The organism is Kitasatospora sp. NPDC056138, assembly GCF_042264695.1.
Taxonomy (GTDB): Bacteria; Actinomycetota; Actinomycetes; order Streptomycetales; family Streptomycetaceae; genus Kitasatospora.
This window is the reverse complement of sequence record NZ_JBHJVK010000066.1, coordinates 1-46694: the sequence shown is the minus strand read 5'-3', so window position 1 is coordinate 46694 and position 46694 is coordinate 1. Positions and strand designations below refer to the sequence as shown.

The following is a 46694-nucleotide window of genomic DNA, read 5'->3' as shown; positions in this document are numbered from 1 at the left end:
GGGCGATTCCCCCGGGCGACCCGACCGACACCTCGAGGACGGCCCGCTGCCGGGACGCCTAAAGAACGGCACCCGCGCGATCACCGTCAGTCTGCCTGCCGACCAGCGTGTGCACTTCCGCTACCGGTTCGATGACGTGAGCGCCGTCGGCCACGACGGCTGCAACAGCTACCTGCATACCTGAGCGCTCATCGAGCGGGGTCAGCTGCTCTGGGGCGGGTAGACGGTCGGGTGAGGGCGGGGCTGTTGACGCCGAGGCATTTGGCAGTTGCGTCTACGCGTGGTCCCGCAGGTCGTCGATGGCGATCCAACGGTTCACTGTCGCCGTGTCCAGGCCGCTGTCGGCGGCGATCACCTCGGGGGGCGACACCGGCGCGCCACGCGGTCACGACGGCTTGGCGGAGGTCTTCGGAGCGTGCGCCAGACCGGCCAGGCTGCGGGTGGCGAACCTGCCCCGCCAGGTGCGCACCGTGTCTACATGCAGCCGCGTCTGCGCGGATACCCCGGGAACTGGAGCGCCCATCGACAGCCAGTAGCACGATGGTTGCGCGCCACCGGTCTTGATGCGGGAGCTTGTGACCGTGGGCCATCTTCTTGAGCTGGTGGCGCCCGGAGGTGGTCAGGATGAGCGACACGAAAGGAAACCGCCAGTCTCGGGGAGAATGGTTGGGGATGGTCAACCGCCCTGCACCGAGGCGCCGTTCGCTTCGCGCTCAAGGGTTGCCTGTACTGCGAACCAGGCTCGGTGCCGGCTACCGTATCGCTGAATCTCCGAATCAGTGACGATGGCACCGGTCTCCGACAGCCGCTCCAGCATACGAGCCACGTGCGGGCGCACCCGCTGCACACGTTGATGCCGGGCGGCGCGTTCGATCCCGCCAACCGGAACAGGTGGTTGCGCTCGGCCGGCGTGAGCCGCAGGGCGCGGGCCAGCGCGTCCCGGATTCAAGCCGACGGCTGCGGCCCCCGGGCCTGCTCCGGCCGCGTGTAGTAGTCGTCCGACATGTGGGCGAGCTCCGCCGCCTCTTCGCGGCGCAGGCCCGGTGTGCGGCGGGCGGTGCCCGTCGCCGCCGAGCCGATCTCGTGCGGACGCAGGGCCGCCCGGCGGTCCCGCAGGTAGTGGGCCACCTCCTGCCGTGCCACGTCGCCTCCTCCCACTGCCTGGTACAGGCTGTCCCTGGCGCGGCACCCACGATCAGGGAAGCGCGGTTGCCATGAACGAGCGCACAGCTCTGGTCACCGGTGCCGACAAGGGCATTGGCAGGGATATCGCCCGGCTGCTCGCCGACGAGGGCCTCACCGTGTACGTCCGCGCCCGCGGCCCTGGGCGCGGACAGCGGGCCGTCGAAGAGATCGGCGCCGGTGCCCGCCTGCTGATCCTCGACGTGAGAGATCCTGACGGCATCGCGCAGGCCGAGGCCGCCCAGGGTGCACTCCGCCTGGCCCTGTTGCTGGACGACGGCCCCACTGGCGGCTTCTTCTCCTGGGACGGAACGCCGGTGCCCTGGTGTGATGTCGGCGTCCGGATCCGCGTGACCGCCCGCCACGGTTGCCGCCCGAGCACCGGCGAAATGCGGCCGCCCGTTCTTCCGCCGACGTGCGCGTGCGGCTTCACGTGTGTCCGGGTGCCGCGCTTCTACCAGTAGTGCCGACGGCCGCCGACCTCATGGCCCACAGCCCCCAGGATCCACAGGATCAGCCCGACGACGACAAGGATGATCCCGATGATCCATAGGAAGGAGATCTTCACAAGGAATGCGACGATAAGCAGGATTACCCCGAGGACGATCATGATGTCCTCCGATCTCACGCGAAATGCTCTTCTTCCATCTTTGTCCTCAGCCGCCTCCGCGGCAACGCGCAGCAATCTCATCTGCCTCCTCACACAGGGGGGTGAGGAGGCAGAGGCGCGAACGTTCGCTCCGATTCGATGGTCGGGACCAGCCTGCGTGCACCTTCTGACAGAGCGCGGTCGGCAGGCGCTTCATCCCCACCCCTGTACCGTGCTGCGCCGACCGCGCCCGCGGGAGGGTCGCCCGGACCCGGCACGGGGCGGATCAGCGGGAGCGCTGACCTGCCGGCCGAGGCGGCCAACACCTGCCCCGAACCTCAACACCGACCTGGCCGAAACTCTTTCACCACAGCCCGCTCCACCGACCGGCCGCTACCTGATCGTCATCAGCGGCAAGGTGGTACAAGCGTTTCGACGCCCGCGAGGACAGCTGGACCGAGGTTGTCCTGAATCCCTGACTTACACGGTTCCGGACAGGGAGTCAGCGTCCTGCCGCCCCCTCCTGGCCTCCGCGAGTGGCGGAGCGGGCGAGCATGTGCCGGTTGCGCAGGTGCAGGAGCAGGTAGCGGGACCCTCAGGACGGGCGATGGGCCCGCGGAGCGAGTGCTCGTCGGAGGTGGCCAGGGTGTGCTCGGCCCAGGGGACGAGCACGATGGCGATCCGTGCTGTCCCGAGCGGGCCCGCCTCCGCCTCTAGCTCCAGTCGGCTGCCCGTTCCGTCCGCCGGTGAGCGGCAAGGCGCCCATAGGCCGTACGGGCTCCCAACCGATATGGAGTGGTCATCATGGTCTCCCCGCAGGGACAGGTCATCGCCCTCCTGGTCGCCCCCGAAGGGGTGGAACAGGCCGAACTCAGCGACCCGTGGCAGGCGGTGGAGGAAGCCGGAGGGACCGCCCGGTTGGTGTCCACCGAGGGCGGCCGGATCCAGGCGTTCAATCGCCTCGATCGCGCGGACACCTTCCCGGCCGACGCCGTCCTGGACGACGAGCCAGCGGGCGGCGTCGCTGCGGCCGACGGCTACGACGCCCTGGTACTGCCCGGGGGGCGCCAATCCCGACCAGTTGTGCACGCAGCCGACGGCTGTCGCCTTCGTCCGGTCGTTCTTCGCGGGCGGCAAGCCGGTCGCGGCGATCTGTCACGCGCCGTGGACCCTGATCGAGGCGGATGTGGTGCGCGGACGGACCCTCACGTCCTGGCCGATCCTCCGTACCGATCTGGAGAACGCCGGAGCTCACTGGGCCGACCGGGAGGTCCAGGTCTGCGCGGACGGGCCGAACGTGCTGGTCACCAGCCGCAAACCGGACGACCTGCCGGCTTTCGGCGAAGCCCTGGTCACCGAGTTCGCCAAGGGCGGCGTGCTCGGCACAGGCGGGAGCTGAGCCGAGTACGCCGGGGGCCACCCCGTGCTCGAAGTCCCCGGCCTCTGCCCGGCCGCCGCACGGCTCGACAGCTCACGTACCGAGTGACGGCTCACCTACCGACTCGACGAGAACGTGCGCCGCTCAGGCTACGACCCTGGCCCCGCGGTGCAGGCGGCGAGGGCCTCTCGGCCCGGGGCGGGAACAGCCGCAGCTCGTTGTCGCCGACCTGGACCAGTCACCTCGGGAATTTGGCATCGGTGTGGGATCGGATCGCCCGGCCAACGCCGCTACGCCGTCCACGCAGGAAAGGCGGTCCTGCACACTAAACTTGACTGATCATCAGATCCTGATGCATTCGGCTCGCTGAACCTGCTTCGGGCTCCCCGTCGCGCGAGTGATGGGCACCGGCACGGCCAGGGGTAGCCCAGCTGCCGCTCCGCTCGGGTCACCGCAAGCGGTACCCGAGCGGGGGCCTGGACTGAGAAGGCCCGCCGGGCCTCCGTATGTGTGATCAGTGGCGATCTGGACAGACGGCTCAGTGAGATAACGAGGAGCCGCATGGTGACAGCATGCTGCCGCAACGGCGCGTGATGGAGGGATCCGCACGCGCTGTTGCGGTCCGGCGCCGATCGGTCACAGGCCGGCATCGGCGGTGAGCAGGGCTGGCGCGGCGGCTGTGCGAGGCGTACGAGGCGCACCGGAGGAGAGGAGCCAGCACCGTGGTTGCACAGCCGTCACCGGAGAGCGGAGAGCGGGAGAGCTCGCAGGCCGTGCTCGACGCGACCAAACAGCTCGCGAGTGTACTGAAGGGCGACCAGCGGCGCTTCGCCCTGGCGGGGGGCGTGGCCGCGTACGCGCAGGGCGTGCCGAGGCGTTCGCTGCACGACGCGGACTTCTGCATCCTGAAAGAGGACGCCGAGAGCATCGCAGAGCTGCTGGGACGGGCCGGGATCCGCGTCTGGGAGCCCCCGGAGGACTGGTTGGTCAAGGCCGAGTGCCAGGGGCAGTTGGTCGACCTCATCTTCGAGCTCGCCGACCAACCGGTGACGCCCGAGCTTCTGGAGCGCGCGGACGAGTTGTCCGTCGACTCGGTTCGCATGCCGGTGCTCGCGCCCACCGACCTTCTCACCAGCCTGATCGGCGCGTTCTCCGAGCACCACTGCGACTTCGGTGCGGTCCTGCCGATCGCCAGGACGCTGCGGGAACGCATCGACTGGGACGTCGTCCGCGCGAAGGCACAGGGCGGCCCGATGCCCGAGGCCTTCCTCTTCCTGCTCGAACGGCTCGACGTCGTCGCCCCTGCGGGTGCCACCGGGGAGGTGTCGGGCGATGAGCGCACCTGAACAGCTCACCGAGTACCGGATCGGCCGGCTCCAACGGCGTCTCGCCGAAGGAGGTACGGCCGAGTTGGGCGTGCGATTGGAGGCGCACGGCGACACGATCGTCGTGACCGCCGTGGTCTCGACGTCGGCGTGCCGGGATGAGTTGCTGGCCGTGATCGCCGACGAGCTCCCCGACTCGCCGGTGCACACTGATGTGACGGTGGTGGCCTCCACCGCCCCCGGGTGTTCGGAGGCCATCTCATGACCGGTGTCGTGCGGGTCGCAGCCGTCGGGGACATCCACCTGGGCCCGGACAGCCGGGGCCTGCTCCGGCCCGCGTACGAAGCCCTGGCCGACGAGGCCGATGTCCTGCTGCTGGCTGGTGACCTGACCCGCCACGGGACTGCCGAGGAGGCTCGGGTGGTCGCCGGGGAGGTGCGGGACCTCGGGCTGCCGGTGCTGGCAGTTCTCGGCAACCACGACCACCATGCGGACCAGGCGGCCTCGGTGGCCCAGGTGCTGGCCGCAGAAGGCAGCGTGACGGTACTCGAGGGCAGCGGCGCGACCGTGTCTGCCGGGTCGCTGACACTCGGGGTCGCGGGGACGAAGGGCTTCGGTGGCGGGTTCGCGGGCCGCTGCGGCAGTGAGTTCGGCGAGACGGAGATGAAGGCCTTCATCGGGTGCTCACGCCGTCTGGCGGATGGTCTCGGCGCCGCGCTGGCGGGACTGGACGGTTGCGACGTCAAGGTGGCGCTCACCCACTACTCGCCGGTTGCGGACACGCTGCTCGGCGAACCGCCGGAGATCTATCCGTTCCTCGGCAGCTATCTGCTGGCCGAGGCGATCGACGGGGGCGGCGCCGACCTGGCCGTGCACGGCCACGCCCACGCTGGCACCGAACGAGGGCTGACCAGCGGCGGAGTCCATGTCCGCAATGTCGCCCAGCCCGTCATCCGTCACGCGTTCGCTCTCTACGAACTCCACCCGTCGCGGGTCGCCCGCTGAACAGCCGGCCACCGCGCGGTCACCGATGAGTCCCGGGCAGGCCCCAAGACGATTGGGAGGTGCGGCCCGGGCATCACCGTGGCTCCACGTCGGGAGTGTGCGGCGGATTCTGTTCAAGGCGTCCGCCTGGCCGGCCGCAGAGCTGGACGGGTGAACCCTGCTCAACGCGGCCTGGTCGGTGTTCGTGGCGGTGCCCGGCGTGGCACGCTCGATCAACCCGACTCGCTCTCGCCTGCCGACGGTCATATCGGCTACCGGTCGGAGGGGTTGCCGTAGCCGGAGGTTTGCGGATCGCAGGAGAGGTTAGGCGCGCTCGGCAGGCCAGAAGCGAACTTGAGCCCGCATTCCTGATCGTGTATGCAGCCTGGAGGTGGATCCGTGTCGATGAAGGTGTCCGACTACGTCCTCGCGCGTCTTCGGGACTGGGGTGTGGACCATGTGTTCGCCTATGCCGGTGACGGCATCAACGGACTGCTGGCCGCGTGGGGGAGGGCCGACAACCGGCCGAAGTTCGTCCAGGCGCGCCACGAGGAGATGGCGGCCTTCGAGGCTGTCGGCTACGCGAAGTTCTCCGGACGTGTGGGTGTGTGCGCCGCCACCTCAGGCCCCGGGGCGATCCACCTGCTCAACGGGCTCTACGACGCGAAGCTGGACCACGTTCCTGTGGTGGCGATCGTCGGGCAGACCAACCGCTCCGCGATGGGGGGCTCCTACCAGCAGGAGGTCGACCTGCTGTCGCTGTACAAGGACGTCGCGTCCGAGTACTGCGAGATGGTGACCGTGCCCGAGCAGCTGCCCAACGTGATCGACCGGGCGATGCGGATCGCCTACGCCAAGCGCACTGTCACCGCGATCGTCATCCCCGCCGATGTGCAGGAGCTCGACTACTCCCCGCCGTCCCACGCCTTCAAAATGGTGCCCTCCAGCCTGGGCATGGCCCCGTACGCGCCGATCCCCGCGCAGGAGGACATCCAGCGGGCCGCAGAGCTCCTCAACGCGGGGCAGAAGGTCGCCGTGCTGGTGGGCCAGGGCGCGCGCGGCGCCCGGGCCGAGGTCGAGCAGGTCGCCGAACTGCTCGGCGCCGGAGTGGCCAAGGCGCTGCTCGGCAAGGACGCCCTGTCCGACGAACTGCCCTATGTCACCGGATCGATCGGCCTGCTGGGTACCCGCCCGTCCTACGAACTGATGCGGGACTGCGACACCCTGCTGGTGATCGGGTCCAGCTTTCCGTATACGCAGTTCCTGCCGGAGTTCGACCAGGCACGGGCGGTGCAGATCGACATCGATCCCGGTATGGTCGGACTGCGCTACCCCTTCGAGATCAACCTGGTCGGCGACTCCCACGAGACGCTGACGCGGCTGCTGCCGCTGCTGGAGCGCAAGACCGACCGCTCCTGGCGCGAAACCGTGGAGAGCAACACCGCCCGCTGGTGGGAGGTGATGCAGCGGCGCGCCGCTGTCGACGCGGACCCGGTCAACCCGGAGTACGTCGTCCACACCCTGGACGGCCTGCTACCCGACAACGCGATGCTGGCCGCCGACTCCGGCTCCGCCGCCAACTGGTACGCCCGACACCTGCGGATGCGGGGCACCATGCGCGGCTCACTGTCGGGCACGCTGGCCACCATGGGCCCGGGCGTCCCCTATGTGATCGGCGCCAAGTTCGCCCACCCTGGCCGGCCCGCCATCGCCATCGTCGGCGACGGGGCGATGCAGATGAACGGACTCGCCGAACTGATCACGGCCGCCAAGTACTGGCAGGAGTGGGACGACCCGCGGCTGGTCGTCGCCGTCCTCAACAACCACGACCTCAACCAGGTCACCTGGGAGATGCGGGCCATGGAGGGCGCACCGCAGTTCGAGCCTTCCCAGGCCCTGCCGGACGTGCGCTACGCCGACTTCGCGGTCTCCGTCGGCCTGCACGGGGTGCGGGTCGAGAAGCCCGACCAGGTCGAGCCGGCCTGGCGGCAGGCGCTCGCCGCCGACCGGCCGTTTGTCATCGACTTCCGCACCGACCCGGCCGTGCCGCCGATCCCGCCCCACGCCACCCTGGACCAGATCCAGGCCGCCGCCTCCGCGATCCTGCACGGCGACAGCGATCGCGCGGGCATGATCCGCCAGGGCGTGAAAGCCAAGATCCAGGAGTTCCTCCCCGGCCGCCGCAACCGCCCCGGTACCCAGGAGGAGCAGTGAGGAAGTCCCTGGCCCGCCGCTTCGCCGAACTCCCGCACGGCGCCCGCCCCGAGCCGCAGCTGTCCGGTGGCCTCACCAGCCGGCCCCGGGAGCTCCTCGAATGGTTCACGCCCGGGCACACGGCCTCCCGGCAGAGCGCCCCCTATGTGCTGGACCGCCTGGTGCGCAACGTACGCCACGGCAGGTTCGAGCGATCACTCTCGCTGCTCACCGCCGCTGGTTCCGCCATCACCTGCGCGGAGATCTACCTCGAACACGACCGGGCCGGATTCGGCAACCGCATGATGTGGCTCCCGGTCCTGCTCGGACCGCTGGGGACAGCCGCCGGGGTGGCCGGCTACCGCAGTGCACGGATGGCCAGGACCGCCCTGCCGATCGCCTCGGCGGCGATCCTCGCCAACGGCCTGCAGGGAACGTACCTGCACGTCAGGGGAATCGCCCAGAAGCCCGGCGGTTGGTCGATGGCCCGCTACAACATCGAGATGGGCCCGCCGCTCTTCGCCCCGCTCCTGATGAGCATGGTCGGCGGCATGGGCCTGCTGGCCGCCGTCCTGCGTCGGGAGAAGTGACCGTGGCCGGGCCCACCCGCCCCCGCGGCACCACAGCCGGCGGCAGCAACCCCCGTTTCCCGGGCTTCGACGTGCTCTCCCAAGCCGACACCTGGGACCAGACCACGGCCGGCGTGGTGCTCGCCCGAACCAGCCTCCAGCCGGCCCTGCGGTTCTTCACCCCGGCCGAGGAGGCGATCGCGGGATCCCTCTTCGACCAGCTGCTGGCCCAGTGGGACGAGCCGAAGGTTGCCGTCCTGCAGATGGTCGACGCCCGCCTGGCGGAGCTGCAGAGCGACGGCTGGCGCTATGAGGAAATGCCCGAGGACGCCGAGGCATGGCGCAGATCGCTGCACGCGCTCGACCAGGACGCAGGAGAGCGCTTCGGAGGCGCCGGTTTCGCCGAACTGACCCGCAGCCGACAGTCCGACCTGATCCAGGCGGTCCAGGACCTCGGCGGCGAGAGCTGGCACGACATACCGGCCGGCCACGTATGGAGCTTGTGGACCCGCTACGCCTGCACCGCCTTCTACTCGCACCCTTGGGCCTGGAACGAGATCGGCTTCGGCGGCCCTGCCTACCCGCGCGGCTACGCCCGCCTCGGGATCGGTCTGCGGGAGCGCTGGGAGGCTCCCGACCAGGCGCCCACCGACCCGGTCGAAGCCACCGGCCGGAAGGACAGGGACTCATGACACGACGTCGCCAGACAGGTCCTGACACCGGACGCCACTCGCGGGCCAAGGCCGGATACGAGACGCTGCGCGAGAGCACCGGTTCCTTCCGTACGGTGCGCGAACGCAACGCCTCGGCCTGGCTGCTGCCGAACGACGGCTCGCGCTTCGACCACACGCTGATCGACGAAATGCGCCGTTACCCGGACGGCGACGAGGTCGACCTGGTGATCGTCGGCTGCGGAGCCGGCGGCGCGACGCTGGCTCAGCGGATGGCTCACGCCGGATGGTCGGTGGTGTGCCTGGAAGCGGGCCCGTTCTGGGACCCCGACACGGACTGGGTGAGCGACGAAGCCGGCTCCCACCACCTGTACTGGACCGAGCCCCGGGTGATCTCAGGCCGTGACCCGGTTCCGCTGGGGTCCAACAACTCCGGCCGGGGCGTGGGCGGTTCGATGGTCCACTTCGCCGGCTACACCCCCCGCCTGCATCCCAGCGACTTCCGTACCCTCAGCAGCGAGGGAATCGGCGCCGACTGGCCGCTGACGTACGCCGACCTGCGCGCCTCGTACGAGCGCATCGAGCACGAGCTGCCGGTGGCGGGTCAGTACTGGCCCTGGGGCGACCCACATCCCTACCCGCAGGCGCCGCACCCCGTCGGCGGCAACGGCGAGATCTTCCTGCGCGGGGCGGCCGCTCTCGGCATCGAGGCCAGGGTCGGCCCGGTGGCGATCTCCAACGGCCGGTTCGGCAACCGCCCGCACTGCATCTACCGGGGCTTCTGCCTGCAGGGCTGCAAGGTCAACGCCAAGGCCTCGCCGCTGATCACGCACGTGCCCGACGCGCTGGCCCACGGCGCCGAGATCCGCGCCGACTGCATGGTGAGCCGGATCGAAACCGATCCGCGAGGAGACCTCGCCACCGGCGTGCGCTACTTCCACCGGGGGCGTGAACACCTCCAGCGGGCCCGGTCGGTCGCGGTGGCCGGGTACTCGATCGAAACCCCGCGGCTCCTGCTGAATTCCGCCAACCGCCGTTTCCCCCAGGGCCTGTGCAACGACCACGACCTGGTCGGCCGTTACCTGATGGTGCAGGGCGCGCCGCAGACCGCCGGACGCTTCGTGGAGGAGATCCGGATGCACAAGGCCCCGCCTCCGGAAGTCTCCAGCGAGGCGTACTACGAGAGCGACCCGACCAAGCCCTACCGGCGGGGCTTCTCCATCCAGACCGTCTCGCCCCTGCCGATCACCTGGGCCGAGCATGTCACCGCGCAGGGCCACTGGGGCGAGGACCTGCGCGCCTACATGCGCGACTATGTGCACTGGGCGACGCTCGGGGCCCTGTGCGAGTTCCTGCCCGCAGCCGACAACCGAATCACGCTCGCCTCCGAACAGGACCGGTACGGCCTGCCGGTGGCCGACATGTCCTACAGCATGGTGGACAACGACCGGCAGCTGATGAAGGCCGCCCGCAGCGTCATGGAGGACATCCTGCACGCGGCGGGCGCGACCGAGGTGATCACCATCGAACGGTTCGCGCACCTGGTTGGGGGCTGCCGGATGGGCCGCGACGCCGAGCACGGCGTGGTCGACGCCGACCTGCGCAGCTTCGCCATTCCGAACCTGCTCGTCACCGACGGCAGTGTGTTCCCCACCCAGGGCAGTGCCAACCCCGCGCTGACCATCATGGCCCTGGTGGACCGAGCCGCCCGACGACTCATCGGCGGCGCCCGCTCCGGTCTGCGAGCCCCGGTCCGTGCGGAGGCCACGCGATGACATTGGGCCAGGACGCCGCGATCGAACGCATCGAGGTCTCGGTGTACACCGTCCCTACCGACGCCCCCGAAGCCGACGGCACCCTTGCCTGGAACTCCACCACCATGGTGCTGGCCCAGGTCTTCGCAGGCGGCGTGAACGGACTCGGCTGGACCTATGGGGCCGCCGCCACCGCACAGGTGATCACCGACCAGCTCGCCGAGGCCGTTGTCGGTCGACGCGCCCTGGACGTACCGGGCGCCAACGAGGCGATGAGCCGCGCCGTGCGCAACGCCGGCCGTCCAGGGCTGGTCGCCGGAGCGATCTCCGCCGTCGACATCGCCCTGTGGGACCTCAAGGGCCACCTCCTCGGCCTTCCCCTGGTGAGTCTGCTCGGCGCGGCCCGCCAGGAGGTGCCGGTGTACGGCAGCGGCGGATTCACCACCTACTCCGACGAGCAGCTGGAGCGTCAACTACGCCACTGGAACCGGGAACAGGGCATCCCCCGCGTCAAGATCAAGATCGGCGAGTCCTGGGGACACAACACCTCGCGCGACCTCGCCAGGACCAGTGCCGCCCGTGCATCGATCGCAGACGACGCCGAACTCTACGTCGATGCCAACGGCGGCTACACCCGCAAACAGGCAATCAGGATCGGCGCGGCCCTGGCCAATCTGGGCGTGAGCTGGTTCGAGGAACCGGTCTCCTCCGACGACCTGCCGGGACTGCGCCAGGTCCGCGACACCGTCCAGCCGGACGTCGCCGCCGGCGAGTACGGCTACGACCTCCCGTACTTCGCCAGGATGGCCACCGCCGGCGCCGTCGACTGCCTGCAGGCTGACATCACCCGCTGCGGCGGCGTCACCGTCTGGCTGCGCGCCGCCGCCACCGCCCAGGCCCTGGGCCTGGACATCTCCGGGCACTGCGCCCCGCACGCCCATGCCCATGCGGCCGCTGCCGTGCCGAACCTGCGCCACCTGGAGTGGTTCCACGACCACGTCCGGATCGAGCAGCTGTTCTTCGACGGCGCCCTCGACCCTGCGGGCGGATCCCTCACCGTTGGCGCCGACGGCAGACCCGGCCTCGGCCTCGAACTGCGCCACGACCGCGCCGAGCGCTACCGCGTCCCCCTGCGGAACGGGGGGACGGCGTGATCGCCGACACCCCGTCAGGCAACGCCTTCCCCCTCTACGCCCTGCGTGACTACGCCCTGCTCGCCGACGGCGAGCGCGGTGCACTCATCGGCCCCCGGGGCGACATCGCCTGGATGTGCGCGCCGAGCTGGGACTCCGACGCTGTGTTCTCCAACCTCGTCGGAGGCGCAGGTGCATACGCCGTCACCCCGGTCGGACGCTTCGTCTGGGGCGGCTACTACGAAGACGGCACCATGATCTGGCGCAGCCGGTGGACCACGGAAGCGGGCATCCTGGAGTGCCGCGAAGCCCTGGCCTTCCCCGGCGACGAGCACCGCGCGGTCATACTGCGGCGCATCACCGCAGTGGACGGCCCCGCCCGCCTGCACGTGGTCCTGGAGCTGGCACCCGGATTCGGCAAGGCCCCCGTGGGCGAGCCGGCGCGTGACGGGAAGGGGGTGTGGACCGCTCGCTCCGACGGTCTCCACTTCCGCTTCTCGGGTGCAAGCCGGGCCAGTCTCACCGAGGCGGACGGGTACCGATCGCCCCGGTGGGCCATGGACCTCCTCGTGGACGCCGGAAACCACTACGACCTCGTCCTGGAGATCTCCGACCAGCCGCTCGGCGAACCGGTGGACCCCGACCGGGCGTGGCGGGCCACGCAGGCGGCCTGGGCCGATGCCGTACCCGTGCTGGAGAACACCCTCGCCCCTCGCGATGCCCGGCAGGCCTATACCGTGTTGCGCAGCCTGACCGCCAGCGGCGGCGGCATGGTCGCGGCCGCCACCACGAGCCTGCCCGAGCGCGCGGAGGAAGGACGCAACTACGACTACCGCTACGTCTGGATCCGCGACCAGTGCTACGCCGGGCAGGCGATCGCGGCCGACGGTCCACACCCCTTGTTGGACGACGCAGTACGCTTCGTGACGGCACGTCTCCACCAAGACGGACCGAATCTCGCTCCCGCCTACACCACCACCGGCCGTCCGATCCCGGACCAGCGCAAGCTCGACCTGCCCGGCTACCCCGGCGGCTACGACATCGTCGGCAACCACGTCAACAAACAGTTCCAGCTGGACACTTTCGGTGAAGCGCTGCTGCTGCTCAGCTCCGCAGCCCGCCTCGACCGCCTCGCCTCGGACGACCGGCAGGCGGCCGAAATCGCCGTCGAGGCAATCCGTCGGCACTGGCAGCGGCCGGACGCCGGGATATGGGAACTGGACAACCGCGCCTGGACCCACAGCCGTCTCATCTGCGCCGCAGGACTGCGCGCGATCGCCGAAGCAGGTGCACCAGCCCGCCAGGCCACGCAGTGGATCAGCCTCGCCGACACGATCACCGCCGACACGGCAGCGCACAGTCTGCACCCCTCCGGCCACTGGCAGCGCTCACCGCAGGACCCGGAACTCGACGCCGCGCTGCTGCTCCCACCGATCCGGGGCGCGCTTGCAGCCGATGACCCGAGAACGGTGCAGACCCTCCGCATGTACACCGCGCAGCTGACGCAGGACCACTACGCCTACCGGTTCCGGCAGGACGAGCGGCCGCTGGAAGAAGCCGAGGGCGCGTTCGTGCTCTGCGGCTTCGTGATGGCGCTGGCCGAACTCCAGCAGGGCTGTGAGCTGGAAGCCGTCCGCTGGTTCGAACGCAACCGGGCGGCCTGCGGGCCGACGGGCCTCTACTCAGAGGAGTACGACATCGCGCAGCGGCAGCTGCGTGGCAACCTTCCCCAGGCGTTCGTCCACGCGCTGATGCTGGAATGTGCCGTCCGTCTGGCATCGGGAGGTGGTTCGCCCTGAGCCGTCTCATCTCCACCACAAGTAAACGCGCGGGCCGGGACGATCCGCGCCACCCCCAACGAGGGAAGGGAAGATCCGTGATTCAGACCGTTGTGATCACCGGCGCCAGTGCGGGAATCGGACGTGCCACCGCCCGGCTCTTCGGACGGCGGGGCGCGGACGTGGGCCTGCTGGCCCGGGGCGAGGCAGGTCTGGACGCTGCGGCGCGAGAGGTCGAGGAGGCAGGCGGAAGGGCACTGGCCCTCCCCACCGATGTTGCCGACTACGATCAGGTCGAGGCCGCCGCGGCCGCGGTCGAGGAGGCCTTCGGGCCGATCGACGTGTGGATCAACGTCGCTTTCACCTCGGTCTTCGCGCCGTTCGACGAGATCGGGCCCGACGAGTTCCGGCGCGTCACCGAGGTCTCCTACCTGGGATTCGTCCACGGCACCCAGGTGGCGTTGGCCCGCATGCTGCCCCGGGACGCGGGCACTATCGTGCAGGTCGGCTCGGCCCTGGGGTACCGCGCTATTCCGCTCCAGTCCGCGTACTGCGGAGCCAAGCACGCCGTCAACGGATTCACCTCCTCCATCCGCACGGAGCTGCTGCACGCCAGAAGCAACGTGCACATCACCGTGGTCCAGATGCCCGCCGTGAACACACCGCAGTTCTCCTGGGTTCTGTCCCGGCTTCCCAACCGCCCGCAGCCGGTGCCGCCGATCTATCAACCGGAGGTCGCCGCCCGGGGCGTCGCGTACGCCGTGGATCACCCCCGCCGCAAGGAGTATCTCGTCGGAAGCTCCACCGTCGCCACCATCGTCGGCAACAAGATCGCGCCCGCGCTCCTGGACCGCTACCTCGCCCGGACCGGCTTCGCCGCCCAGCAGACGGACCGCAAGGCCGCTCCTGGCCGGCCCGACAACCTCTGGCAGCCCCTCGACGGACCAGGTGGCCATGACCACGGAGCCCACGGAATCTTCGACGACCGGGCCCACGGACACGCTCCCCAGCTGTGGCTCTCCCACCATCGGGCCCTCGCTACCGCGCTCCTCGCCGGAGCCCTCGCAGCGGTCATGGCGCGGCGCAGGCGACCGCAGGGGCACTGCGGCGGCTCCAGGCTGCGGTACGCCCCCGCCCGCAAGCGCGCTCGCCGGTGATGCCGCCAAGACCAGGGGCCGGCCGCCCGCGCCGGTTTCCAGCCGTACCGCGTAACCGCCGAAGCCGCCGCAACCGTTGGGCTGCCGGGCTGCTGGTGCTCGCGGCAGCGCTCTACAACGACTGGCTCCTGGAGTTCACCCTGCCCACGGGCCTGGACCCGCGGCACTCCTATGTCAGTGAGCTCTACGCGGCCGATCAGCCGTTCCGGGTGCTGTTCAGCACGATCGAGCTCACCTGTGCCGCTCTGGTGACAACCGCCGGGCTCCTCGCACACGACCGGACGGGCAGCCACTGGGCCCGGACCGGCTGGGGGTTCCTGGCCGCCTTCGGCATCTTCTCTGCAGCCGACGTCGCTCTCCCGATGAGCTGCGCCCCTTCGGTGTCGCACGGCTGCCAGGCCGTGCACCGCTGGCACACCGTGACCAGCGGGCTGGTCCACTTCGCTCTCTTCGCCTCGATGACGCTGCTCAGCCTGGCGGCCCGCACCGAGCGGCCGGTCCTCCCCCTGGTCGGCCGCTGGGGGCCGAGGCTGCTGCCGTGTGCCCTGGTGAGCGCGGTGGCCACAGTCGGCCCACTGCTCGGCCATCCCGGCTGGCAGGGGGTGCCCCAACGGCTGCATCTCGTCCTGGTGGGCCTGTGGTTCGCTCTCCTGGCCACTGCACTTCACAAGTCCCGACCGTCGGCCGACCTGTCGGATCTGCCCGCCACGGCATCGGACACCACCCTCGGGGCGGCAGGAGCAGGACTGCGCCGCAGCTGCGTCGACCGGTCCATGCCGTACTTTTCCTGGTAGGGCCGCGGATTCCCCGGTCCGGCGCGGCCCTTGGCCGGCGTCGTCCATCGCCGGTGCACGGCGGTCAGGACTGGGCTGTGATGGCGAGGCACAGTGCGGCGATACCGACGGCGAGCCAGGTGAGGTAGTCGCCCAGCAGGCCGGAGTGCAATCGGCGCAGCGGAGCGATGATGCGTGCGGTCAGATGTCGGAGGCTCGGAGCCGCCCGGAGCCGTACGGCGGCGGTGGCGGCCAGGACTGCCAGGACGGCGGAGAGCAGTCCGAGCGCGATGCCGGTCCCGGTCCAGGCTCCGCCGCCGGTCGGTGCGGCCCCGGCCATGGCCCTGGCCCCGGCCGCGGCCGAGGCGTAGGCCGAGCGGTCGGTGAACAGGGCTGATCCGTGCGCCATGGCGGCTGCAACCGATGGCACACTGCCAGCAAGCGCGCACAGTAGGAGCAGCGCCGCCGGGACGGCGAGCATCGGCCGTGGCACCGGGCGCTGGGGGGAGCGGACCTCCGGTTCCTCACCCTCGCCGGTCGTCTCCGCCTCACCCGGCCGTTCTCTCGGCACCGGGCCCGCGCCCCAGAAGACCCGTAGACCGGCGCGCAGCACGGCGCCCCCGGTGACCGCCGACGTGGCGACGAACACGGCGGGCAGCCAGCCCTGCCAGTGGCCGGCCGCCTCGTCGGCGACCGCCTTGCCGAGGCCGGTGCCGAACGGCGGCAGGCCCGCCAACGCAAGGCCACCCACGAGGAACATCACGCCGACCAGCCGCAGGGGGCGGGCTCTGCTGTGCAGACCGTGCTCGTCGACGGAGCCGTAGAGGTCGAGCAGGATCCCGGTCAACGCGAACAGGGCGGCCTTGGCACAGCCGTGCCCGGCGACGTAGAGGGCGGTCCCTGCCACGCCGTCGCGGCTGAGCAGGGCGACACCGATCATGAACAGGCCCACGTGGCTGATGGTGGAGAAGGCGAGCATCCGCTTGAGATGCCGTTGCTGCCAGCACATCAGGGCGCCGAGCAGTGCGGTGATGACGCCCAGTGCTGCGAAGGTGGTCCGGAAGGCCGAGTGGGGAATGCCGCCCGGCCCGGAGAAGACCGTCCAGTACACCCGGGCGGTGCCGTAGACGCCGAGCTCGACCATGGCCCCCGACATCAGCATGCACACAGGCGTCGGAGCGACGGCGTGTGCGTCGGGAAGCCAGAAGTGGAACGGGGCGATCGCAGCCTTCACCAGGAGAGCGGTGACCACCAGGACAAAGGCGATGCTGACGAGCACGTCCGGCCTGCGCGTTGCGAGTTGTTCGCCGAGGTGGGCGAAGTTGAGCTCTCCGGTGCGGGCATAGAGCAGGGCGATGCCGAGCAGGGAGCAGTACGCGGCGAAGGAGTTGACGATACCGAACGTGAGGGCGCCCTGGAGGGGACGCGGATCCTCGATCCGGTAGCCGGTCAGGGCGTAGGCGGAGGCACCCATGAGCTCGAAGAAGACGAAGGCGTTGAAGAGGTCGCCGGTCAGGGCGAAGCCGACCATGCCCGCCTCGAACAGCAGCAGAAGCGCGGGGAAGACGCCGGTGTGTTCGCCGGTGGGCTCCTCGAAGTAGCACCAGGAGTACACAACTGCGGCCAGCACCAGCACGGCCACCAGAAGCGCCAGTCCCGCACCGATCGGGTCGGCGGCGAGCACGATGCCCACCCGGCCGGACCAGCCGCCGAGCTGCGCCGTGGCGTAGTGGCCGGTCAGCGGCCACAGCAGGGCCAGGCACACCAGGTCGGCAACGGCCACTGCGGTGGCCAGGAGGTCGGCGCCGGCCCTTGGCAGCCAGCGTCCCGCCACTGCCAGGAGAGCCGCCCCGAGCAGCGGGATTGCCACAGCCAGTGGCAGGAGTTCCGCGGCTGTCACGGCGTCAGCCCCTCAGGCCGGTGAGCTGTTGGGGATCAACCGTGCCGTGGCGTTTGCGCAGTTGGATGGTCAGGGCGAGGAGCAGAGCGGTGACGGTCGCCCCCACCACGACATCGGTCAGCGCCAGGGCCTGGACCACCGGATCGACCACCGGGCGGCTGCCCGGGGCGATATCGCTGAACACCGGGGCGGTACCGCCGCGTCGGTAGCCGACACCGAGCAGCATCAGGTAGGTGGACGACTGGGCGACGGCCAGGCAGCCGACCGCGTGGATGATGTTACGGCTGGTCACAAGCCCGTAGAGGGCCACCAGGAGCACCCACCCCGCGGCGAGGAACGGCAGAACACGCATCAACCCGGCTGCTCCTTGTGCTGGGCTTCGGTGATCTCCACGGCCTGGTCGAGGAAATGGGCGAGGAGCACGATCAGGCCCGAGCCCACCTCGATCCCCACGGCCGCGTTCAACAGTGGGACCAGACCGCCGGAGGTGATCTGGTTGAACGTGCCGAGCGGAAGCCCGTTCTCCAGGAACGCGCCCCCGGCGGCCAGTCCGGCCAGACCCAGGATGGTGAACGACGCGGCGGCCAGGGAGTCCGCGACATCGAGTACGGTCAGTGGCCGCACCCGCTCCAGCGCCCGGTAGTCGGCGGCGACGTAGGCGAGGTGCAGTGCGGTGGCCAGTACGACGCCGCCCTGGAAGCCGCCGCCCGGGCTGAGCTGCCCGTGCGCGACGATGTACACCCCGACGACGAGCGTGACCGGCAGCAGGGTTGCACCGAACAGGCGGGTGGTGGGCAGGACCCGCTCGGGCCGGGGCCGGCCCCGGTGCTCGTCACGGGCCGTCCGCAGCAGCAGCGTCGCGCCGAGGACCGTGCCGAAGAGGATCGACTCCTCACCGAGCGTGTCGAACGCCCGGATGTCGAAGTTGACCGACGAGACCACGTTGGCCGTCCGGTGGGCCAGTGCCGCCGCCACCGCACGGTCGCCGTACGGGTGGACGTCCGTCCCGAAGGGCGGCAGTTCGGTACAGGCGGCGATGAGGAACCCCGCGATCACGGCCGCAGCGAGCGCGAACAGTGCAAGGCGGACGCGGGCCGTCACTCGCGGTCCCCGTGATCGCGGGCGTCAGCGGGTCTGCGCCTGACCTTGCGGACCGTCAGCAGGATCAGCAGCGGGGTCAGCGCGGTGCCCACTGCGAGCTGGGACAGGGCCACGTCGGGCGCCTGGAGGACGGTGAACAGCAGGGCGAGGCCGAGTCCCAGTGCTGCCAGCGCCACCGCCTGCCGCACCGGCTCCCGGCACAGCACAGCCAACGTCGCTGCCGCCACCACGAAGAGCAGGCAGACTCCGATCAGCGCGCCCGTCACCGCTCTGCCCACCCGTCCGCCCGTCCCGCAGAGCGTCCCTCGGCCTCCAGGGACGCCTTCCCGATCGCGATGGTGCTGACGGTGCCGCCCACGGCCAGGAGCATCCCGATCAGCAGGGTCTTCACGGCTGCACGACTCGCTCCCTGGTCGACGGCCACCGCCAGGGCGACGAGCGGTACACCCAGGCAGGACGCGGGCGCCAGCGCGTGCAGTTTGCGGAACGTGCCTGGCAGGAGGAGCAGAGCCGCCGCTGACAGCAGGACGAATCCCGTGCCCGCCCACAGCAGGACAAGAGCGATCACATGACCAGTTGCCATCACGCCATCCTCGGGTCGTAGGTGAACTGCCGGCATTCAGCGGTCAGGAAGCCCGTTCCGGCCGGGTTCGGTGCCGCCCTCCTCCTCGTGACCCTCGCCGCACACGAACCGGGTGAAGACGAGCGTTCCTGCGGGTGACAGCGCCGCCAGTACCAGCGCCAGATCCTGGTACGCCGGTCGTTCGAATCCCTCGGGAAGCACCAGGAACACCGCCCCGGCCACTGATCCCAGCAGAGCGACGGCCGCCAGGCGGCACACAGTCCTGCCGCGCGCCACCTGCCACAGGCAGGGCGGGACGGTACCGGTCAACAGCACCAGCACCGCAGCCGACCACGCGCTCACCGGACCTCCCCGGAGTCGCCCAGGGCGCGCTGGAGCGGCCCGCCGCCCTCGTGGAACGCGTGCACCAACAACTCGCCGCTGCTGGGGGAGTCCACCACGCAGGTGTCGGGTGACGCGGCGGTGAGGACGCCGGCCCAGCCCGCGTCCGTGCCGTCGTGGAGTCGGACCAGCTGCCACACGTCCGGTGCTTCGCGCCGCCGGCCCAGAGAGCGCAACAGGACGCTGCAGCCCCGGAGGAGGGCGAAGGGCAGCAGCAGCAGCACGGCGCGGCACGCCCCGCGCCATCCGGTGACGCTCACCTGCGCGGCCAACCGAACTCTTCGAGCGCACAGTGCGCCACCCACGCCTGTCACCGCCGCCACCACCAGCTCGACGGGAGACACCGAACTGATCAGCATCACGGTCATGATCACGAGCACGCCGCTCCACAACGCCACCTCCGTCACCGCGCCACGCATCGCACCCACCCTTCTCGTGTCGCCCGGCCACCGCCCGTATTCTTCGGGCCCGGGGACCGGGGCGACCCGTTCCCCGGACGGCCGCCGCGCCGGACATCACTCCGACGGCCCAGCCGCGCCGGGGCGCAGGCGTCCGGGTGCGCTGGGTCCGGCTTCCGGGCTCTCGATGACGCCCTCTCGCGTCCGGCGGCTCGCCTACCCCCGCAGCGGTCGCTCATGCGCGTCGCCGGGCCCCGTGTGGACCCGAACTCGCCCGGGACCCGGCGTGGTTGGCAGCTGGGCTGCTGTCTGCCCGGGGGCGGGATCCGGGGCGGAGCTCAACGGCCCAGTGCGTCGGCGAGCTGCCTCTTGTTCATCTTCGACCGGCCCTTGATGTTGCGTTGCCGGGCTTCGTTGTAGAGCTGGTCGTAGGTGGGGCCCTGCGCTCCGCTGTGGGATCTGAGCCCGCCACGTCGGCCGGAGGAGATGTCCTCCAACGACGTGCGGCTGGCGGTCTTCGACTCGCCGTGCCTGGCCCGTTCCTTGTTCACCGTCCGAGCGGCGATCTCCTCGGCGGTGTCCTCGTCCCTGCCGCGTTCCAGCAGGCTCTCCTTGATGTGCTCGTACTGACGCTCACGCTTGGGGCTCGATCCACGGGGCATGTCACGCATCCTTCTCTCGGTTGGGTGCGGGTAGTCGCTACAGTGCGCTCATTCGAGCAGCATCGCACCGGCGAGCGCCTCGGGCGGGCCGCCGGGCATTCGGCGCCGGGTGATGTCGGACGCCCCGCGCGGAGCCACCCTGCGGAGCGCAGGAGAGGCCGTGGGCTCAGGTACTGAACTTGATCGGGTGATGTCGGGCTGTTTGCCGGACAGCGTGCGGGTGGCTTCGGTAGTCCTGGTGGTGTGAGATATCCGCAGGGTGGCGGCTTGACCGACGCCGGGAGGACCGCGCGGGAGCGGGTCCGGCTCCAGGCCGTGGCTGGCTTCGAGGCTGGCGATAAGAACCGGGAGATCGCTACCGGGTTGCGTGTCTCGGAGCGCTCGGTGGAACGCTGGCGGCGCCAGTGGCGTGAGGAGGGCCTGGCCGGGGTGGCATCGAAGGGATCGCCCGGCCGGCCCCGACTGTCGGACATACAGATAGAGCGGCTGGAGCGGGAGTTGGAGCGCGGCCCGCTGGCCCACGGGTGGGCCGACCAGCGGTGGACGCTGGCCCGGGTGAAGACGCTGATCGGCCGCCTGTTCCACGTCTCGTACACCGTGGAGGGCACGTGGCGACTGCTGCGGCGGCACGGCTGGTCCTGGCAGCAGCCCGCCCGGCGCGCGATCGAACGCGACGACGACGCGGTGGAGCTGTGGAAGCGGGAGGTCTGGCCACGGGTAAGAGCACCGCGGCGGTGAACAACGCCTGGGTGGTCTTCGAGGACGAAGCCGGCCAGTCGATGACGCCGCCGCGTGCCAGGACCTGGGGCCGCCAGGGCATCACCCCGGTCGTCCGCGTGCGCGGGCGCGGCTCGGGTCGGGTCTCCATGGCGGGGATGACCTGCTACAAGCCCGGCGAGCGGTCCCGTCTGATCTACGCGATCCGCGAGTACCGGGGACGCAAGGACGAACCGAAGGGCTTCGGTTGGAAGGACTACCGCGACTTGATCGTCCGTGCCCACACCCAGCTCGGCGGCCCGATCGTCCTGGTGTGGGACAACCTGCGCATGCACCTGGTCTCGCCGCTGCGGGAGTTCTTCGCGGCCAACACCGCCTGGCTCACCGTCTTCCAGCTACCGACCTACGCCCCGGACCTGAACCCGCAGGAGGGCGTCTGGTCGCTGGTCAAACGCGACATCGGCAACCTCGCCGCTGCGGATCTCAGCCAGATCACCCGAGCCGTGAAGCGTCGCCTCAAAAGAATCCAGTACCGACCGGAGCTGGTCGACGGCTGCCTGACGGCCACGGGTCTGATACTGGAGGGCTGACGTGCTTCAGTCCTCCCAGTTCGCGTAGTCGCCCATCGCGACGTCGTCACACAGGGTCTCCCATAGCCCGTTGTGTGCGAGCGCGGTGCCATCGAGGGTAGCGAGGAGCTCGCGAAGGTCGTCCGCCGCCTCGTCGAATCTGTCCTCCTCGCCTTCTTCGTAGAACGGGAAGCGGGCGATAGTGGCCGCGACGCACCGGTGGAAGGCTCCGAGGTCCCTGTTCACGTGATTGGTGGTCGAAGACTTGGTTGTGGGGATGTGCACGATGCGGCGCGAAGCCACATCGATGGCGATGAGTCCAAACAGACCGCTGGTCCCGAAGACGACCACCCCGCTCTCGCCAATCCCACCGAGGACTGCCGCCTCGGTCAGCGGTTGGTACTCGTAGCCGATCAGCCCTGCTGGTACGCCGATCTGCCGCAGATCGGCGGCGATCTCGGTGGGCACCTCTGGTGAGCAGCCGATACGGACCACGACATACTGGGGCAACGGCAACGGCGGCAGGTCTCGAATCACGCGGACATCATCCTCATACTCCCGCGTCATGGGAAAGCCGCGAGCCGGGCCCCACCACCGCGCGGCAGACCCCGACATCACGAGTTCAAGTTCAGTAGCCATCCGGCGTCGGCATCCTGCTCGCGGGGCGGCAGCAGTGGCCTCGGAGGCCGTGGCGAGCGCCGGATGCGCTGTGGGAAGGACGCAGTCTGACGGTCCGCCAGGGTGGGGTTGGCGGCTGGGAGGCAGAAGTCGCTTGTGTACGACGGACCGGCAGGGGCAGCTGGTGAGTACGGCTGCCCCTGACCGGGGCCGACCGTCTGTCCGTCGAGAGGCTCTGGAGGTTGCCCATGACCCGCCACGGCGGTGACGTGATCGCGGAACTCGAGTCTTCGGCCGCCGCCGCAATGCGCAGGGCCGCCGCTGAGGACTCCCGAGCGTGGTCCGTCCGAACCAGGGGAGAGGGCTGGCGCCTGGCGGACACCGGGCCACGACGGGCCGGGGGAGTCGGCAAGCGGTGAGGGGCCCGGACCGGACAAGCTCGGACGCTCGCACTGACTCCGGCGCTGTGCTACCCGCGGCTTGCGGGTAGCCGGAGATGCCTGGGTCGCTGTGGACGTCCGCCCACAGCGACCCGGGGCGCCCCGGCGGTTCGGACCGGTCGGCCGGCCGACCCGGGAGTCGCTCTGTCACCGGACCGTGCTCCCTGAGCCGGGCTGGGTCGCTGGTCAGCGGGTGACGTCACCGGCGCGATCGCCGGCCAAAGGGCGCGCCGCCGAAGACAAGGCCCGCGAGGAACAGCACGATGTCGATCACCAGGAGCCACAATGGGCCCTTGACCAGCGCTCCGGCGAATCCGTCGACATTAGGTGCCGTCCGTGCGGTCCGGCAAGAGGATCCGCAAGAATCGGCTTTGACCGGATATGCGCACCCCAGGCAGGACGTAGGCGAAGGAATGGTCATCCTGACCACTCCTCGCACAACGGGGGGTCTGCTCGATCAAGGAAGTGCTGTTTCCGGGACCGCTGTGCGGGTGGAGAGAAATTTCAACAAGAGCCGTCGGGCTGGCGCTTCGCCGTAGTCTCGTCGGCGGTCCGCCTGGCGAAGCCACTGGCGCGGCGGCGCCGACGGGTCAGTGCCTCCCATAGTGGGTCGGGCTGGCCGGGCACCGTGCGTCCGGCCAGGCGCCAGGCGGCAGCCAGCGCGCTGTAGAGCGGCACACCGGCATCATGAAGAGTTTCCGCCCCTCGGCTGGGCACAGGAGTCAGAGCGGACGTCGTCACGACTGCTCAACGACCACCAACCACCGGCGGGCACGCCGAGGAGCTTCACGCGTTGACTCCTGGTGCTGAAGGGGGTGGCCGTCGGGCGGGCGCGGGTGCAGCATCGAGATGAGAGTCAGCCCGCTCCTGCGAAGGAGCCCTCACCATGCCCCGACCTTCGCCCAGCCACCGCCACCCGGCCGCTCGCCCCAGGACCGATCAGCCCGTCCTCGGTGTCTTGTCGCTCGCGGACGGGCAGCTCACCCTGCGCCTGGCTCCCGGGCTGGCCGGCCGCACCACCGCCGTGTTGAAAGGCGAAATCGACTTGTACGGCGGCGCGGGCCTGGCCGAGGCCCTGGCCCGCGCCGCCCTGGACTGCCCGGCGGGCCTCGACCTGGACCTGACCGCCGTCCGCTTCTGTGACTGTGCAGGGCTGGAGGCACTGCTGCGGGCCCGCGAACAGGCCCTCAATGCAGGGCGCACGCTGGTCATCAGCACCGCCAGCGCCCCGGTAGAGCGACTGCTGACCCTCACCCACAGCCGCCACCTGCTTACCGACGCCCGGCCCCGCGACCGCCCCATGGTCGCCGGGACCAAACCAACCGCCACCAACCGGCCTCCCGTCCGATGATGTGATCCACCGGCCTGCAGGCGTGGCGGCCGCGCCAAGTTGGGAAGAGGGCCGATCATGGAGATGATCACCGCAGGAGCCGGAGCGTCGCTGCCCTGGCCGCCGCGGTCGCTGCGGGCCGTCCCATGCTGGTTTCCCCTGCCGATCCGGCGAGCGGACGGCTGGTACTCGCCGAGGACGGCTGGGTCGGCTGCGAGCAGGCGCACACCCTGGCCGGGCCCCACCTTGGCTGGCTGGCGGTCCTCCGGGAGACCCACCTGGCGATCCGACGCCCCGGCGGCCCGCCGTGCTTCGACGGCGAGGTGGGCGCGACCCGCGAGTCACGCAAGGCGGCGCGAAGCCACCGCGCGATGCTGCTCTCTCCGGCCCTTTCATACAAGTTGCCGAATTCCCGGCCGCGGCCGGGCAATTGTGTGCGCTCGTCTTTCCGGCCCGGCTGATTGGCGACTCCTGCTGACGCGCAGACGGCATGGCGCGGGCCATGGGGGATTAGGTCTGTGCGCCGCCCTTCTGCCGTGCCAGGCAGGTGCCGGGGTCAACGAGTCGGCCCTGCCCGGGGGTTGCGGCCCAAGGAGCGACCGTCCACCGCGGGCAGCCAGGTGGCAGGGCCTCCTGGCAGTCGATTAGCCGCCTGGGTGGCCGACTGCTCGCGGTGGCGGTCGACTGGCATGCTTTCCCGGCGCGATAGGGCGTCTAACTCGTCCATACGGCTACGCCCCTGCCAGCGGGTGGGTCGAACGGGTGGCCGGGGCCCGAAGTCACCGCGCCTGACCCACCAGATGGTGAGAGGCGGCTGCCGCGAGCACACGAAGGATGCTGCACAGCAGAGTCCGGGTTTCGGGGCGGGCAGGCCGGGTGACGGGGTGGGACACGGCGGCTCCTGGCAGTGCGAGGTGGGAAGGAGCGTCAGCTGACGGTCAGGGTGTGCCGTGCATGTACTGGTAGCTGGTGCAGATGTAGGGGTAACTGCCCGCTTTCGTTGGGGGTGGTGAGGGTTTCGGACTTGCCGCTCGCGATGGTGCTGGTGTCGAGGAACTTGTCGGAGGCGGTCAAGGTGTGCGCGGTGGCGTCCTCGTTGACGACGGTGATCGTGTCACGGGGGCGCACGGTGACGGTGGACGGGACTGACTGGCTGTGGCGGCCAGCGGTTTTCCACGTCGGCCGCAAGGTCCGGTCTTCGACCCTGGATGGCTGGCGCCATCGACTCGCACCGTGGTTCGCCAGCTAACTGAGTCGGTGCTGGTGCCGTGTGACTTGTGGCGTTATTGCTAGGCCGGTGGCCGCGTATGAGCCGGCTGAGGAGGCCGACTCATCTCTGGTCATCCTCATCCTCATAGTCCTCGTACTCGTCGTCTTCCTGGTGCTCGCCGTCCTCCTCATCCTCCTCGTCGGCTTCTCCGCCGTCGTCGTACTCTTCGTCTTCTTCCTCGGCTTCCTCACCTCCGTCGTCGTACTCGTCCTCCAGTTCATCGTCGGCGTACTCGTCGTCGGGCTGTTCGTTCTGGTTTGCTTCCTCCTCTTCCATGGCCTCCTCGTGGGTGCGGACGACCTCGCCGTCGCGGATCTCGCCGCGCCAGCCCTCCGCCTCGTCGTTGGTAAGGGAGACATGCCGCTGGAAGTTCTTGAAGTCCAGGCGCAAACGGCGGCCCTGGGCGCGCCAGATGTTCCCGGTCTTCTCGAAGAGCCCCGAGGGGTAGTACTCGACGGCGAGGACGACGCGGGTGAGGGTCGGTGTCAGTTCGTGGAAGCTCACGGCCCCGCGGGTGCTGCCCTTGGCGCCCTGTGACGTCCACACGATGCGTTCGTCCGGCACCTGCTCCTGGACGGTTGCCTTGAAGCTGCGCTTCGAAGGTCCGACCTTGACCTTCCAGTCAGTGGTCACCTCGTCGCCCTGCGAGACGTCCTGCACGCCCTTCGCGAACCCGCTGAAGTCCTGGTACTGCGTCCAGTGGTCGTACACGGTCCGCACCGGCAGGCCGATGTCGAGGACCTCGACCATGTTCATGACCTTCTTGCCGGCCTTGCGGCCGGCCTTGCCGCCGCCGAAGACACCCTTGATCTTGTCAACGACGTTGTCCTTGACACTCTTGGCCTTCTCTGACACGAACGCTTTGAGTGGTGATTCACCCTGCAGGACGCGGGCGCCCACCTTGGGCAGCACGCCGCCGCTTTCCGCGACATCTGTGAGCTGGCCTGTGAGGTCTTTGACTTTGTCGCCGGCTTTCTCGACCAGGTGTTCCATCTGGGCGCCGAGAAAGTTGACGGCTTCCTCTCGCAGCCGGTCGATGCCTGAGACCTCGGGCGCTTCTTGATCCGTCCTGGCCATGACCTACCTCCGCCGGGTGGACCGCGTGGGTGCCTTGGCCGCGGTGCTCTTGCCCGCCGTGGTCCTCTTGGCCGGGGCCTTCTTCGTCGGCGCGGTCGCCTTCGTTCCCGCAGACTTGGTGACGGAGGACTTGGCGGGGGCTGCGCGTGTCGATGACCGCTTGGCCGGGGGCGCTGTCTTAGCGGGGGACTTCTTTGCCGCCGGAGCCGACTTCTTCGCAGGAGCCGCTGCCTTTTTCGCCGGCGTGCGTGCGGACGACGACTTCGATGCGGCCTTGGGGGCGGCCGAAGCGGCGCGCCGGCGCGAGGGGCGCTCTTCGGCCGTGGGGGCGGCGCGCCGGCGCCGTGCAGGGCGCTCCCGATGCGGTTCTTCCTCCGGTTCCTCCTCTGGCTCCTCGTCTTCGGCTTCGTACTCTTCCTCGGGTTCCTCCTCGTCCGCTTCGTACTCTTCCTCGGGTTCCTCCTCGTCTACGTCCTCTTCTTCGTCCTCATCGCCCTCCGGCTCTTCGTCTTCGGGCTGCTCGTACTCTTCCTCCTCGCCAGACGGCTCTTCCTCTCCTGATCCCTCTTCTTCCTTCTGCGGCTTCGGTTTGCCGATGTTCAGCGTGCGCTCCCTAAGGGAGTCGGCGAACTGCCCGATACGGCGGTCGGCCGCGGCCGCCACGGCATGCTTGCCGGCTTCGAGCAGTTCTCCGCGGACCTGTTCGTTCAGCTCCGCCACCTGCGGCACCTCGCTGAGCCGGCGGAGCCCCTCGGTGGCGAGCTGGCGCGGATCCAACCCGAACCGGCGGCCAGCGAGGTAGGTCGCAACGCCGAACGCGAGCCGGCCTTTCTTGGCTCGTCCGAGCAAGTAGCCCCCGGCGACCGCAGCCGCAAGGGCAATTTTGGCGGTGTCTTTCATGAGGTCGTTCCTTCCGGCTCCTGCGCCCCTCCTGCCCGAGGGGCACAAACTCGGAGGAGCCTGGGCGAGACGGGTGTACTGCCGAGAACCTGGGATCAGCAGCAGCTTTTCGTGGGCGCGCCCGCATGCCTGCACAGGGGCCGCCGGCCAGTCGCCACCTGGGCGAGCACGTGCCGCATCGAAGCGATCGGCTCACGCGCGCGGGCACACTGCGCGCGGGCTCGCCCCGCGAACCGGTGCGGTTCTGCACTGGCGCTTCTACCACCAGTCTGGTCAACGCGGACGCTCTGCGCACGCGGGGCGCTTCGAATCCCGACGTCGGCGGACCGGGGACGAGTGAGCCCTCAGACCTCGCCAGGCGCAAACCGCCCGATATCATGAAATAGGCTGTGCCGGTAGGAAGTCCCGGTACACGCGCTACTCAGCAGCACGTCGTCTCCGAGCCCGGAGAGGAACATGGCCGCAGGCAATGACGATGGCGCCCGGCGGAGCAGGGCTGTGTCCAGCAGCACGTCCGCAGCCCCTACCAGCGGCAGTAGCCGAAGACCCACCGCGGAAAAGCGCCGGCACCGGCGGATCTCAGCGCCGAGGGCCATGGGCTACGCAGCCGAGCAGCTCGCACAACTCCTGGGCCGCGCACCAGAGTCCGTCTCGGCGCTCAAACCCACCGAGGACGGCTGGCAGGCCGATGTGGAGGTGGTGGAACTGGAACGCATCCCTGAGACGACCAGTGTGATGGCCAGCTATCGGGTAACGCTCGACGAGGAGGGCGAACTCGTGGCGTACGAGCGCATCCGCCGCTACACCCGCGGGCAGATCGACCGGCGCACCTGAGAGCCCGTCGTCCGGGCGGGCAGACAACCGCTCCGGCCGCTACGGCAGCCGGCGAAGGGAGGCACCGTGACTGTGGTGCCGCAAGGCGCAGCCAGTGTTTCCAGGAGTGGAAGCACCGGAAACCTCTACGACATCCTCGAGCTGATCCTGGACCGTGGACTGGTTATCGACGTCTTCATCCGCGTGTCTCTGGTCGGTATTGAGATCCTCAAGATCGACATCCGGATCGTCGTCGCCAGCGTCGACACCTACCTCCGCTTCGCTGAGGCGTGCAACCGCCTCGACCTGGAGTCCGGACGCAAGGCGCCGACCCAGCTCACCGACATCGTCGGCGAGGTCACCGAGGGCGGAGCACACGGCAAGAGCAAGGGCGCGCTCAGCGGCGCCATCGAGGCCGTCACCGACTCCCTCCACCTTGGCCGCGACAATGACGACGAGGACAAGGAACCCGCCCCGAAACGCGAGAGGCCCACCCGCCGGCCCACCAGGCGACGGGAGGAGTGAGATGGCCCTGTACGTCTACTCCATCACTGCCGCCACCCACCCGAAGCACCTGGACGGCCTCACCGGCGTCGGAGACCCACCCTCGCGGCTGCGCACCGTGGACGCCGGTCCGCTCAGTGCCGTCGTCAGCGACGCGCCCGAGGGCCTGCGGCCCAAGCGCCGCGACCTCGCGGCCCACCAGGCGGTCCAGGAACGGCTCATGGCCGACGGCACCGTTCTTCCCCTGCGCTTTGGGCTTATTGCGCCGGACGACGACTCCGTACAGTCCGCGCTCGACGAGCGGCGCGAGGAGTATGTGCAGCGCCTGACGGATCTGGAGGGCTGTGCCGAATACCACCTCAAAGCGGCCATCGACGAGGAGGTGCTGCTGCGCCAGATCCTCCAGGAGTCACCCGAGGCACGGCGCCTCAACGACGACATCAAGGCCGGCGACACCAGCCCGGATCTGCCTTTGGCTCTCGGTGAGCTCGTCGTTCAGGAGGTCCAGGCTCGCCACCAGGTACTGGCAGCCGGACTCACCGAAGCGCTTCGCCCCTATGCCCGCCAGGCGCGTCCCTCCGAGCCGACCGGTGCCGACTTCCTGAACATCTCCTTCCTAGTGGAGCAAGACAACCGCGAGCGCTTCCTCTCCGCCGAGAAAGGCCTCACCAGCGAACTGGGTGAGGAGTTCGACCTCCGGCTGCACGGCCCACTCCCCGCTTACAGCTTCGTCTAGAACAGCTAGAGGAGGAATCCCGTGGGCCTGCTCACCCAGATCCTCACCCTCCCACTGGCCCCGGTACGCGGCACCGTGTGGGTGCTGGAACGCGTCGTCGAGGCCGCCGAGGACGAGTACTACGACCCCGCACCCGTCGAACAGGAACTCGCCGCACTCGAGAGGGCCCTCCTCGCCGGAGATATCGACGAGGAAACCTTCGACCAGCGCGAAGACGAACTCCTCGACTGGCTCGACGAGATCAGAGCCCACTGGAGCCGCAGCGACAGCTGACTCGGCACCTCAACGCACCCAAAGGGCAGGGAAGGAGGCCGGAAAGCCGTGACAGAACCCATTGCCAACCGGCTCGGCTCCCTCCCCTCCCGGTCCGCCCCGCCATACGGCAGCCAGTCCTCGGCCAATCTTGCAGACATCCTGGAACGCGTCCTCGACAAAGGCATCGTCATCGCCGGCGACATCCAGATCAACCTCCTCGACATCGAACTGCTCACCATCAAGCTGCGCCTGCTCATCGCCTCAGTGGACAAAGCCAAGGAGATGGGGATCGACTGGTGGGAGCACGACCCCTCGCTGTCCTCCCGCGCCGGCAGCAGCCCATCGCTGGAGAAGGAGAACCAGCGCCTGCGCCAGCAAATTGAGGAGTTGCGCGCCGCCGCCCTTCCCCCGTCTGAGAACGCACACGAGGTGCCCGCAGTCACTCACCGCGCAGTTCGCGCCAAGCAGGCAGCGCCCCGCTCCAGGCCTGCCGCGGGAGATGAGACATGACGAGGCTGATCACCTATGCGTACGCGGTGGCCAGGCGAGTCGAGGCCCTGCCGCGAACCATCACCGACCTCGTCGGCGTGGCCGAATCTGCGGTGCACCTCGTGAGTGCCACGCGGGGCGACGACGTGGTGGCGGTCGTCAGCCCGGTACCCGAGGAGGACTTCGAGGAGACCGCGCTCCGGCACCATCTAGAAGATTTCGAGTGGCTGGAGACCCTCGCCCGCGCGCACCACGGCGTGATCGAGGCCGTCGCCGTCCGCACCACCGTTCTCCCGCTGCGTCTGGCCACGGTGTACCTCGACGACGACCGGGTCCGAGCCATGCTCGCCGACCGACAGAGAGCCTTCGACGAACAGTTGAGCCGGCTGGCCGGCCACGAGGAATGGGGCGTCAAGCTCTACGTGGACGCGCCGTCGACCCCGGCTGTGCCTCCTCCAGACCCCCACGTCAGTTCCGGACGCGACTACCTGCGTCAGCGACGGGCCCAGCGGGACTCGCGACAGGAGACCTACCAGGCCGCCGAACGAGCCGCCGAGCGGATCGAAACCGCCGCCCGCGCCTACGCCGTGGACCGCGCCCGCCACCGGCTCCAAGAAGGTGAGCTCGCCGTCGGACCGGGCACAAACGTCACCAACGACGCCTACCTCGTCCCCCTCGACCACGCTGAGGCATTCCGAGCCCACATCCTGCAGTCGACCGATGGCCTGCACGGCGTCCGCATCGAAGTCACCGGTCCATGGGCCCCGTATTCCTTCGCCACCCCCCGCAGGACGGAGGAGACCACACCGTGAGCGAACCCCATGGCCTGTCGGCGCCCAGATCCCCGGCGCCCATGCCACAGCGGCAAGTCGCACTCATCGACCTGCTGGACCGGCTGCTCAGTGACGGCGTGGTCCTCACCGGCGACGTCATCCTGTCCATCGCGGACATCGACCTCGTCCGCGTCTCACTGCGAGCACTCATCGTGTCCATCAACGATCAGAACCCGGCCCCCTGGAACGCCGCGCCACCAGCACGGCGACAATTCCATGACCGGTGACAGCAGCCAGCCCCCGAGCCGCCTCGACGAAATCGCGGCAGCGGCGACCCGCGCCTTCCAACTGCTACCCACGACTCCCCAGAACACTTCGCCGCCTGCGACGACTTCACCCGCCCGGGCACCACACAGACTCGCCACCGACGAGGAAACGGTCGAGCGCGACCTGATGAAACTCGTCCTCACCATCGTCGAGCTGCTGCGCCAACTCATGGAGCGCCAGGCCCTCCACCGCGTTGACGTCGGCGACCTCACCGAGGAACAGGAGGAGAGGCTGGGTTCCACACTCATGGCCCTGCACGAGCGCATGACCGACCTCTGCAGCCGGTACGGACTGACCCTGGAGGACCTCAACCTCGACCTCGGCCCGCTCGGAACCCTGCTGCCGCCCTCCGAGTAGACGCGCCAGCATGAGGCAAGCAGCAGGAGGCCCTGTCACTCAACAGGAGCTTCCGGTATGGGAGACCGTTGGCCGCAGTCCGGTCAAGGACACCTCCACCGGCGTGGCGGGCACCGCTCGCACAGCGGCTCCCAGGACGCGACGAAGGAGCAGTTGTACAACCAGGCCGAGCAGTACACCATCCACGGCCGCTCGCAGAGGCAAGAAGCAAATCGGACGCACGCTCGATCGATAGGAGCTTCGCAATGTCGTCCGACCCCGACATCACCCCCGTACCGCCGCCCGAACCTTCGTCACCACCCGAACCACCGGTGACACCGGTGACACCGGATCTGCCGGCGCCACCTGAATCGCCCACACCGCCCGAGCCGTCTACCCCGCCCCGCCCGAATGATCCAGCCCGAGAGCCCGTCTTGCCGGAACCCAGACGGCCCCACCTGTCGGAGCCACCCGACTGAACGAAGCGCTGCGGCGGCGCTGGGCCAAGCGGCTAACGCCCGGGACCGCCATTGTCACGGGTCCGGTGAACTATGGTGCGGCGATCCCATCGTCCCGGATGCGCTGATCCTCGAGGACATGTCACCAGCACACACCACCCGCGCCGTGCCGGGGACTTCACCAGAATCCGCTCACGGTCAGGGGGACGGAATGGCAGGAAAGCGCCGCCGATGCCAGGGGCGTTGTTCCGCAGCGTGCTGCGCCGCCGGCGCTTCCACCGGGCCAAGGCCCACCTCGTGCTGTCAGCGATCCGCCGCGCCGCTGCCGCCCTGGGGGAGCAGATGCGCGACGTACAGGCCGGCACCTATCACGGGGCCTGGCCCGGGCACCGGGTCGGCGCCGGGTGATGGTGTGCCACCCAACCACGCCGGCAGCCTTGTGGTTGGCCGCGTGCCTGCCTGGGGCGCGGTACTTGGCGGCCCCGGGGCTCCCTGGAGCCGTTCGCCGGCTTCCGGCGCTTGGCGGACGGGCAGGGCGGGCAGGCGGGCGTCGGCTCCTTATGGGGAGCTTCTATCGCCGGGTGCGGCAAGCCGAACATCTACTGCTGGAACCGACGGCACATCTGCAGGAGGCTGGAAGCTCGACTGCGACAAGGGCCGCCTGCCGCCCCGAGACGGCCCATGCTGCCCGCCCGGCCCCCGCAGCGTGAGGACGACATCGACCGGCAGGTGCGGGCCGACCCGGATCGCTGGGAACACGTCGGGGAGGTCTCCGTCGCGGGGCGGGACGGCCGCGTCGATTCGCCGCCACCCGAGCGGAGGCCAAGCGGACTCTGGCCCATTTCGTCTCCCACCGCCTTGCGGACTTCGGAGGCTGGGAGGACGCCACGCTGCACGACGACCCATAGTTGGCCCACAGCACCTGTCCGTCCCGCTTAACCTCGGCCTGCTCGACCCCGGCGAGTGCGTACGGGCCGCCGAGGCCGTCCACCGCGCCGGCGGGGCGCCGCGCCGAGGGCTCCGTGCGCCAGACTGCCGACTGGCGCGCGTACGGGCCTTGACCGGTCGAAGTCGGCCGCAATCTCCCGGTCCATCCAGCCCGAGGCCATCAGTCGAAGCAGGTGCTGCTCGCGGTGGCCGACACGCCAGGAACCGGACTGGATCCGAGCCGACGGTGACCGGCGAGGCCCTTCACACGAGCGGTGCGATCCGGCCTGCACAGCCGAATCCAGCCCAAGCTGACGACAAGTAGCATGGACCAGAAATGGGATAAACCTGCAAAAATGGGGCAGACGGCAGAGTGAATTGAAGTCGGCAGAGGAGGTCGAGTCTCGTGAGCGCAGGTAAGAAGATCAAGCACACGGCTGAAACCGCCAAAGGTAAGGCGAAGGAAGCGGCGGGCAAGGCCGTGGGCAATGAAGGCCTTATCGCAAAGGGCAAGGCTGAGCAGGTCAAGGGCGACGTCCTCCAAGCTGGTCAGAAGGCCAAGGACGCCCTGAAGCACTAGGTGCACTGGTCACGGAGGTGAGCACAGGGGCTTACGGCGCGATGATCGACCGTTGATTCAGGTTGCCGGGGTCCGCCGGATGCGTCCGCCGACCGCGTGTGACGGCACGAGCGCGTTTAGGCCGTAGACCTCGTCCAGGCGGTCCTGCATTAGTCTTCGAGGCGCCGACACCTTGCCGGCGCCTCGAGCCCGAACAAAGCAAGCGACCGTCAGGGCGGCGAGGAGACCCTCGTCCGGTGCTCGCGCAACATCTTCGCGGCATGCCCCAGGGCCCGATGCGATTCTTCGGGCGCGGACAGGCCGCTTCGTACCGCGCAGCGACCGCGCCTTACTTTCCGGCCCGAGCAGCGCCGCAGCGGTCCGCCCGCGCCGCGCGGCCGGACCGTGAGCACCGCCTCGGGTGTGGCTACGGCCCACGCGGCGGGGATGTACCGCTCCACATGCCCCACGTTGAATTTGCAGAACGTCGCTGTGACGGTGCCCGCGCCGACTGTCCCAGAGCGGGGCCGCGCGGCCCGCGAAGTAAGCCGTGGCTCGGCGCTCGAGCCCGAGCGCCGTGAGTTCGTTGCCAGCCGGCGTCACCGCCGCCGCTTCTGCGGTGCACGGGGATCCCCCGGCGCAGAAGACGCAGATCCGAGGTGTCGTAGTAGACGGCGTCGAGGTCCTGCGGCTCGGCGCCTCTGGTGGTCGCCACGCCGGGAAACTCCCCCAGGGCCCGCCAGCAATGCCAACCCCTCTTGTACTTCCGTTCCGTCTCCTTTTGTTCCCTGGCCATACGTAGCGCCTTCCCGCGTTGGCCCCTGTCACACCCGGCGTCGGCCTCGGGTACGCTCCCACGCCCCCGCCGCCAGCACGCGGTGGCGGGGGCGGGGCCCGCGGTCAGCCAGGGGCGATCCGTCCACCTTGGCTGCCCTGACCAGCCCTGATGATCGGCGGCTATCGGGCGGCCCGAGAACCCTTGCGCCCTGCGGATATCACGAAGCAGCTCCGACGTCCGCATGGGGCCGACGTCGACTCCGCGATGTCCCTGGCCCATTCTGTGACGTTCCAGCTGGGTAGTACCGTGACCATCCACATGCGGGCGGGGTCAGTCGCCCATCTCGTTGCGATCCTCGCCGGTCCATTTGCTGGTGTCGCGCGGATGGACGTAGGGCTCTTCTTCCTTCGGCAGGCCGCCTTGGGTGGCGCGTTCGCGGGAGAGTTCGGCGTCGAACTCCAGGCCGAGGAGGATGGCTAGGTTGGACAGCCACAGCCAGACGAGGAAGATGATGACGCCGGCCAGGGTGCCGTAGGTCTTGTTGTAGGCGCCGAAGTTGGCGACGTACAGGGCGAAGCCGGCGGAGAACGCCAGCCAGATCAGTACGGCGAGGACGGCGCCCGGCGATATCCAGCGAAAACCGCGTCCTTGTACGTTGGGGGCGGCCCAGTACAGGATCGCGATCATCAGCATGACCAGGAGCACCAGGACGGGCCACTTGGCGATGGCCCACACCGTCAGCGCCGTACTGCCCAGGCCCAGAGCCCTGCCGACGTGGTCTGCGAGCGGACCGGTGAAGACAACGATCACCGCGCTCGCCGCGAGCAGCACCATCAGCAGCAGGGTCAGTCCCAGCCGCAGCGGGGTGAGCTTCCAGGTGGGACGGCCCTCGGGCATGTCGTAGACCACGTTGGCGGACCGGATGAACGCGGCCACGTAGCCGGACGCGGACCACAGCGCGGCTGCCAGGCCCACGACGGCCAGGACCGAGCTGGTCCCGCCGTTGTTCTGCAGCTGGTCGACGGCGTCGCGCAGGATGTCACGCGCGGCCCCGGGGGCGAGGTGCTGCAGGTTGGCCAGGATCGCGCTGGTCGCCGACTTTCCAATCACGCCGAGCACGGACACGAGCACGAGCAGGGTGGGGAAGATCGCGAGCACGCCGTAGTAGGTGAGAGCCGCAGCGCGGTCGGGCAACTCATCGACGAGGAACTCCTTGCCGGTACGACGCAGCACCATCCCCCACGAGCTCCGGGTTATCTCGGTGAGGCCGTCCGGGGCGGCTTGCTCCACTCGTCGGCTTGGGCCCGGATCGGCAGCGGGCTCCTCGTCACCGGCCTCGTGCCTGTTCCTGAAGAGGAAGGCCATACCAAGCCCATATCCACCCCCGCCACAATGAAACACCTGACCTGAGGGTTCCGAGGGGCTGGTCTGCCGCGCGCCGCTCCCCGGCGGCGACCGGTCTGCCGCTGCTGGCGACGACCCGACCGGCTCCAACTCCTGGGCTGTGACCTTGTTCTTCGGTCGGCCCCAATCGGCCTGAGCGTGAGCCGTGCGAGCGGAGGTCTACCGGTGGGTGGCTCGTTGAATCCCCGTATGACTGGCAGAGTGAGGGGTCCGGTCGGTCCGGCCTCGAGTGGGGCGGCGACTTGGCGGTCCTGGTGCGGTCGGCGCGGGTGTGGAGCGAAGCCGCCCCCGCTCAGCCGGAGGAGTGCCGACTACTTGTGTGGCTGGAACGGGCGCGCGCTGATGGGCGCCGCAGGTGAGCGCCGGATCGCCCGGTGCCGGGCCCCCGCACCCGCCGAAGGCGTCCCGCGCCCTCCACCCACCTCGCGGCTGCTGGTCCGCGAGGTGGCTCTGCGGTAGGTGTTCACAGTCGCCGGGCGTTCAGGCGGGCGGGGCTGGGCCAGCGGACGTCACTAACCCAGCCGGCGCGCTCGAGGAGGCGGATGGCGGCGGAGGAGGGGTCGATCTGCTGTCGGTCGACACCGTGCCGGGCGCAGGTGGGGTCGGCGTGGTGCGTGTTGTGCCAGCTCTCGCTGAAGGACAGCAGGGCGAGGGGCCACAGGTTGGTCGCGCGGTCGTGGCGGCGGGTGCGGAAGTGACGGTTCCCGATCACGTGGGAGTTGACGCTCCACGTCACGTGCTGGAGCAGTGCGACTCGCACGAGTCCGGCCCACTGGAGGGCGGCCAGCGCGTCGTGCAGGGTGCCGCCGATCGCCCAGCCGACGCCGAAGGCAGCGCGAGTGAGAGGACGCACAACGCGGGGAATGCACGTGACACGGCGCGGATGCGCTGGTCGGCGAGCAGGTCGGGGGCGTTGCGCTCGGCGGGGGTGACGGTGCCGGCGAACAGCCAGCCGACTTGGGCGTGGGCCAGGCCGCGTAGGTGGCCGCGCAGGGTGGTGCCGCAGCGAAACGGGGAATGTGGGTCGCCGGGCCGGTCGGTGAACGCGTGATGGCGGCGGTGGGTTGCCATCCACGCGATCACATCCCCATGGAAGCTCTTCGAGCCCGCCACCGTCAGCGCCACGCCCACCCTGGGGCGGGGGCGAAGCCGTGACGGGTCAGGCCACGGTGGAAGCCCACCGTCACGCCCAGGCCGGTAACGACGTACAGCACCACGGCGAGCACCACGTCCGTCGGCCCGATCAAGCGTCTCCATAGCACCCATCTCGCAACTGAGTTTGTCGCAAGGGCGGCACGCTGAGCCCTGCTCCCACGGCTGCCTGCGGACACATGAGTACCCACGGTCGGCCGGAGCAGCCGCTTCGGCCGGCCGCACGCCCGTGGTGGTTGGGCCGGGATACCCCGTTCGCGCCCGCCGCCGGGGTGACTGGGGCGAATATGCCCGTTTCGCGAACAGGGATCGTTTCGCGAACAGGGATGTGGAGAGACGCCGGGAACGTAAGCACCGATCCGGCCCCGCGAGGAGGAGCGATGAAGGCCTTGACCTGGCACGGCAGGCGAGATGTCCGTGTCGACACCGTCCCCGACCCGGCCATCAAGGATCCGGCCGATGTGATCATCAAGGTGACCACCAGCGGACTGTGCGGGTCGGACCTCCATCTCTACGAGGTTCTGGGCCCCTTCCTCGACGTCGGTGACATCCTCGGTCACGAACCCATGGGCATCGTCCAGGAGGTCGGGCCCGACGTCACCGCGGTCCGGGTGGGGGACCGGGTGGTGATCCCGTTCAACGTCTCCTGCGGCACCTGCCACACCTGCGGGCAGGGCCTGCACTCGCAGTGCGAGACCACCCAGGTGCGGGAGTACGGCAGCGGCGCCTCGCTGTTCGGCTACACCAAGCTCTACGGGCAGGTCCCCGGCGGGCAGGCCGAACTGCTGCGCGTCCCCTTCGGGAACAACCTGCCGATCAAGGTGCCGCACGGGCCCGTGGACGACCGCTTCGTCTTCCTCTCCGACGTGCTGCCCACGGCGTGGCAGGCCGTCGAGTACGCGGCCGTGCCCCAGGGCGGCAGCCTCGTCGTCCTGGGCCTGGGACCGATCGGCGACATGAGCTGCCGCATCGCCCTTCACCGCGGCGCGGCCCAGGTAATCGGCGTCGACCTCGTCGGCGAACGCCTCACCCGGGCCCGCCGACGCGGCGTGCACGTCCTGGACCTGGGCGGGCACGGCAAGGACCTCGCCAACGTCATCCGTGATCTCACCGAGGGGCGCGGCCCCGACGCCGTCATCGACGCGGTCGGGATGGAAGCCCACGGCTCGCCCGGCGCGAAGCTCGCAGCCCAGGCCACCAACCTGCTCCCGAGTGCCCTCGCCGCCAAGCTGATGGAACACGTCGGCATCGACCGCCTCCACGCCCTGTACCTTGCCATCGACATCGTGCGGCGCGGCGGCACCATCTCCCTGTCCGGCGTCTACGGCGGCCAAACCGACCCCCTGCCGCTACTCACCATGTTCGACAAGCAGATCCAACTCCGCATGGGCCAAGCCAACGTCCACCGCTGGGTCGACGACATCCTCCCCCTGCTCACCGACGACGACCCACTCGGCGTCGACACCTTCGCCACCCACCGCCTCCCACTCGGCGACGCGCCGGGAGCCTACGAGATGTTCCAGAAGAAGCAGGACGGTGCCGTGAAGGTGCTCTTCAAACCCTGAACACCCGTACCCATCGACGCGTCCGTGTCGGGAGCTCGCAACTACAGCCCCGACCACAGCCCCACCCCCCCGGAGCCCACCATGACCCCACGACCGCTCCGCTTCGCGGGCCGTACCATCCTGGTCGCCGGCTCCTCCCGAGGCCTCGGCCTGCTCGTGGCCCGGGAACTGGCCCGCCGCGGAAGCCGGGTCATGCTCTGCGCCCGCGACGCGGACGCCCTCGGCCGGGCCGAGCAGCAGCTGCGAGCCAGCGGCGCCGACGTCGCCTCCCTCCACGGCGACATCACCGACCCCGATGCCCCCCGCTGGCTCCTGGACGCGGTGCACGAGCGGTTTGGCCCGCTCGACATCCTCGTCAACAGCGCCGGAATCATTTAGGTCGGACCCCTGGAGGCCCTGCGAGAGGATGACTTCCGCCAGGCCATGGAGACCATGTACTTCGCGCCGCTGCGCCTCACGCTGGCGGCCTTGCCCGACCTGAGGGCCAGCAGCACCGGCGCCATGGTGACGGTCTCGTCGGTCGGCGGCCGGATCCCAGCCCCGCACCTGCTGCCCTATGTCGCCGCCAAGTTCGCCGCGGCAGGTTTCTCCCAAGGGCTGCGGGCGGAACTCGCGGGGACGGGGGTGAGCGTCACCACCGTCCTGCCGGGGCTGATGCGCACCGGATCGCACCCTGCCACGCGATTGCACGGCCGCCCCGGCGCCGAGTACGGGTGGTTCGCCGCCGCAGCCTCCATGCCGCTGCTCTCGACGGACGCCGAGCGGGCCGCCCGCGCGATCGTCCGGGCCGCCGAGCACCGCCGCCCCGAGCTGGTTCTCACCCCCGCGGCAAAGATCGGAGTCCGGCTCCAGGGACTGGCGCCCGCAAGCACCGCGCGGCTCCTCGGCCTGGCCGCCCGTGCCCTACCCGCGGCCGGTCACCGGCCACGCCACGACGTCCAGGGCGCCCAGGCGGCAAAGCACTCGAGCCTGCCGGCCTGGGTCACCGCCCTCGGGGACGGGGCCGGCGCGTGGTTCGCTGAGCCCAGCCCCCACGCCGGGCCGTGAGAGAAGCCCAGCCCGCACCTGAATGACCACCTCCAGGCCTTGGGTTGCACGGATGCGGCGGGCCAGTACCTCTACCACCCGGACTTCCGGGCCCTGCGCGACCGGGCCAAGCACGACCACGTCCTGGAGGCGGCCGCCTGCCTGCCCAAGCTGCGGACCGTCGTCGAGCAGGATCTCCTGAGGGGCGGTCTGGGGGGTGGGCGGGTCCTGGTGTGCGCGATCCGGCTGCTGGACCTGGAGCTGGACCTGGACCTGGACCTGGGCCTGTTCCGGTCCGGATCGGGTCCGATGCCTACACCACGGGACAACGGCTCCTACGGCCTGACCACCATCCTGCGCTCGTACGTCACGCTGGGGCGCGGCGCGGTCCGTTTCAAAGTGCCCGGCGAAGTCCGGCCGGCAGCAGGTCGCGTCCCTGGCAGACCCGCAGACCCGCACCGTGATCCGGGCGCTGCTGAACGCGGTCGAGTACCTGTGGGCCCACGTCAAACGAAGCATGGCGAACCTCACCAGCGTTGCCCTCGACCGATTCGAAGCCCTCGTCCGAAACCGCCTCAAGCGACTGCAGTACCGCTCCGACATCCTCGATGGCTTCCTCACCGGGACCGGACTCTCTCTCGACCTCCCACCGCCATCACCTTGAAGCGCCGAGGTCAGTAAGCGCCCGCGCCGAACCTTCCCCTACACCGGCCAAGCTTTCTGACGAGTTGCGTGCACGGGTTGCCGTGGAATGGGGGCGGAACGTGGCGGTCAGCCCGGGGCGCGGTCGAGGTTGCGCAACAAGACCAGCGCGCGGCTCGTCTTTACCCTCATGATTCCGAGCGGCCACCCGCCGCGACGCCCTCGTAGCATGGAGATAGACGCGGCCTTCTTCGCGAAGTGGACATCGCCATGGCGGATGGCGAGGGCCTGGAACAAGGTCTGGTCCAAGATCTCCTGGACCAGACGCTCACCGAGGCAGTGGAAACCCTCGGCGCGTCTTCAGGGGCCATCGTGCTGCTGGAGCGCGGCGGCGAGGTGCTGAGCCTTGAGGTGATGGCCGGGATCCCCCCGGAGTTCTTCAGCCCGCTGCGGCACATGCGGCTGGCCACCGCGACTCCGGATCCGGTGCTTGAAGCAGTGCGCGAACGCCACCTGGTGTGGGTCAGCTCCAGCGAAGACCTGGCACGCCGCTATCCGCAGGTCGCCCTGCTCCTGCCGTATCCGCGGGCCCACGCCATCGTCCCGATCGCCACCGGGCACACTGCCTGGGGCGCCCTCGCGGTGCTGATGTCCCCTGAGCGGTCGCCTGAGCTCAGCGCCTGCGAGCGCCGCACGCTGACCACTGCCAGCGATCGCATCGCGAAGGTACTGCAAGAGGCCGCCGACGCCGGAGCCCCCCTCCGGCCTGCATGCGAGCCCCGCTACATCGCCCTGACCAGCTCCGCCTCGGCCAACCCCCCGGCCGGATTCCTCTCACGCCTCCCCGACGGCGCGTGCTGCCTCGACCCACACGGACGGATCACCTTCATCGATGCCACCGCGGCCGACCTGCTGGGCGAAAGCATCCCTCACCTACTCGGCGCCCGACTACGGGAGGCGTTGCCGTGGCTGGACAATCCGGCCTACGAGCACCGGCTTCAGGACTCGGTCATCAGCCAGCGGCCGACCTCGTTCACCGCGGTACGGCCACCCGACAGGCACCTACTGTTCCAGCTCTACCCTGACCGCACCGGCCTCAGCGTGCGGATCAATGCAACCGACGGCTCGCGCCCGGCGAAGGCACCGACCGACGGCGGCGCCGGGCTGGACCGTTTGGACACGATGCGTCATCTGGTACGCCTGGCCGGCGCCCTGGCGGAAGCGGCGACCGTCCGCGACATCGTCGACCTGGTGGCCGACCATCTTCTGATTCCCTTCCGAGCGAAGGGCTTCCTGCTCCTGATCCCCGAGGCTGGCCGAGTTCACGTCACCGGCCATCGCGGCTTCGCCCCCGAGGTGGTGGACTCCCTCGACCACACGCCCTTGACGGCGAACACCCCGAGCGTGCTGGGTCTGACTGCGAGAGTGCCGTCCTTCTTCGCCTCCCGGGAGGAATTCCGCGCGGCATATCCAGTAAGCCCCGCCATCGACGGCGGCCTGGCCGCCTGGGCGTTCCTGCCGCTGATCGCCTCCGGTCACCCCATCGGCACGTGTGTGCTCGGCTACCAACAGCCCCACCGCTTCACCTCCGACGAGCGCACCAACCTCACCACCCTCGGTGCCCTGATAGCAGGGGCCCTGGACCGAGCACGGCGATACGACGCCGAACATCAGCTCGCCCACGGACTCCAGGCACGCCTGCTGCCCTACACGCTGCCGGAGATCCCCGGTCTGGACGTGGCCGCGCGCTACCTGCCCGCCAGCCACGGCGTGGACATCGGCGGCGACTTCTACGACCTCATCCGCCTGACGACCACCGAGGCCGCCGCGGTCATCGGCGACGTGCAGGGCCACAACGTCAGCGCCGCCGGGCTGATGGGCCAGGTCCGCACCGCCGTCCACGCCTACGCGGTCGCCGGCGCCACCCCCGGCGAGATCCTCGCCCGCACCAACAGGCTACTGACCGACCTCGACCCCGACCTGCTCACCAGCTGCCTGTACGCACACCTTGACCTCGCCCACCACACCACCCAGCTCGCCACCGCCGGACACCACCCGCCCTTCCTGCGCCACCCCGACCTGCACACCGAGATCCTCGACATACCGCCAGGACCCCTGCTGGGTGTGGACCCCGCAGCGTTCTACCCCACCACCGAAGTCGCCCTGCCTCCCGCCACCGTCCTCGCCCTGTACACCGACGGACTCATCGAAACCCCCGGCACCGACCACGACACCAACATCACCAAGCTCGCGGCAGTCCTCTCACACCCCAGCCGCACCCTGGACAGCATCGCCGACGCACTCCTCGACCAAGCCCACCCATCCGGCAACCAGGGCGACGACACCGCCCTCCTACTCCTGCGCGTCCGCCCAAGGCCACGCGCACCCTCGTGAGCGCCACCGGGCACCCCCGACCATCGAGCCACGCCAGCTTCGTCACTCGCCGCCCAGGCCAACCAGGTGCGCTATCGCATCCTGATCTGCACGATTACGGGCTTCGCCATCACGCGGTCTTCAGCGCGCCCTGCTCGCCGCCCAGGGCTTCTCGGGTCGCGCGGTCGCCGCGTGCTGGAGCAGGACCGGATGTCAGAGCTCACGTGCGGTGGCGCGCTGGAACAGGCCGAACGACGCCAAGACCCCACCCCGGACCGGTTCCGTCGAACCCCGCTTCCACCGCACATCAGTGGCAGGGGGGTTGTCGCCACGTCCGGCACGTCGCCACGTCCGACACCCCTTGACCGGGGCCGCTGGCCTGCGGAAACGGGCCGGGCGGCGCTGGGGTGTGCGGAAGTGCCAGCGGAGGTACTACGCGACCCCTTTGTCCCGGCCGGGCAAGGCCTTCGCCGCTGGCCCAGCAGATGGCCGGCGGCCTGGTCGCCGTCCTCGGGATCGGGCGCGGCGGTGCGGTGGTGGACATCGAGGTGGCCTTCCGTCAGGACAGGCCCGGGCCCGGTGCTGTGGCCGGCCCGGGCACCCGGGCGCTCGCCCGGGCTCTGGGCGTTGGCGGACAGCAGCAGCTCGTTGTCGGCGGCATCCGAGATGGGGTGGCCGTTGATGAGGACGGCCCAGGAGCCGTCGTCATCGTAGACCTCGGTCCAGCCGGCCGGGCGGCCGCGCTGTTCGAGGTCGGCGCCGGTAGTGCCGCGCTGACACCGCACAGCAGAAAGGATCTGACGTCGACAACCGGAACTCACCAGCGGCCAGCCCCCCCGGAACGCGTGAATGCGCCCGGGACGGAACTCACCGCCCGCGCCGACAAACCCCAGCACAGGTCAGCCCGTTCGGCAGCGCATGCGGCGCGACGCAGCGGAGGGCGGCCGGACGACCCTTCCGCCGTCCCCACTTCCTCCTCACCGGAGGAAGCTGGTGGCACTGCCCCAGAGACGGCCCGGGATCTCCGCCCACGCCGGCGACACAACCACCAACTCTCAGCGCCACCCCGCCTCGGCCGCCCTGCTCACCGACATCCGGACCTGCCACCGCCCGACCCGCCACCAGCGTGTCCCCGCTCCCGCTCCCGCTGCCACTGTGCTGGTCCCCGGCCGCGACGGCGGCGTGAACGGTGAGCCGTGGTGATTAGGACGGGAAAGTGCACTGCCTTATCGTGACTCGGAAATGGTCACTTATCGGGAGTAGATCACCGGTGCGCCGCATTCGAACAGCCGTCAGTGATGATCTCGACGGCAGCCCGGCGGAGGAGACCGTCGTCTTCGCGTTGGACGGTGAGCGGTACGAGATCGATCTCAGTGCCGGGAACGCGGCGGAGCTGCGCCAGGCTCTGGAGCCGTTCGTCGCTTGGGCACGAAGGATACGCGGCCGGATTCCGAGGCCGGGTCAGCCGGTGCAGCGGCCAGCGCTGGTACGCGCGCAGACCATCCAGGCCTGGGCACTGGAGAAGGGCTACGAGGTCAGCGACCGTGGCCCGATCCCCATCTGGCTCAGCCGCGAGTACGACCAGCACTGCGAAGCGCCCCGCGCAGGAGAGCTGGGGAGACCCGTGCGGTAGCGGCTCGTTTGTGGATTGATCGTCTCCCCCTGAGCCTGCCCCGCCCGCAGTCGGGCCCGCGACGACGCGCTGTCGCGATACTGCGGTGCGGCGGTCACCGGGACCCGGTTGTCCGTCGTGCCGGGTACCAGCCGTAGGCGACAGTTTCGTCCGAGTCGCCGAGGAAGCCGAACCGTGACGACGCCGTCGCTGAGGACCTTCACCAGCACGGCGTGGGCCCGGTTCAATGGGAATCGAGGGTGGTGTGGATACGCCGAACCGTCCACGGGCCGGGCGAAGGCGGGTTGATGCGCTTTCCCTCCGGACGGGTGAGGGGCGGCCCGGTGTACGGGCCGCCCCTCGGGCGGGGTGACTACTGGTCGGTGGCGCAGTCGTGGTCGGCCTCGACATGGTCGCCGTCGGCTGAGCGATCCCCCGGATGGTTCCTACCGCGCGACGGGCGGGCTCATCCGGACCTCGTCGCCGCAGATGGTGATCTCGGCCGGCTTGCCGTTCTGGTCCGTCACCGGGACCCGGACTCCGGTGCTGTCACCCGGAGCGGCCACATCGGCGGAACTGGCAGTGACGAAAACGCAGTTGTCGCTGTCCGGCCCCTTGCCGTTGAACTCGGAGTAGCGCAGGGCGATCACGGCTTTCTTGCCCGCGCCCAGCGTCACCGGGGCAGGGTTGCCGTTCCCGACCCCGTCGGCCTCCGGTCCCTTGCCCAGGTGGAACTCGAGCTTCGGGTAGCCGGCCAGGATGCAGCTGTGGGAGCCGGAGTTGACGGCGATGAGTTCGCCGTTCGCCGGGTTCTTCGCGCCGGTGCCCGGATCGGTGATGCGGGTGAGTGTCCACTTCAGGTTCTGCGTAGAGCACTTGGAGGCCTGCGAGCTGTCGGAGCCCGTCGCCGCGGTGATCCCGGCGGCAGACGCGGCGGACACCGGAGCTGCGGACCGGCCCACGATCGGTGCGGCGGGCACCGGAACCGCGGACTGGCCCGCGACCGGTGCGGCGGACACCGGCGCGGCCCCGCCGGCCTTCGGCGGGTTGGGCGTGGAGCCGGAGCTGGAGCTGCAGGCTGTCAGGCCGAGCCCGGCCAGCAGCGCGGATACGGAAACCGTCAACAGAAAGCGCGAACGCATGGATCCCCCCGGATCGTCAGGACAGCCGACGGGCCAACTCTTCCGGGCCCGGCTGTGCGTACTCAGCAGTGGAGACTCCGGCAGGGACCGACCGGTTGCGCCCGGATGAAATTTTCCTGAGGAACTGTCACTTCCGCGCGTGGGTGCCGCGTTCTCGCTGATCAGATATAGGAGCGGCGGCGGCCCGGGCCCGCTCGCGTTCTGCCGGGTCGCTCAGCGCCCCGGTCAGCTGGCGGGAACAGCCGGCACCGCGATCGAGCGGCGGGCAGCCTCAGCCCGGCTCGCCGCCGCGAGCAGCGAGGAGTGGTTGCGACTCTCCGCCTCGCGCCACTCGGCGGTGCCGAGGTCGCGGCGCATCTCACGGGCCGTGTCGAAGTCGCCGATGTGGGCGGTCAGATCGCCGATCACCCCGAGCAGATAGGCGACCTCTGGCACCGGGTGCTGCTCCAGCGGCCACGCGTTGCGCCGCAGGGCGCTGCGGCGCAGCCAGGTCGCCACGGGTCACGGCGGTGCCCCAGTCCTCGACGCAGCTGAGGCTGTACACCGTGACCAGGTCTCAGTCGTCGAGCGGGGTGATACCGGCGTCGCGGGCGGCTTGGACGAGCAGTACGGACGCGGTCGGTGCGTCCTCGTCCGGATTCGGGGCGCTGTGCACGGGGCCGGCTTCGGCAGGCCGGGCAGTTCCGGCAGTTCGGTGACGAAGACGGTCGCCGCTTGGCGTAGCCAAGTGGCGACCACGGCGGTCAGGGGCCATCCCTGCCGGGCGAGGTGCTGGAGTACGACCTGATCGTGGCCGCCGAGGCCGACGACTCCGGCGTGGAACAGCGCTTCCCGCAGCACCTGCTCGCACACATCAGGGCCGGCCTCACCCTCGGGACAGTCTTCGACGAGGCCCGGCTCGGGCAGCTGGGGCGGGGTGGAGGCGCTGCTGGTCATGTCCGTGGTCTTCCGGGCGAGGTTCAAGGTGCTGTTGGCGGTCAGCGTACTGACGGCCATGCCGGGCCCGGGCCGGTACAGCGCAGATTCATGAGTTCGACTGCCGCTGAGCTGGTCGTTAGTGATGTCCGGGCTCGAACACGGCGTTGACAAACCAAGCACTCGGACCGGTAGGCCTGTCCGGGCCCGGATCATGGTGGGTGCAACTCCGCTGGCCGTTCCAGCGGGCGCGGGCGCGGGGTGGTCCGCGATGGTGGGGATGCGGTCGGATGCCGCAAAGAGGAGGGCCCGCCCGTTCCAGGCCCCACAGCGGGCGGGCCCAGCCGACGACGCCCTTCGGCCAGGCCTGGCTGTCCCCGTTCGGGAGCGCGCTGATGGAGAACTTCGAGACGGTGGCGGACCGCCTGTACGCGCTGGCCCCGGCCCGGTTCACCGCGGCCCGCAACGCCGCCGCC

The 46694-nt window shown here is 69.9% G+C and carries 51 protein-coding genes and 5 pseudogenes; 35 read left to right on the top strand and 21 right to left on the bottom strand.

Annotated features, from left to right (window positions below; translation table 11 throughout):
• A pseudogene (locus ACFC1R_RS30710) lies at positions 1-184 on the top strand (hypothetical protein); the annotation flags it as partial.
• A gap of 588 nt (positions 185-772) precedes the next feature.
• On the opposite strand, the pseudogene ACFC1R_RS30705 reads toward ACFC1R_RS30710, so the two are convergent.
• Positions 773-1143, bottom strand: a pseudogene (locus ACFC1R_RS30705) (helix-turn-helix domain-containing protein); the annotation flags it as partial.
• Between the two features lie 71 nt (positions 1144-1214).
• Between ACFC1R_RS30705 and ACFC1R_RS30700 the strand changes: the two are divergent.
• Positions 1215-1460: pseudogene (locus ACFC1R_RS30700) on the top strand (SDR family NAD(P)-dependent oxidoreductase); the annotation flags it as partial.
• 176 nt (positions 1461-1636) lie between these two features.
• On the opposite strand, the gene ACFC1R_RS30695 reads toward ACFC1R_RS30700, so the two are convergent.
• A complete protein-coding gene (locus tag ACFC1R_RS30695) occupies positions 1637-1792 on the bottom strand; it encodes a DUF6131 family protein (protein ID WP_231591446.1) in 156 nt (51 codons plus the stop codon).
• Positions 1793-2575: 783 nt separating this feature from the next.
• Between ACFC1R_RS30695 and ACFC1R_RS30690 the strand changes: the two are divergent.
• The 12 genes and pseudogenes from ACFC1R_RS30690 (at position 2576) to ACFC1R_RS30635 (ending at position 15507) form a co-directional block, all read left to right on the top strand.
• Positions 2576-3170: pseudogene (locus ACFC1R_RS30690) on the top strand (type 1 glutamine amidotransferase domain-containing protein).
• A 701-nt stretch (positions 3171-3871) separates the two neighbouring features.
• Positions 3872-4495 carry a nucleotidyltransferase family protein gene (locus ACFC1R_RS30685; protein ID WP_375944144.1) on the top strand — a complete coding sequence of 208 codons (624 nt, stop codon included), beginning with the start codon at positions 3872-3874 and terminating at the stop codon, positions 4493-4495.
• A complete protein-coding gene (locus tag ACFC1R_RS30680; RefSeq protein WP_375944142.1) occupies positions 4482-4739 on the top strand; it encodes a hypothetical protein in 258 nt (85 codons plus the stop codon). Before ACFC1R_RS30685 ends, ACFC1R_RS30680 begins: the two co-directional genes overlap by 14 nt.
• Positions 4736-5479 carry a metallophosphoesterase gene (locus ACFC1R_RS30675; RefSeq protein ID WP_375944140.1) on the top strand — a complete coding sequence of 248 codons (744 nt, stop codon included), beginning with the start codon at positions 4736-4738 and terminating at the stop codon, positions 5477-5479. Before ACFC1R_RS30680 ends, ACFC1R_RS30675 begins: the two co-directional genes overlap by 4 nt.
• Before the next feature lie 384 nt (positions 5480-5863).
• Complete coding sequence (locus tag ACFC1R_RS30670) at positions 5864-7672, top strand: thiamine pyrophosphate-requiring protein (RefSeq protein ID WP_375944150.1); 1809 nt, start codon at positions 5864-5866, stop codon at positions 7670-7672.
• A complete protein-coding gene (locus tag ACFC1R_RS30665) occupies positions 7669-8241 on the top strand; it encodes a hypothetical protein (protein ID WP_375944138.1) in 573 nt (190 codons plus the stop codon). Before ACFC1R_RS30670 ends, ACFC1R_RS30665 begins: the two co-directional genes overlap by 4 nt.
• A gap of 2 nt (positions 8242-8243) precedes the next feature.
• Positions 8244-8912 (top strand): gluconate 2-dehydrogenase subunit 3 family protein, encoded by a 669-nt coding sequence (locus ACFC1R_RS30660; protein WP_375944136.1) that lies wholly within the window; start codon positions 8244-8246, stop codon positions 8910-8912.
• Positions 8909-10666 carry a GMC family oxidoreductase gene (locus ACFC1R_RS30655; protein ID WP_375944134.1) on the top strand — a complete coding sequence of 586 codons (1758 nt, stop codon included), beginning with the start codon at positions 8909-8911 and terminating at the stop codon, positions 10664-10666. Before ACFC1R_RS30660 ends, ACFC1R_RS30655 begins: the two co-directional genes overlap by 4 nt.
• Positions 10663-11799, top strand: coding sequence for an enolase C-terminal domain-like protein (locus ACFC1R_RS30650; protein ID WP_375944133.1), 1137 nt, complete (start codon positions 10663-10665; stop codon positions 11797-11799). The genes ACFC1R_RS30655 and ACFC1R_RS30650 overlap by 4 nt, the downstream gene beginning before the upstream one ends.
• Complete coding sequence (locus ACFC1R_RS30645; RefSeq protein WP_375944131.1) at positions 11796-13577, top strand: glycoside hydrolase family 15 protein; 1782 nt, start codon at positions 11796-11798, stop codon at positions 13575-13577. The genes ACFC1R_RS30650 and ACFC1R_RS30645 overlap by 4 nt, the downstream gene beginning before the upstream one ends.
• Positions 13578-13654: 77 nt before the next feature.
• On the top strand, positions 13655-14713 hold the full coding sequence (locus tag ACFC1R_RS30640) for an SDR family oxidoreductase (protein ID WP_375944129.1): 1059 nt from the start codon (positions 13655-13657) through the stop codon (positions 14711-14713).
• 95 nt (positions 14714-14808) lie between these two features.
• Positions 14809-15507: a DUF998 domain-containing protein gene (locus ACFC1R_RS30635; RefSeq protein ID WP_375944127.1), complete on the top strand. Its 699-nt coding sequence runs from the start codon at positions 14809-14811 to the stop codon at positions 15505-15507.
• Between the two features lie 64 nt (positions 15508-15571).
• Here ACFC1R_RS30635 and ACFC1R_RS30630 read toward each other — a convergent pair whose 3' ends face one another.
• The 8 genes from ACFC1R_RS30630 to ACFC1R_RS30595 all read right to left on the bottom strand — a co-directional run bounded on the left by ACFC1R_RS30630 (position 15572) and on the right by ACFC1R_RS30595 (position 20511).
• Positions 15572-17386 (bottom strand): complex I subunit 5 family protein, encoded by a 1815-nt coding sequence (locus ACFC1R_RS30630; RefSeq protein WP_375944125.1) that lies wholly within the window; start codon positions 17384-17386, stop codon positions 15572-15574.
• A gap of 4 nt (positions 17387-17390) precedes the next feature.
• The gene (locus tag ACFC1R_RS30625; protein ID WP_375944123.1) at positions 17391-17738 is read right to left on the bottom strand and encodes a sodium:proton antiporter; all 348 of its coding nucleotides are present in this window, start codon (positions 17736-17738) and stop codon (positions 17391-17393) included.
• Positions 17738-18487: an MnhB domain-containing protein gene (locus ACFC1R_RS30620; protein WP_375944121.1), complete on the bottom strand. Its 750-nt coding sequence runs from the start codon at positions 18485-18487 to the stop codon at positions 17738-17740. The genes ACFC1R_RS30625 and ACFC1R_RS30620 overlap by 1 nt, the downstream gene beginning before the upstream one ends.
• On the bottom strand, positions 18484-18753 hold the full coding sequence (locus ACFC1R_RS30615) for a Na(+)/H(+) antiporter subunit B (protein ID WP_375944119.1): 270 nt from the start codon (positions 18751-18753) through the stop codon (positions 18484-18486). Before ACFC1R_RS30615 ends, ACFC1R_RS30620 begins: the two co-directional genes overlap by 4 nt.
• Positions 18750-19070, bottom strand: coding sequence for a monovalent cation/H(+) antiporter subunit G (locus ACFC1R_RS30610; protein ID WP_375944117.1), 321 nt, complete (start codon positions 19068-19070; stop codon positions 18750-18752). Before ACFC1R_RS30610 ends, ACFC1R_RS30615 begins: the two co-directional genes overlap by 4 nt.
• 36 nt (positions 19071-19106) lie before the next feature.
• Positions 19107-19412 (bottom strand): monovalent cation/H+ antiporter complex subunit F, encoded by a 306-nt coding sequence (locus ACFC1R_RS30605; protein WP_375944115.1) that lies wholly within the window; start codon positions 19410-19412, stop codon positions 19107-19109.
• Positions 19409-19870: a hypothetical protein gene (locus tag ACFC1R_RS30600; RefSeq protein WP_375944113.1), complete on the bottom strand. Its 462-nt coding sequence runs from the start codon at positions 19868-19870 to the stop codon at positions 19409-19411. The genes ACFC1R_RS30605 and ACFC1R_RS30600 overlap by 4 nt, the downstream gene beginning before the upstream one ends.
• 317 nt (positions 19871-20187) lie before the next feature.
• Positions 20188-20511 carry a plasmid stabilization protein gene (locus ACFC1R_RS30595; RefSeq protein ID WP_375944111.1) on the bottom strand — a complete coding sequence of 108 codons (324 nt, stop codon included), beginning with the start codon at positions 20509-20511 and terminating at the stop codon, positions 20188-20190.
• A gap of 243 nt (positions 20512-20754) precedes the next feature.
• Between ACFC1R_RS30595 and ACFC1R_RS30590 the strand changes: the two genes are divergently transcribed.
• A complete protein-coding gene (locus tag ACFC1R_RS30590) occupies positions 20755-21249 on the top strand; it encodes a winged helix-turn-helix domain-containing protein (protein WP_375944109.1) in 495 nt (164 codons plus the stop codon).
• Between the two features lie 41 nt (positions 21250-21290).
• The gene (locus ACFC1R_RS30585; protein WP_375944148.1) at positions 21291-21818 is read left to right on the top strand and encodes a transposase; all 528 of its coding nucleotides are present in this window, start codon (positions 21291-21293) and stop codon (positions 21816-21818) included.
• Between the two features lie 6 nt (positions 21819-21824).
• Here the strand turns inward: ACFC1R_RS30585 and ACFC1R_RS30580 are convergent, their stop codons facing one another.
• Both ACFC1R_RS30580 and ACFC1R_RS30575 read right to left on the bottom strand, forming a co-directional pair.
• Positions 21825-22436 (bottom strand): SUKH-4 family immunity protein, encoded by a 612-nt coding sequence (locus ACFC1R_RS30580; protein ID WP_375944107.1) that lies wholly within the window; start codon positions 22434-22436, stop codon positions 21825-21827.
• 923 nt (positions 22437-23359) lie between these two features.
• Complete coding sequence (locus ACFC1R_RS30575) at positions 23360-23533, bottom strand: hypothetical protein (protein WP_375944105.1); 174 nt, start codon at positions 23531-23533, stop codon at positions 23360-23362.
• A gap of 208 nt (positions 23534-23741) precedes the next feature.
• Here ACFC1R_RS30575 and ACFC1R_RS30570 point away from each other — a divergent pair, with 208 nt between their 5' ends.
• Both ACFC1R_RS30570 and ACFC1R_RS30565 read left to right on the top strand, forming a co-directional pair.
• Positions 23742-24206, top strand: a complete 465-nt coding sequence (locus ACFC1R_RS30570) for an STAS domain-containing protein (RefSeq protein ID WP_375944104.1) — start codon at positions 23742-23744, stop codon at positions 24204-24206.
• Positions 24207-24331: 125 nt separating this feature from the next.
• On the top strand, positions 24332-24646 hold the full coding sequence (locus tag ACFC1R_RS30565) for a hypothetical protein (RefSeq protein WP_375944102.1): 315 nt from the start codon (positions 24332-24334) through the stop codon (positions 24644-24646).
• 466 nt (positions 24647-25112) lie between these two features.
• Here ACFC1R_RS30565 and ACFC1R_RS30560 read toward each other — a convergent pair whose 3' ends face one another.
• The 3 genes from ACFC1R_RS30560 to ACFC1R_RS30550 form a co-directional block, all read right to left on the bottom strand.
• Positions 25113-25313 carry a hypothetical protein gene (locus ACFC1R_RS30560; RefSeq protein ID WP_375944100.1) on the bottom strand — a complete coding sequence of 67 codons (201 nt, stop codon included), beginning with the start codon at positions 25311-25313 and terminating at the stop codon, positions 25113-25115.
• Between the two features lie 202 nt (positions 25314-25515).
• Positions 25516-26532: an SRPBCC family protein gene (locus tag ACFC1R_RS30555; RefSeq protein WP_375944098.1), complete on the bottom strand. Its 1017-nt coding sequence runs from the start codon at positions 26530-26532 to the stop codon at positions 25516-25518.
• Between the two features lie 3 nt (positions 26533-26535).
• Complete coding sequence (locus ACFC1R_RS30550) at positions 26536-27432, bottom strand: histone protein (RefSeq protein ID WP_375944096.1); 897 nt, start codon at positions 27430-27432, stop codon at positions 26536-26538.
• 456 nt (positions 27433-27888) lie between these two features.
• Here ACFC1R_RS30550 and ACFC1R_RS30545 point away from each other — a divergent pair, with 456 nt between their 5' ends.
• From ACFC1R_RS30545 to ACFC1R_RS30500, 10 genes are all read left to right on the top strand, one after another.
• Positions 27889-28266: a gas vesicle protein gene (locus tag ACFC1R_RS30545; protein WP_375944094.1), complete on the top strand. Its 378-nt coding sequence runs from the start codon at positions 27889-27891 to the stop codon at positions 28264-28266.
• A gap of 66 nt (positions 28267-28332) precedes the next feature.
• Complete coding sequence (locus ACFC1R_RS30540) at positions 28333-28770, top strand: gas vesicle structural protein GvpA (protein ID WP_375944092.1); 438 nt, start codon at positions 28333-28335, stop codon at positions 28768-28770.
• Position 28771: 1 nt separating this feature from the next.
• Positions 28772-29485, top strand: coding sequence for a GvpL/GvpF family gas vesicle protein (locus ACFC1R_RS30535; RefSeq protein WP_375944091.1), 714 nt, complete (start codon positions 28772-28774; stop codon positions 29483-29485).
• 21 nt (positions 29486-29506) lie between these two features.
• Positions 29507-29758 carry a gas vesicle protein GvpG gene (locus ACFC1R_RS30530; protein ID WP_375944089.1) on the top strand — a complete coding sequence of 84 codons (252 nt, stop codon included), beginning with the start codon at positions 29507-29509 and terminating at the stop codon, positions 29756-29758.
• Positions 29759-29806: 48 nt separating this feature from the next.
• Positions 29807-30250: a gas vesicle protein GvpJ gene (gene gvpJ, locus ACFC1R_RS30525; RefSeq protein ID WP_375944087.1), complete on the top strand. Its 444-nt coding sequence runs from the start codon at positions 29807-29809 to the stop codon at positions 30248-30250.
• On the top strand, positions 30247-31041 hold the full coding sequence (locus ACFC1R_RS30520) for a GvpL/GvpF family gas vesicle protein (RefSeq protein WP_375944085.1): 795 nt from the start codon (positions 30247-30249) through the stop codon (positions 31039-31041). Before gvpJ ends, ACFC1R_RS30520 begins: the two co-directional genes overlap by 4 nt.
• A gap of 41 nt (positions 31042-31082) precedes the next feature.
• Positions 31083-31289 (top strand): gas vesicle protein, encoded by a 207-nt coding sequence (locus ACFC1R_RS30515; protein ID WP_375944146.1) that lies wholly within the window; start codon positions 31083-31085, stop codon positions 31287-31289.
• Positions 31279-31686: a gas vesicle protein K gene (locus ACFC1R_RS30510; protein ID WP_375944083.1), complete on the top strand. Its 408-nt coding sequence runs from the start codon at positions 31279-31281 to the stop codon at positions 31684-31686. Before ACFC1R_RS30515 ends, ACFC1R_RS30510 begins: the two co-directional genes overlap by 11 nt.
• A 668-nt stretch (positions 31687-32354) precedes the next feature.
• Positions 32355-32531 (top strand): hypothetical protein, encoded by a 177-nt coding sequence (locus ACFC1R_RS30505; protein WP_375944081.1) that lies wholly within the window; start codon positions 32355-32357, stop codon positions 32529-32531.
• A gap of 925 nt (positions 32532-33456) precedes the next feature.
• Entirely contained in the window at positions 33457-33630 is a 174-nt protein-coding gene (locus tag ACFC1R_RS30500) for a CsbD family protein (RefSeq protein ID WP_375944079.1), read from the top strand.
• A gap of 209 nt (positions 33631-33839) precedes the next feature.
• Here the strand turns inward: ACFC1R_RS30500 and ACFC1R_RS30495 are convergent, their stop codons facing one another.
• The 4 genes from ACFC1R_RS30495 to ACFC1R_RS30480 form a co-directional block, all read right to left on the bottom strand.
• A complete protein-coding gene (locus tag ACFC1R_RS30495; RefSeq protein ID WP_375944077.1) occupies positions 33840-34070 on the bottom strand; it encodes a hypothetical protein in 231 nt (76 codons plus the stop codon).
• Positions 34071-34717: 647 nt separating this feature from the next.
• Positions 34718-35752 carry a YihY/virulence factor BrkB family protein gene (locus ACFC1R_RS30490; RefSeq protein WP_375944075.1) on the bottom strand — a complete coding sequence of 345 codons (1035 nt, stop codon included), beginning with the start codon at positions 35750-35752 and terminating at the stop codon, positions 34718-34720.
• Positions 35753-36254: 502 nt separating this feature from the next.
• On the bottom strand, positions 36255-36644 hold the full coding sequence (locus ACFC1R_RS30485; RefSeq protein ID WP_375944074.1) for a hypothetical protein: 390 nt from the start codon (positions 36642-36644) through the stop codon (positions 36255-36257).
• A 262-nt stretch (positions 36645-36906) separates the two neighbouring features.
• Complete coding sequence (locus ACFC1R_RS30480) at positions 36907-37038, bottom strand: hypothetical protein (protein WP_375944072.1); 132 nt, start codon at positions 37036-37038, stop codon at positions 36907-36909.
• 285 nt (positions 37039-37323) lie between these two features.
• Between ACFC1R_RS30480 and ACFC1R_RS30475 the strand changes: the two genes are divergently transcribed.
• From ACFC1R_RS30475 to ACFC1R_RS30450, 6 genes and pseudogenes are all read left to right on the top strand, one after another.
• Complete coding sequence (locus tag ACFC1R_RS30475) at positions 37324-38508, top strand: alcohol dehydrogenase catalytic domain-containing protein (RefSeq protein WP_375944070.1); 1185 nt, start codon at positions 37324-37326, stop codon at positions 38506-38508.
• 81 nt (positions 38509-38589) lie between these two features.
• Positions 38590-39555 (top strand): annotated as a pseudogene (locus tag ACFC1R_RS30470) (SDR family NAD(P)-dependent oxidoreductase).
• A 439-nt stretch (positions 39556-39994) separates the two neighbouring features.
• Positions 39995-40198, top strand: a complete 204-nt coding sequence (locus ACFC1R_RS30465) for a hypothetical protein (protein ID WP_375944068.1) — start codon at positions 39995-39997, stop codon at positions 40196-40198.
• 248 nt (positions 40199-40446) lie between these two features.
• Positions 40447-42570: a SpoIIE family protein phosphatase gene (locus tag ACFC1R_RS30460; RefSeq protein WP_375944066.1), complete on the top strand. Its 2124-nt coding sequence runs from the start codon at positions 40447-40449 to the stop codon at positions 42568-42570.
• A 972-nt stretch (positions 42571-43542) separates the two neighbouring features.
• Positions 43543-43752, top strand: coding sequence for a hypothetical protein (locus ACFC1R_RS30455; RefSeq protein ID WP_375944064.1), 210 nt, complete (start codon positions 43543-43545; stop codon positions 43750-43752).
• A 67-nt stretch (positions 43753-43819) separates the two neighbouring features.
• On the top strand, positions 43820-44182 hold the full coding sequence (locus tag ACFC1R_RS30450; protein WP_375944062.1) for an Lsr2 family protein: 363 nt from the start codon (positions 43820-43822) through the stop codon (positions 44180-44182).
• Positions 44183-44607: 425 nt separating this feature from the next.
• Here ACFC1R_RS30450 and ACFC1R_RS30445 read toward each other — a convergent pair whose 3' ends face one another.
• A complete protein-coding gene (locus ACFC1R_RS30445; protein WP_375944060.1) occupies positions 44608-45285 on the bottom strand; it encodes a DUF4232 domain-containing protein in 678 nt (225 codons plus the stop codon).
• Between the two features lie 243 nt (positions 45286-45528).
• A complete protein-coding gene (locus ACFC1R_RS30440; RefSeq protein ID WP_375944058.1) occupies positions 45529-45801 on the bottom strand; it encodes a hypothetical protein in 273 nt (90 codons plus the stop codon).
• Between the two features lie 707 nt (positions 45802-46508).
• Between ACFC1R_RS30440 and ACFC1R_RS30435 the strand changes: the two genes are divergently transcribed.
• Positions 46509-46694, top strand: a 186-nt coding sequence (locus ACFC1R_RS30435; protein WP_375944056.1) for a hypothetical protein, incomplete at its 3' end; no start/stop codon positions are given.

Excerpts from the sequence above, each read along its gene's own strand:
- ACFC1R_RS30600 (WP_375944113.1), bottom strand. The coding sequence starts at position 19,870 with ATGCGTGGCGCGGTGACGGAGGTGGCGTTGTGGAGCGGCGTGCTCGTG.
- ACFC1R_RS30520 (WP_375944085.1), top strand. The coding sequence starts at position 30,247 with ATGACGAGGCTGATCACCTATGCGTACGCGGTGGCCAGGCGAGTCGAG.
- ACFC1R_RS30675 (WP_375944140.1), top strand. The coding sequence starts at position 4,736 with ATGACCGGTGTCGTGCGGGTCGCAGCCGTCGGGGACATCCACCTGGGC.
- ACFC1R_RS30475 (WP_375944070.1), top strand. The coding sequence starts at position 37,324 with ATGAAGGCCTTGACCTGGCACGGCAGGCGAGATGTCCGTGTCGACACC.
- ACFC1R_RS30670 (WP_375944150.1), top strand. The coding sequence starts at position 5,864 with ATGAAGGTGTCCGACTACGTCCTCGCGCGTCTTCGGGACTGGGGTGTG.
- ACFC1R_RS30695 (WP_231591446.1), bottom strand. The coding sequence starts at position 1,792 with ATGATCGTCCTCGGGGTAATCCTGCTTATCGTCGCATTCCTTGTGAAG.
- ACFC1R_RS30505 (WP_375944081.1), top strand. The coding sequence starts at position 32,355 with ATGCCAGGGGCGTTGTTCCGCAGCGTGCTGCGCCGCCGGCGCTTCCAC.
- ACFC1R_RS30580 (WP_375944107.1), bottom strand. The coding sequence starts at position 22,436 with ATGGCTACTGAACTTGAACTCGTGATGTCGGGGTCTGCCGCGCGGTGG.
- ACFC1R_RS30570 (WP_375944104.1), top strand. The coding sequence starts at position 23,742 with ATGCCCCGACCTTCGCCCAGCCACCGCCACCCGGCCGCTCGCCCCAGG.
- ACFC1R_RS30650 (WP_375944133.1), top strand. The coding sequence starts at position 10,663 with ATGACATTGGGCCAGGACGCCGCGATCGAACGCATCGAGGTCTCGGTG.
- ACFC1R_RS30535 (WP_375944091.1), top strand. The coding sequence starts at position 28,772 with ATGGCCCTGTACGTCTACTCCATCACTGCCGCCACCCACCCGAAGCAC.
- ACFC1R_RS30545 (WP_375944094.1), top strand. The coding sequence starts at position 27,889 with ATGGCCGCAGGCAATGACGATGGCGCCCGGCGGAGCAGGGCTGTGTCC.
- ACFC1R_RS30460 (WP_375944066.1), top strand. The coding sequence starts at position 40,447 with ATGGCGGATGGCGAGGGCCTGGAACAAGGTCTGGTCCAAGATCTCCTG.
- ACFC1R_RS30595 (WP_375944111.1), bottom strand. The coding sequence starts at position 20,511 with ATGCCCCGTGGATCGAGCCCCAAGCGTGAGCGTCAGTACGAGCACATC.
- ACFC1R_RS30555 (WP_375944098.1), bottom strand. The coding sequence starts at position 26,532 with ATGGCCAGGACGGATCAAGAAGCGCCCGAGGTCTCAGGCATCGACCGG.
- ACFC1R_RS30625 (WP_375944123.1), bottom strand. The coding sequence starts at position 17,738 with ATGCGTGTTCTGCCGTTCCTCGCCGCGGGGTGGGTGCTCCTGGTGGCC.
- ACFC1R_RS30610 (WP_375944117.1), bottom strand. The coding sequence starts at position 19,070 with ATGGCAACTGGTCATGTGATCGCTCTTGTCCTGCTGTGGGCGGGCACG.
- ACFC1R_RS30655 (WP_375944134.1), top strand. The coding sequence starts at position 8,909 with ATGACACGACGTCGCCAGACAGGTCCTGACACCGGACGCCACTCGCGG.
- ACFC1R_RS30565 (WP_375944102.1), top strand. The coding sequence starts at position 24,332 with ATGCTGGTTTCCCCTGCCGATCCGGCGAGCGGACGGCTGGTACTCGCC.
- ACFC1R_RS30680 (WP_375944142.1), top strand. The coding sequence starts at position 4,482 with ATGAGCGCACCTGAACAGCTCACCGAGTACCGGATCGGCCGGCTCCAA.
- ACFC1R_RS30515 (WP_375944146.1), top strand. The coding sequence starts at position 31,083 with ATGCCACAGCGGCAAGTCGCACTCATCGACCTGCTGGACCGGCTGCTC.
- ACFC1R_RS30550 (WP_375944096.1), bottom strand. The coding sequence starts at position 27,432 with ATGAAAGACACCGCCAAAATTGCCCTTGCGGCTGCGGTCGCCGGGGGC.
- ACFC1R_RS30490 (WP_375944075.1), bottom strand. The coding sequence starts at position 35,752 with ATGGCCTTCCTCTTCAGGAACAGGCACGAGGCCGGTGACGAGGAGCCC.
- ACFC1R_RS30510 (WP_375944083.1), top strand. The coding sequence starts at position 31,279 with ATGACCGGTGACAGCAGCCAGCCCCCGAGCCGCCTCGACGAAATCGCG.
- ACFC1R_RS30585 (WP_375944148.1), top strand. The coding sequence starts at position 21,291 with ATGACGCCGCCGCGTGCCAGGACCTGGGGCCGCCAGGGCATCACCCCG.